Origin of the sequence: Denitromonas halophila (genome assembly GCF_007625155.1) — a bacterium.
Taxonomy (GTDB): Bacteria; Pseudomonadota; Gammaproteobacteria; order Burkholderiales; family Rhodocyclaceae; genus Nitrogeniibacter; species Nitrogeniibacter halophilus.
Genome location: NZ_VMNK01000011.1, coordinates 112306 through 153648 on the forward strand (window position 1 = coordinate 112306; position 41343 = coordinate 153648).

A 41343-nucleotide genomic window follows, 5' to 3' on the forward strand; every position below is an offset into this window, starting at 1 on the left:
TTGCCGAAGCCGTCGAAGTCGAACTCGGCCTTGTCAGTCAGTGCGTTGTTGACGAAGGGCGTGAGGTTGATCGAACCCAGGCAGCAGCAGCCGTAGGGCGGCAGCGGCTGTTCGGCGCAGGGGTTGGTGGCCTCGATGGTTTCGCAGTAGTACAGGTTGTTGTCGCGATTGATGCGGTCGAGGAACAGGATGCCCGGCTCGGCGTGGTCGTAGGTCGAGCGCATGACCTGTTCCCACAGCACGCGGGCGCGCACCTTGCGGTACACCCACTGGCCGTCTTCGCGCTGGTAGGCGCCGGCTTCCTTGATCTCTTCGGTCGGCTCGGCCTTGTGCGCCAGTTCCACGTCGCCGTCGGCTTCGACGGCTTTCATGAAGTCGTCGGTCACGCCGAGCGAGATGTTGAAGTTGGTCAGGTCGCCTTCATCCTTGGCGTGGATGAATTCTTCGATGTCCGGGTGGTCGCAGCGCAGCACGCCCATCTGGGCGCCGCGGCGGGCACCAGCGGACTCGACCGTCTCGCAGGAGCGGTCAAACACGCGCATGTAGGACACGGGGCCCGAGGCGTTGGACTGCGTGCCCTTCACCAGCGCGCCCTTGGGGCGAATGCTGGAGAAGTCGTAGCCCACACCGCCACCGCGGCGCATGGTTTCGGCAGCCTGGGCCAGCGCGGTGTAGATGCCGGGGCGGCCATCGACGGACTCGGTGACCGAGTCGCCCACCGGCTGCACGAAGCAGTTGATGAGTGTGGCTTGCAGGTTGGTGCCGGCGGCGGAGTTGATGCGCCCGGCCGGGATGAAGCCTTTTTCCTGGGCTTCGTAGAACTTGGCTTCCCAGTGGCCGCGTTTTTCTTCGGTCTCGATGCTGGCGAGCGCGCGGGCCACGCGGCGGCGAACCGCCTCGACGCTCTGCTCGTCGCCCTTGGCGTATTTTTCAATCAGCACTTCACCGGAAATCTCTTGCGCGATAAGCGTGGATGCGTCGGCGACGGCTTTTTTTGGTGTGGAGGTAGCCTTGCTCATGTTGTTGTCTCTTCCCTCAAAGCGTGTTCGTGTCACGGTTAAAACGGCGTTCAGAATAACCGGAAGTTTCCGTAAACGCAAAGAATAAAAAATTCAATAAAAACAGTGACTTGATGTTTTCTGTTGTGCGTTAAATCTTTTGTCACATACTACATGTAGTAGTCCATGCGGCGCGCTTGTGCAAGGCAAAATCAATAAAAATCAGGCGTTTGGCGGGATGCCTTGATGTCGGCGTACAGCTTTTTTCGTGTGTTTCAGCCGATATGTCGGTGCCTTGTCGGCGGGCATCACAAAAATGCCGAATGTGAGTTTGCGCGGCTCAAGAATCGGCGGCACGGGTCGTTAAGGTCCGCAGAGGGCGATTCGTGTGTTTGTCGTGAACGCGCCGTCGCTCATTTTTTTGTTCGTCACAGACCGATCAATAAGAATGGCTCCTGAAGAACTGACAAAGGACGAAGCGGTTTCATACGTCAATGCCGACGCACTCAGCATTGGTCTATTTGTGTTTGTCGATTTGCCATGGTTCCGACACCCTTTTGCGTTTGATCGATTCAAGATCAAGACCGAAGGGCAGATCGCGCAGTTGCGTGAGCTGGGTGTCGAGCGGTTCCGGTTTGATCCCGCGCGCAGCGATGTGCCCGCGCCGGCATCGAGTGCTTCGTCCGATTCCATGCCACCGGCTGTTGCCGATGTCCCGGACGCGTCGGTACCGGACCCAGACGAAGCCGCCCGTCAGCGACGCCGCGAGCGACACGCCGCACGGCGGATGCGCATGGCTCGTGTTGATCGCGCATTTCTACAGACGGGCCGGACGGTACGCGAGGCCAACCGGAATCTGATTGCCCGACCCGCAGAGAGCCTGGCGGCGCTGAACGAAGTGTTTGGCGAGATGGCGTCGACACTGCTGGCCGCGCCGGAAATCACCATTCATGCCATGGCGGATCGCATTGGCGGCGAAGAAACCTATAGCCACGAATTGAACACCGCGGTCATGAGTCTGTTGCTGGCGCGTCAGCTCGACGTGCCGGGTGAGCAAATGCAGCTGCTTGGCCTTGGCGCCATGTTGCACGATATTGGCTTGGCGGAGATTCCGGATCGTGTGGCCAAAAAGCGCGATGCACTGACCCATGCGGAAGTCGAGTTGCGCAAGCTGCACTGCGAATACGGGGTCAAACGCGGCCACCAGATCGGCCTTCCGCCCGCGGTGCTGGCGGTGATTGGGCAACACCACGAGGCGTGGGACGGCAGTGGCTATCCCAAAGGCGTGAGCGCGGATCGTATTCACCCGCTGGCGCGCATGGTGGCCTTGGTCAACGAGTACGACGACCTGTGCAATCCGGCTGACGTCCAGCGTGTTTTGACGCCCTACGAGGCCTTGTCCATTCTGTTCACTCAGCGGCGTGGCCGTTTTGAGGGGCGCGTGCTGCAAGCACTCGTACGGCAGCTCGGGGTGTATCCGCCGGGCACGGTCGTTGCGCTGTCAGATGACCGCCTCGGCATGGTGGTGTCAGTCAATTCAAAAGCGCCTTTGCGCCCGGGGGTGATGCTGTATCAACCCGACATGCCCAAGGACGAGGCGGGTTTGCTGAATTTGTCGCAAGTGCCCGAGATCAACATTGCCAAGGCGATGCGCCCCGGCGATCTGCCACGGGCGGTGCACGACTACCTCAGCCCGCGAACCCGAATTGCCTATTTCTTTGATACGGAAGTCGATATCGACGCGGATAGCACGAGCCTTCAGGAGGTCGCATGAATCGATCTGATGCCGACCTGATGCTCAGCGCCAGTTCGGATATGTTGTTGGTGATCAACGCGCAAACCCTGACGGTAAGAAGCGCCAATCGTGCCGCAGCGGCGCGTCTTGGTTACTCGGTGAAGGCGCTGGCCGGCACACCGATCATTGCGCTGGCCCGAGGGTTGGCGGATGTATGTTTCTGGAACGAGGTGCAGGCCGGTGGCGCCGGCAAACTGACCGATGCCGAAGGCCTGTATCAATGTGCTGACGGAAGTTCATTGGCTGTGGTGCAGAGCATCGCGCGCGCCGAGGACGCATTGGTTGTCCGGGCCCGTGAGGTCGATGCCGCACCGAACATCGATGCGCCCTTCGGCGACTCAAACGCTCAGCTGCGGGCAATTCTCGAGGCGAGCGCTGACGGCATTCTGATGCTTGACCGAGCCGGTGGCGTCGTCGGCATGAATCAGCGGCTGGCGCGCTTGTGGCCGATTTCCGAGCAGTTGCTGCACGAACAGGATGACGCCGCCCTGCTCAAAGCCATGTGCGCTGCCATGAAAGACGACGGCTTGCGCCTCGGCGGACGCTTCGGTCAGTGCGATTCGTCGGACGAGACCTTCGATGTGTTCACGCTTAAGGATGGCCGCAGCTTTGAATGCGTTTCGCGTCCGGCGCGTCATCGCCATCAGGTGATTGGTCGCGTGTTCTGCTTTTCCGACGCCACCTCTCGTCAACGGGCGGCGAGCGAACTGGTGCTGGCGCGGGATGCGGCCGAGGCGGCCAATCGCGCCAAGAGCGAATTTCTGGCGATGATGTCGCATGAAATCCGGACCCCGATGAACGGCATCATTGGCATGGCCAGCTTGCTCGAAGCGACAACGCTCGACGCCGAGCAGCGCACCTGCGTCGATACCGTGCGCAGCAGTGGCGAGGCCTTGCTGGCGATCATCGATGACATTCTGGATTACGCCAAGATCGACGCACGCAAGCTGACCCTCACCGAAGCTCCGTTCTCGGTGCGCGACATGTTCGAGGTGCTGGGTCGGCTGTTTGCCAGCCAGGAGCGTGATGCCGGGGTGGTATTTGAGTACTCGGTGAGCGATGAGGTGCCCAGACGGCTGGTCGGAGATCTCGGGCGTTTGCGCCAGATTCTGATCAACCTGATTGGCAACGCCTTCAAGTTCACCCCGACCGGCAAGATCTCGGTGACTGCGGGCCGCGCCCCGTCAATGCTCGGCGATCACGTCGGGACTTTCCGTCTGGCGGTAGACGTGAGCGACACCGGCATCGGTATCGCACCCAGCGATCAGCGTCTGATCTTTACGCCGTTCTCACAGGTCGACATGTCCTCAACCCGGCCGCAGGGCGGCACCGGACTCGGACTGCCCATTTGTCGCATGCTGTGCGAGTTGATGAACGGTCAGATCGAAGTGGATAGTGTGGTCGGCAAGGGGGCCCGTTTTTCCTTCAGCGTCTGCCTCAAACAAGAAGCACCTGTGTCTGATTGACCCTTGAGTGCCCGGTTTTGCGCGGGGTCAACGAATGTCATGGCGCTGGGGTGCACCATGAAGTCTACGATGTCGCGAGGATTTTTTTATGGCCTTGGGAGCGTGGGCTCAGCGCGTCGACGAAACGCTGACGCGATTCGGCAGACGACCTGAGTACCTCCTGCAGATGCTGATCGCACTGCAGGAACATGAAAACTGGTTGCCACCGGAGGCGCTCACCGCCCTGGCCGCGGCCCTGGATCTGCCGCGCGCCCGCGTGGAGGGGGTTGTCGGCTTTTACAGCTTTCTGCATGCCGAGCCCGTCGGACAGTACCGTTTGCTGTTCTCCGACAACATCATCGATCGCATGTGCGGCAGCGAAGCCTTGATGGCGCGGCTGTGCCATAGCCTGTGGCTGGCGCCGGGGCAGGTGTCCGAAGACGGATTGGCCAGTGTCGATGTCACCTCGTGCACCGGCCTGGGCGATCAGGGGCCGGCGATGCTGGTCAATGGCCGCGCGATCGCCGCACTGAACGAAGACCGCATCGACATCATTTGCGAGCTCATCCGTCAGAAGCTTGCCCTCGACGCCTGGCCCGTCGAGCTGTTCCAGTTCGAAAACACAATTCAGCAGCGCGATGCGTTGCTGTCCTGTACGGCACTGCCGGGCGATGCCTTGCGGGCGGCTATCGCGATGGGGCGTGACGCGTGGTTGAGTCAGATGCAGGCCTCGCGTTTGCGCGGGCGCGGTGGGGCGGGCTTTACGACGGCGGTCAAATGGCTGGCCTGCCGCGACGCGCCCACGGTGGAAAAGATCGTGGTGTGCAACGCCGATGAAGGCGAGCCCGGCACCTTCAAGGATCGTGTGTTGCTTGATGCGCATGCCGATCTCGTGTTCGAAGGCATGACGCTGGCGGCGTGGGCCGTGGGCGCGCGGCGCGGCTTTCTGTACTTGCGTGGCGAATATCTCAATCTGCGCCCGGCGCTTGAAGCCACACTCGCCCGGCGACGTGCTGAGGGTTGGCTGGGTGCGTCAATTGGCGGCGTGGCCGGATTCGACTTCGATATCGAAATTCACCTCGGCGCGGGCGCCTATGTCTGCGGCGAAGAAACCGCCTTGCTCGAATCGCTCGAAGGCAAGCGCGGCACGCCGCGCATCCGCCCGCCGTTCCCGGTCACGCACGGCTATCTTGGCCTGCCGACCGTGGTGAACAACGTCGAGACGCTGGCCAAATGCTGCCTGATCGCGCTGCACGGCGGTGCCGCGTTTGCGGCCACCGGCACGGCGCAATCGGCGGGCACCAAGCTGCTGTCGGTGTCGGGCGATTGCGCGCGGCCGGGCATCTACGAATTCCCCTTTGGCGTGACGGTGCGTCAGGTGCTCGACGCCTGTGGCGCGAGCGATACGCTGGCGGTGCAGGTGGGTGGCGCGGCTGGCATCACCTTGGCACCCTACGAGTTCGGTCGCCGTGTGGCCTTTGAAGATGTACCCACCGCCGGTGCCTTCATGGTATTCAACGACACCCGCGACATGTTCGAGGTGGCGCACAACTTCGTGCGCTTCTTTGCGCATGAGTCCTGTGGCTTCTGTACGCCGTGCCGGGTGGGCACGTCCTTGCTCGCGGGCACGCTGGACAAGCTCGCCGAGGGCAAGGGCAGCCCGGCCGACCTGCTCGAAATCGAAGACCTCGACCGCTTGCTCAAGCAGGCCAGCCACTGCGGCCTGGGCAGCGCGGCGCCCAATCCGGTGATCGACGGCCTGCAGAAGTTTCGGCCGGCGTATGAGCGCCATCTGATGCATGCTGACTTTTCGCCCGCGTTTGATCTCGATGGTGCGCTGCGCCGTGCGCGGCAGATTACTGGTCGCGATGACGCCGGCGCGCATTTGCCGCAACAACCGGAGGCGAGCCGATGAGCCGGTCGACCTTTCTGCTGGACGGCCAGAGCGTGCCTTTCGACGACGGCCAGATGATTCTCGAAGCCGCACGGGCGGCGGGGCGCTACATCCCGCACCTGTGCTGGCACCCGGACTTTCCGCCGCATGGCAGCTGCAAGCTGTGCGTGGTCAAGGTGGCCGGCCGGCATGTGTCGGCCTGTGCCACGCCAGCGCGCGCCGGGGCGGAAGTTGAAAGCGATACGCCGGAAATCAACACCGAGCGGCGCACCTTGCTGCAGATGCTGTTTGTCGAAGGCAATCATTTCTGCCCGGCCTGCGAAAAGAGCGGCGACTGCCAGCTCCAGGCTATGGCCTACGATCTGGAAATGACCACGCCGCGGTTTCGTCATTTCTTTCCGGATCGGCCGGTCGACGCCTCGCACCCGGAGGTCTTGCTCGACTTCAATCGCTGCATCTATTGCGAGCTGTGCGTGCGCGCCTCGCGCGAGCAGGACGGCAAAGCGGTGTTTGCGCTGACCGGACGGGGGATCAACAAGAAGCTCGCGGTCAATGCCGAATCCGGGCGCCTGGCCGATACCGACTTTGCGGCCGACGACAAGGCCGCCCGCATCTGCCCGGTGGGCGTCATTCTCAAGAAGCGGGTGGGGTTTGCCGTGCCGATCGGCGAACGCACCTATGATCGCGCGCCGCTGCACGAGGTGGCTTTGCCGAAGTCGGAGGGCGACACATGAGCGCGCTCGCCCGGCCGCCCGAAAGGCGCGCGAACCTCCCCTGGGGAGGATGTCGCGTCAGCGGAAGGAGGCCTGTCCTGTGAGTCCCTCGCGCAAGCTCCGTGTGGCCACGGTGTCGCTGGCCGGCTGCTTCGGCTGTCACATGTCGCTGCTGGATATCGACGAGCATGTGTTCGCGCTGCTCGACAAGGTCGAGCTCGACCGCTCGCCGCTCACCGATCTCAAGACCTGCGGCCCCTGTGATATCGGTCTGGTCGAAGGCGGGGTGTGCAACTCGGAGAATGTGCACGTGCTGCGCGAGTTCCGGGCGCAGTGCAAAACCCTGGTCGCCATGGGCGCTTGCGCGATCAATGGCGGCCTGCCAGCGCAGCGCAACCACCTGGATGTCGGTCAGTGTTTGAGTGCGGTGTTTCAGTCCCGCCCCGGTATGGACACCGCCGAGGTGCCCGATGATCCCGAGTTGCCGCTGCCGCTGGACAAGGTGCATCCGATTCACGAGGTGGTGCGGGTCGATTACTTTCTGCCCGGCTGCCCGCCTTCGGGGGAAGCCATCTGGCAGTTCATCTCCGATCTGCTGGCCGGACGCACCCCGCGGGTGAGCTATCCGCTGCTGCATTTTGATTGAGAATGCCGATGTCGTCTGATCTCGAAACCGCTGCCAATCGCGACATTCTGCGCCGGGTCGCCATTGATCCCATCTCTCGGGTCGAAGGCCACGGTAAGGTCACACTATTGCTCGATGAGGCCGGCAAGGTGCACGAAGCGCGGCTGCATATTGTCGAATTCCGTGGTTTTGAAGCCTTCATCGAAGGCCGGCCGTACTGGGAGATTCCGGTCATCGTGCAGCGCCTGTGCGGCATCTGTCCGGTCAGCCATCATCTGGCGGCTGCCAAGGCGCTCGACTACGTGGTCGGCGCCGTGCCGGTGACGGCCACCGCCGACAAGATGCGCCGGCTGATGCATTACGGTCAGATCCTGCAAAGCCATGCGCTGCATTTTTTTCATCTGGCCTCGCCCGATCTGTTGTTCGGTTTCGATGCTCCGGTCGCTCAGCGCAATATCGCCGGCGTGATCGCCGCGCATCCCGACATCGCCCGCCAGGGCGTGGGCTTGCGTCGTTTCGGCCAGCAGGTGATCGCGGCGACGGCGGGCAAACGCATTCACGGCACGGCGGCGGTGCCGGGCGGCATCAATCGGCATCTGTCCGCGACCGATCGCGACGCGCTAACGGCCGAGGCCGACACCATGGTGGCGTGGTCGCAAGCCGCCGTGGCCTTGGTTCGCCGTCTGCATGAGGCCGATCCGGCGCTGTATGACCGCTTTGGCTGCGTGCCCTCGTCGCTGATGAGTCTGGTGCGGGCCGATGGCGCGATGGAGCTTTACGACGGGCAGTTGCGCCTGCGCAGCGCCGATGGCGAGATCTTGCGCGACGCGGTGCCGAGCCACGACTACATGGACTTCATCACCGAAGCGGTCAAGCCGTGGAGCTACATGAAGTTTCCGTATGTGACTGATCTCGGGCCTGAAGCGGGCTGGTACAAGGTGGGCCCGCTGGCGCGGGTGCAGAATTGCGATTTCATCCCGACACCGCTGGCCGAAGCCGAGCGACGGGCCTTCCGCGCCTACAGCGGCGGCGCGATCCAGCATGCGTCGCTGGCCTACCACTGGGCGCGCATGATCGAAATGCTGCATGCGGCGGAGGTGATCCGCGACTTGCTGCCCGACCCGGATCTGACCGGTGGCGAGCGCATGGCGGCGGGGCCGCGAGCGGCCTCGGGTGTGGGCGTGATCGAAGCGCCGCGGGGCACCTTGATTCATCACTACTGGGTTGGCGACGACGACCTGGTGCGCTGGTGCAATCTGATCGTCTCGACCACCCACAACAACGAAGCGATGAACCGCACGGTGCGCGAAGTGGCGCGGCGCGAGCTCAGCGGCCAGACACTCACCGAAGGCTTGCTCAACCACATCGAAGTGGCGATCCGGGCCTACGACCCCTGCCTGTCTTGCGCAACCCATGCGCTCGGCAAGATGCCGCTGGAGGTTCGCCTGCTTGATGCCGATGGCGCCTGCGTGGACCAGAAGGTGCGAAACGGGTGAGTCGGATCGTGGTGCTCGCCGCCGGTAACGATGCCCGCGGTGATGACGGCATCGGGCCGTCTCTGGCGGCGCGCCTGAGCGCGCTCGAACTCCCCGGTGTGACGGTGATTGATGCCTTTCAGTTTCAGGTTGAAAACGCGTTGGATCTGGATGGCGCCGACGCTGTGCTGTTCATCGACGCACACCTCAGTCAGATCGAAGATGTGATGCTCGCACCCGTTGCGCCCGCGGCGGCGGTGGCGGTGCAGTCACATGCCTTGTCGCCGGCCGAAGTGCTGCGCGTGCGCGAGCAGATTGGCGCGGCGCTGCCGCCAAGCTGGCTGCTGAGTGTGCGGGGAGAGGACTTCAGCCTGGGCGCTGCGCTCAGTGCGGCAGGGGCGCAACGGCTTGAGGTAGCGTGGCGTGCTCTGCGCGGCTGGCTGGCCGAGCGGCTTGGTGGCGTGAATTAGTGGCGTGAATTAGTGCCGTGAAAAGAACAGTGCGGTGACCGCGGCGAGATTGAGCTCGGCCTCTTCGCGGATTTCGCCCATCAGGTTGGGCGCCAGGTCGAGGTGGGTCCAGATGGCGGAGTCGACGCGGGTGGCGGCGTCTTCGCTCGACAATCCGCGCCGGTCGGCGTCGGCGACGCGGTTGGCCAGCGACAGAATGGCGGCTTCAAAATTGTGGGCGCCTGCGGTACAGGGCGTGTGCTGACCGCCCACCGCCGAGGCAAAGCCCAGCGGCAGTTGCCAGCTGTCGAGCAGCGCGCAGCCGACTTCGGCGTAATCGGCACCGATCAGGCGGCGTTCGATGGTGTGCAGCGGCTGCTCGGTGGCATCGGCCTCGTTTTGCGCGCGTTCGGCCAGCTCCGGTACGGTGAGATACATCACCAGATGACCCATGTCGGCCAGCAGGCCGATGACGAACATGCGCTCGGCGTCAAGCAGCGAGCAGTGGCGGCCAATCACCCGCGCCGCCAGACCACGCAAAACACTGAGCCGCCAGAACAGCCGCATGTTCATGCGTTCGGCGTGGACGCCGTCGAAGGCTTCGCTGACCGCTGTGGCGAGCACCAGATCATGGACCTGTTGCATGCCGAGTAACTGGACGGCGCGCATGACGCTGTCGATCTGACCCGAAAAGCCGTACAGCGAACTGTTGACGACTTGCAGGATGCGCCCGGTGATCACCCCGTCGTGAGTGACCAGACGCGCGACCTCGTTGAGCGAGCCCTCGGGCGATTCGAGTTCGGCGCGAATACGGTGATAGACCGCCGGCAAACTCTTGAGGCGATCCACCGAAGCGACGATTTCCAGGGCACTGTGCATGAGGCGTCTTGTGAGGCAGGTCTTGCCTATTCTATCGGTTCGCGGCGAGGCGATCTTTAGGCGTCACCGCGCTTTCGCTTGAAAACAATGGGCTCGGTGCGTGGCACCTCAGGCTGAAGCGTGGCATGTTCGATCCCGAATTGCGAGGCCAAGGCGGTTTGCAGGCGGGGCAGGACGGCAGGCCAGTCGGTGAGCGAGGTGATCACCACATGCGCTGAAAGCGCGACCCGGCCGGCGCCCAGGCTCCAGATATGCAGGTCATGCACCGACACAATGCCATCGACCGCCGCCATGCTTCGCCCCACCTCGGGCAGCGAGAGCGACTCGGGCACGCCTTCGAGCAGGGTGGTGAACACCTGTCGCAGCAGGCTCAGCGTGGAGGCGAGGATCAGCCCGCAGATCAGCACCGACAGGAGCGGATCGATCGGCATCCAGCCGGTGAATTGAATGATGAGGCCGGCGGCCAGTGCGGCGACCGAGCCGAGCAGGTCGCCCATCACATGCAAAAGCGCCGCACGGGTGTTCAGGTCGTTACCGCCGCGGCTGAGCAGCCAGGCCGCGGCGATGTTGATGATCAGGCCGATCAGTGCGACAACGGTGACGGTGCCGCCGGCCACCGTTTGCGGGGTCAGCAGGCGCTCTACCGCATGCCAGACGATGGCCGCCACGACGGCAATCATCAGCAGGCCATTGATCAGCGCCGCCAGCGCTTCCATGCGCCCCAGGCCGTAGCTCAGGCGCTGGCTGGGCGGGCGTTGTGCCAGACGTGCGGCGACGGCCGCCAGGCCCAACGCGAAGCTGTCGGTCAGCATGTGGCCGGCGTCGCCCAGCAGCGCGAGTGAGCTCGCCCACCAGCCGGCAAGTGCTTCGACAAACGAGAAGCCGAGCGTCAGCCCGAGCGCGAGCAGCAGGGCCGCGCTGCTGGCGGCCTGGCCGTGATGGTGCCCGTGAGTGTGGCCGTGGCCGTGATCGTGCATGGTCGGAGGCGATTGGCCGAAAAAGGCGCGTGTGTGTTGGATCGATGGATTGTCGGGGATTCGCCCGCTGTCGACAAGCCGACGCGGCGACGGTAAGGATTACGTGTCGCCGCGGGAGAGCGGAATGATCTCGACGCCCGAGAGCTTTTCAAGCGGCACACCGGTTTTGAGGGTGAGTTGCTGACCGTGTTGCTGAAGGGTGATGCGGGTGCCCGGCGGGACTTCTCCGATCGGCGCCAGCAGCCCCGGTCGGGCGCCCAGGGACGGCATTTTGGGCAGCAGGAGCACCGGCACATGCGGGCGCAGCTGGAGCCCGCTGGCGGGCAGGATGACATGCGTGGAGATGCTGGAAGCGGAGAGGATTTCGAGCCCGATGTCGAATTCGTTTTCCTTGCGGCTGACCATGCGGCGGGTAACGCCGATCAGCACCGACGCGCGTTCATGGGGGCGTAGCGCAATGATTTCGCCGACCTGCACGTATTGCGCCTGGCCGCGCAGATAGCGCAAGCCGAAGCCGCCGGGGCTCTCGTCGAGAATGCCCCATTCGCTGGTTCGGTCTGCCAGATTGGCGAGCGCGCCGGAAAGCTGCGGCTCACCGCTACGGCGGTGCAGTGCCGTGCCGGCGACGAAGGGGCGAATGGCGGCAAAGCCGGCGACCAGATCCGCCCGTGGCAGAAATCGGGTTCGACCATGGCTGCGCGAGCGCGGGTTGGCCCAGTGGTCGTGCAGCGTTTCGAGCATGGCCACATAGCGCTGCTGACGCGCTGCGATTGGCAGGCCGAGTCGCGCGGGCACGACGCCCAGGCGCAGGCCGTCGATCTGGCCTTGCAGTTTGGCGAGCATTTCACGGCAGTCGAGCAGGCATTGGGTGCGCTGCAGCGGCGCCCGGTAGCGGGTCAAGGCGATCGGTGGATGGGTGCCGTCGGTGAGCACATACAGCCCTTGCGCCTGCGCCTGCAGCGCTTCGGCGTCGTCGCCGGCGAGCATGAAACGCGTATGGCGCACATGGCGCTGCAAGTAGAAGCGCACACGGTCGAGATCGCCCAGCGCGATGGCGGTCGGATCGGCCGCCGACAGCAGGATCGCTTGAGCGTAGTGATCGGCAGTGGACAGCGCGAGGCCACCGGTGTTGGGGCGTTCATTGGCGAAGCCGTGCTGTAGGGCGAGCTTGTGGAAGGCGTACAGGTGCCGCCAACTTGAGGAGTTACCGATGGCGTAGGCGCGGTGCGTGAGCGAGAGCCGGTGCGCGGCCAGCAGTGTGCCGCGCTCGATGGCGATGCGCAGTGGCCGGGTGACGGTAAATCGAATCCAGCGCCTGGATAGCTGTTCCGCGAGATCGAGATACGCCTGTGCCAGCAGCTTGAGGACGCCCAGCGTAGCGATGAGCGGGTTGTGGATGCGCCGCGACAGGGGCAGCGACGCCATGTTCAGCTGCGCTTCGATTTCACTGCTCAGGCGCAAGGCGGCGTCGTCGACCAGTTCAAGCATCTTGAGCCGGACGCGGACCTTGGTGTCGGCGTCGAGCAGGGCCTTGAGCCGCGTGCCGAGCATGCGCGCGCGTGTCAGGGGCAGGCGCGGCGGCAACTGACCGATCCAGTGCTCAAGCTCGGCCAGCGGGTCGGCATGGGCCGGCCCGCCATTGCGTGGCGGGGTCATCCACACACGGCCGTTCCATCGCAGGAAAGGGGGTATTTGCATCAGAAGGGCGTCAGCGGCAAGCTGGGCGGGTAGGGTATCTTGATTTCGATGAGCCGTGATTCTGTCATGGCCGCTGTGGGAAAAACGTGATGCGCGTCATTAGTTGGAACATCCAGTGGGGGCGGGGCGCTGATGGGGTGGTGAATCTGTCACGAATCATCGACATAATCGGTGCGCTTGGCCCGGCCGACGTCATTTGTTTGCAGGAGGTCGCGACAGGCTTCGATGGCTTGCCTGGCGGCACGGGAGAGGACGGGCTGTCGGTTTTGTCGACTGCGTTTGACGAGTACGTCGCCATTCATGGACCGGCAGTCGATATGCCACGGGGCGATGGGCGGCGCCGCACGTTTGGCAATCTGTTGCTGTCTCGCTTGCCGGTGGCGGCGGTGTATCGTCATCTGCTCCCGTCTCCACCCGAGCGCGGTGTGATGAGTATGTCGCGTGGCTGTATCGAAGCGGTGGTGATGAGCGCTCAGGGTGTGCCTGTCCGGGTGTTGACCACGCACCTTGAGTACTACGCCCCGGGCCAGCGTCTGGCGCAGGCGCGGTGGTTGCACGCGCGTCAGGCGGTGGTCGCAAGGCTTGCCGGTTTTCCGCCACTCGAACGTGAAAAGGCCGGGCCTTTTGCGCGCCCCGAGATGCCGGTGGCGGCGGTGTTGTGTGGGGATTTCAATTGTGAGCCAGATACACTCGACTGGCAGGCGATTGTCGATGTGCGCGATAGCGAATCACCTTGGTGCGACGCGTGGCGGCTTCGGCATGGCGATACCCCGCATCCGCCCAGCGTGGGCTTGCACGGGGCCGACTGGCCGGATCGGCCGTATTGCTGCGACTACATGTTCGTGTCGCGACCGCTGGCCGCGGCGGTGAGCGACGTGTTTTACGACGCGGTCACCGACGCTTCGGATCACCAGCCGGTAGTGATCGATCTGGATCTGTCACTGCTCGTTTAGGGGTTCGATCAGATCGCGATAGGCGTGCCACGTGGCGTGGCCGACTACCGGCATCAAGACCGCCAGACCGAGGTGGAAGGTCATGAAACCAATCAAGGTGGCGCTGACGATGGCGAGCGCCCACATGATCATTGCGGCCGGGTTTCGCGCGAGCGCACCGACGCTCGCGAGCATCGCGGAGATGGCGTCCTGGTCGCGGTCCAGCATCAACGGAATCGAGACCACGCTGACCGCGAAGGTGAGGGTGGCGAAAATCATGCCGACGGCGAAGTAAACCATCAGGAATTCGATGTTTTCCAGGCTGATCAGCTGCTGCAGGAAGCCAGTCAGGTTGGGCATTTCGTTGGTGTAGAAGAGCGCAAAGATGACCAGCGAGGCGCGCGCCCAGACCAGGAACAGCACACCAAGGACGACGGCGAAAATGCCGATGTTGCCGGCATTGCGTCGCCACACCATCATGGTGGGCATGAGTGAGCAGGTCTCGCCTTTTTCGCGGCGGCGGCTGATTTCGTACAGGCCCATGGACAGGAAGGGGCCGAGAAGGAGGAAGCCGGAGGTCAGGCCGGAGGTGTACTCATAGGCATGCTCGAAAACAAAGGTGATCAGCAAGCCCATGGCCGCGAAGCAGAATCCGTAGAACAGACTCGGGATCGGGCAGGAGACGAGGTCGTTCCAGCCTTTTGCGAACCAACGGATCGGCGAGCCCGCCTTGACGTCGCGAATGCCTGGAAAGGGAGGATGCCCCGAGTCTTCTTTTTTTTCGTCCGGCTGCTGCATGTTGTCTCCTGTTGAGGGTTTTTGGTGTGGCAGCAAAAACGAGGGTGAGGCCCGCAAAAAGCCGCGGCGCCCCGGTCACGGATTGTTTTTATGGTGTGACGATAAACCCTCGTAGTGCGTCGAGAAATGCATCGGGTGCTTCTGCCATCATGGCGTGACCGGCGTTCGGCAGGATGATGATATGCGCACCGTCGGGTACCTTGGCAAGTGCGGCCTGCAAAGCGCGCGCCGCCTTGGGCGGTGTCATCTGGTCGCGTTCGCCGCAGATCAGCCGGGTTGGCGCATTAATGTGAGCAGCATCGGCCTCGCCGGCGGTGTAGGCGTTGCAGGCGGACATGTCGGTATGAAGCACGCCGGGCGCGCTACGCTCCATCAGCCGACGGTTGACGCCGGTCAGCACCATGCCGGGTTGAGCGCTGGCGCCGAGGTGATGATCCGGCGTATAGGACCACTGGTTGATCATGGCGTGGGCCTTGTCGCGCGCGTCGAGTGTGGCGCTGAGCAAGGGCGCGGCGACGGGCATTGGGGCGACACTGCCGACCAGCACCAGTTTGGCGACCCGGTCGGGATGCTGGGCTGCGGCGCGGAGTGCGACGAGCGAACCCATGCTGTGGCCGATGAGGATGACGGGGCCGTCGGTCTGCGATGCGATCCAGCCCATCAGCCAGTCGGCGATGGCCTCGATGCTGGCGATGGGTTTGCCTTGCGAGCGGCCGTGGCCGGGCAGATCGGGGGCCAGCACATTGAAGCCGTGATACGCGAAGTGGCGGGCCGGCATGTTCCACACGCTGTGGTCGTGCCCGGCGCCGTGGACGAATACCAGCGTGGGCTGGCCGGCCACCGCGGGACGGCCGCCGGTGTAGGCATAGATGGGGTTCTCAAGGTGGGCGGACATCAGCGGCCCTCCACTTTGGCGGCTGCGCGCAGGCCGCGCTCAAGGTCTTCGAGAAGATCGGCGATGTCTTCGACACCGACCGACAGGCGGATCGTGCCTTCGCCAATGCCCGCAGCGGCGAGGTCGTCGGCCGACATGCGGAAATGCGTTGTGCTGGCCGGGTGGATGACCAGCGATTTGGCGTCGCCCACGTTGGCCAGGTGCGAGAACACACGCAAGGCGTTGATGAATGCCTTGCCTGCGTCGCGGCTGCCTTTGAGCTCGAAGCTGAACACCGCGCCCGCGCCTTTGGGCAGCAGGCGCTTGGCGAGTGCGTGATCGGGGTGGTCTTCCAGGCCGGGGTAGCCCACACGCGCGACCATGGGGTGTTGCGCCAGGTGGGTGGCGAGGGCTTCGGCGTTGGCCACATGGGCGCGCATGCGCAAGGGCAGGGTTTCGATGCCTTGCAGGATCTGGAAGGCGTTCATCGGCGACAGGCAGGCGCCAAAGTCACGCAGGCCTTCGCGGCGGGCGCGCAGCAAAAAGGCGGCAATGGGCGACTCTTCGGCGAATACCATGCCGTGGAAACCCTCATAGGCTTCGGTCAGCGTGGGGAATCGACCACTGGCGTCCCAATCGAATCGGCCGCCATCGACCAGCAGCCCGCCCACCGCGACGCCATGGCCGCCGAGAAACTTGGTGGCCGAATGCACCACCAGATCGGCACCCAGCTCGATCGGTTGCTGCAAACAGGGGGTGACCAGCGTGGCGTCCACCAGCAGTGGCAGCCCATGTTCATGGCCGATGGCCGAGACGGTCGGGATGTCCAGCACGTCCAGGCCCGGGTTGCCCAGTGATTCGCCAAACAGCAGCGCGGTGTTGGGGCGGATGGCGGCGCGCCAGGCGTCCGGATCGCGCGGATCGACGAAGCTGGTTTCGATACCGAAACGCGGCAGCGTGTAGGCCAGCAGGTTGTGCGAGCCACCATACAAGGCCCGCGAGGCAACGATATGGCCGCCTGCGCCGGTCAGTGTGCAGATGGCCAGATGCAACGCGGCCTGGCCGCTGGCGGTGGCAATGGCGCCAATGCCACCTTCGAGCGCGGCGATGCGCTCTTCGAGCACCGCGCAGGTCGGATTCGAGATGCGCGAATAGACATGGCCGGGGCGTTCAAGATTGAAGCGCGCCGCGGCCTGTTCGGCATCGGCAAAGACGTAGCTGGTGGTGAAGTGGATCGGGACAGCGCGGGCGCCATGATCGGCGTCGGGGCTCTGGCCGGCGTGCAGGCTGAGCGTGGCGGGGGCATAGAGGGGGCGATAGGTCATAGGGGGGTGTGGTCAGCGCTCAGGCGAGTTCGGGCGGATCGATCATTCGCTCGATGTAGGCGATACGGTCTTTGAGGGCGAGTTTGCGTTTTTTAAGACGCGGCAGCATCAGACCGTCGTCGGGCGGAGAGTTCGACAGGGCCGCGATGGCCGTGTCGAGGTCGCGGTGCTCGGCCTTGAGCTGGGCCAGGGTGTCGACCCAGTTGGCTGAATCTTCGAAGTCGTCAAGCATTGGTTGGGTAAGGTCTCAAGCTCGCGCCAATGGCGCCGTGAACTGTATTCAAGCGGCCTATGTTATGCGTCGTCGCAGTGCAATGACAACATGGGTGCTTGTCTTGGTGCGTGATCGCCCCCATCTGGGTGTCAGGAAGGCTTCCCGAGCGGAGCCACAGCGTAAGGAGTCTCATCATGAATGTCGTGTGTAACAACTCGGTGTTGTATGTGATGGATTTTCCCGGCTTTGACGCCATCGAGGTGATCGACAAGCGTCTTGGGCGCGGCACCATCATCCGTGACGCGGCAGCGCGTCGTTTTCGCGAAGAGCTGGCCGAGCTGGCGGCGTCGGAAGAAATGGCCGATTTCGATGATCTGATCGATCACTATCAGAGCCTGCTCAATCAGCCGGCGATCTATCACTGAATGCGTCGGCTTGCCGCGGGACAGGTGCTGGCCTACCATCCGGCACTTGTTGTCAGCGATCCGTTCGGATCATCGGTAGCCGATCGTGAACAAGGCTTTTGTCAAAGCGTCCGACGAGGACGATGAATCTCCCGAGGCCCCCGCCGGCCCCGCGTCGGGCGGACCCATCTACATGACGCGTCGCGGCTGGCAAGTGCTCAAGGCCGAGCTTGACCTTCTGCTGCGTGACGAACGTCCGAAACTGGTCGAGACGGTCGCCTGGGCCGCCGGCAATGGCGACCGCTCCGAAAACGGCGACTACATCTACGGCAAGAAGCGGCTGCGCGAGATTGATCGACGCATCCGTTTTCTGATCAAACGGCTGGAAAACGCCACGGTGGTCGATTCGGCCGATCAGCAAAATCTTGATCAGGTGTTTTTTGGCGCCACGGTGGTCATTACCGATGATGACGGCGCAACCGAAACGACCTACCAGATCGTTGGCGTCGATGAAGCCAGCGCCAGCGAAGGGCGCATCAGCTGGATTTCTCCGCTAGCCAAAGCGCTGATCAAGGCGCGTGAAGGCGATGTGGTGCGCTTTGTCAGCCCGTCCGGGCCGCGCGAGATCGAAATCATCGAAATCCGCTACGAACACTGATTCATTTCTGACCCACGTCCATCGCGTTGATCAGGAATAACCCCAATCAGCCTAAAGTTATAGCGACGAGCGACGTTAGCTCTCCCAAGTCGGCATGGCGGCGCCACATCCGTGGCGCTGAGCGAGCTGACACAGCGATTACGTGGTCGGAGGGGAGGGCGTTATGTTTGAACGAATGAAGTTGGTGAACCGGCTGGGTGTGCTGGTGTTCTTGGCGGTGCTTGGATTGGTTGTGCTCGGAGCGGATGCTCTCTGGGAAATGCGCTCTGAGCTGCTCGACGCCGAGCAACGACGGGCGGAAGACGTTGTTTCCACCTCCGGCTATGTCCTTGAGCACTATCATGCGCTGGAGACCGCTGGCGCGATGAGCCGCGACGAAGCACAAAAGCAGGCGCTGGCGTCCTTGCGCCGAATCCGGTTCGAAGATGGCAAGAACTATATCTTCGCGTATGACGGCACCGCCACGACTTTGCTGTCGCCGATGAAGCCCGATACCGAAGGCAAGTCGATGGCGGGCAAAAAAGACCCGAATGGCGTGCCGCTGTTTGACAAGATCGCCGAAGTCGCGCGGACCGGTCAGGCGGCCACGATTGACTATTCGTGGCCGCGGACAAGTGGCGGTCCGCCCGAGCCGAAAATTTCTACGGTGAAGAGCTTTGCTCCGTGGGGTTGGGCCTATGGTACGGGTGTCTATTTGTCCGCCGTCGATGATGCTTTCCATAAAGGTGCCATCAAGACGGGTGGTGTCTGCCTGTTGATACTCGTCGTGATTGTCGTGTCCTCGTTCTTGGTGGTGCGCAGTATCATTAGTCAGATTGGTGGTGAACCGACCTATGCCGTGCAGGTAATGCAGGCGGTCGCGCAGGGCGATTTGACCGGTACTGTCGAAAACAAGGGCGGCGCCAGCAGCTTGCTTGGAACACTTGGAAAAACAGTGGAGCAGCTGCGCACCATGATGGCCGAGATCGGCCACAATGCTGAAGAGGTGGCCGGCAGCTCGCGCCAGATTGCAGGGGTCGCCCGGGATGTGGCCGAGAAGGCGCATCAGCAGTCGGATGCGACCTCGTCCATCGCGGCGGGGGTCGAGGAAATGACAGTCAGCATCAATCACATTTCCGATAGCGCACGCGAGACCAAAGAGAATTCGTCGAACGCTGCCAAGCTTGCCGAACGCGGTGAGGCGCGTGCGATGGGCGCGGCCGATGGTATGCGTCGCATCGCCACCACGGTGGATTCGGCGTCCGGCAAGATTCAGGAGTTGGTTGGCCGGGCCAACGAGATCGGGTCGATTGCCAACGTGATTAAAGAGATCGCCGCGCAGACCAATCTGCTGGCGCTGAATGCGGCGATTGAAGCGGCGCGTGCCGGCGAACAGGGTCGTGGCTTTGCGGTGGTGGCCGATGAGGTGCGCGGCCTGGCCGAACGTACGGCGGCGGCGACGGTGCAGATCGAAGGCATGATCCACGGTATTCAGGAAGACACCCACGGCGCGGTCACCGTCATGGGTTCCGTTGCTGCCGAGGTGAAATCCGGCGTGGATCAGGTACAAGGCGCCGCGGACTCTCTGCGTGAGATTCGCGAAGGGACCAGCATTGCGCTGGAGCGGATCAGCGACGTGGCCAGCGCGACCACCGAGCAGAGCGCGGCCAGTACGTTGATCGCACAGCAAGTCGAGAACATCGCGGGCATGGTCGAAGGCACCAGTGATGCGATGCGCAAGACGGTGGAGTCGGTGACGCGACTCGAGAAGCTCTCGTCCGACCTTCACGAGATGGTCGGCCGCTTCCGCTGCTGACCGCTTGAACGGGCTGCGAATCGCGCCCGTAGAAACACAAGGCCCCCGTCGTTTTTGAGACGGGGGCTTTTTTGTACCAGCGCTCAGGCTGCGAGGGTGTCGCCGCCGAAAAAGCGCGACTTCAACTCGGTCAGTCCAAGCGTGTCGAGCAGCTCGGCGAGGCGCTCGGCGGGCCGACGACGCGGCAAGTCCTTGAAGGTGGCGATGATCAGTTCGTTCTTCATCGAGTGTTCCCAGCCGACCAGCTCGGTCACGCTCACCTGGTAGCCGTGGCTCTCGAGCTGCAGGCAACGCAGCACATTGGTGGCGTGGCTGCCGAACTCGCGGGTGTGGATGGGGTGGCGCCACAGCTCGGTGATGCTGTTCTTCAGCGACTGCTGCTTGTTCTTGCGCAGCACCGAGGCGACTTCGGCCTGACAGCAGGGCACCAGTACGATGTGCCGGGCGCGCTTTTCGAGCGCAAAGCGGATCGCGTCGTCGGTGGCGGTATTGCAGGCGTGCAGGGCGGTGACGATGTCGATGTGTTCCGGCAGGCGCTCTGAGGTGATCGATTCGGCGACGGTCAGATTGTAGAAACGCATGCCAGCCGAGAAGCCGAGCTTGTCGGCCAGGCGGCGCGAACTGGCGACCAGTTCATCGCGGGTCTCGACGCCATAGATCTTGCCGGCCGCCGCCTGCGTCTTGAAGAACAGGTCGTAGAGGATGAAGCCCAGGTAGGACTTGCCAGCGCCGTGGTCCACCAGCTGGATATCCGGCCGCGTGGCCAGCGCCTCGGTGAGCAAGGGCTCGATGAACTGGTAGAGGTGATAGACCTGCTTGAGCTTGCGCCGGCTGTCCTGGTTCATCTTGCCCTCTCGGGTCAGGATGTGCAGGTGCTTGAGCAACTCGATGGATTGGTCTGGATGGATTTCAGGATGCGATGACATGGGCGGGGCTCGGGTGCGCTGGAGGGCGATTCTACCGCGCCGGGGCTTTGTTGATTCCCGGCTCTTGAAAGCGGGTGGGGCAGCCCCAATGTTGAACGAGTCCATTTCTTGTGTCACGGAGAGCCAACGATGTCCGACGCGCCCAGCGCCCAAGCAGAGAAGATGAATTTTCAGGCCGAGGTGAAGCAGCTGCTGCACCTGATGATCCACTCGCTGTATTCGAACCGCGAGATCTTCCTGCGCGAACTGATTTCCAATGCTTCCGATGCCTGCGACAAGCTGCGCTTCGAAGCACTCGACAAGTCCGAGTTGTTTGAAGGCGACGGTGAGCTGAAGATCCGCATCCGTTTCGATGCTGAGGCCAAGACCGTCACAGTGAGCGACAACGGCATCGGCATGAACCGCGATGAGGTCATCACCAACCTGGGCACCATCGCCAAATCCGGCACCAAAGAGTTTTTCGGTCAGCTCACTGGCGACCAGAAAAAAGATGCACACCTTATCGGTCAGTTTGGTGTGGGTTTCTACTCGGCGTTTATCGTCGCTGATCGCGTCACCGTGCGCACCCGCCGTGCCGGCGTGGCCGCCGCTGAAGGTGTTCAGTGGGAATGCGCAATGACCGGCGACACCGCCGGCGAGTATCAGGTGGCGCCGATCGACAAGGCCGATCGCGGCACCGAGATCACCCTGCACCTGCGCGACGGCCAGGAAGACCTGCTCAGCGGCTGGAAGCTGCGCGAGTTGGTCCGCAAGTATTCCGACCATATCGTCCAGCCCATCGTGATGACGAAGGAAAAATGGGACGAGGAGAAGGGCGCGCAGGTGGCCACCGACGAGGAAGAAACCGTCAACCAGGCCAACGCGCTGTGGGCCCGCCCGCGCAATGAGATCACCGACGAGGAATACACCGCCTTCTACAAGCATGTGGGTCATGACTTCCAGGAGCCGCTGGCCTGGACCCACGCCAAGGTGGAAGGCCGTCATGAATACACCCAGCTGCTTTACATCCCGGGCAACGCGCCCTTCGATATGTGGGACCGCAACGCCCGGCACGGCATCAAGCTGTATGTGCGCCGCGTATTCATCATGGACGACGCAGAGAAGCTGATGCCGATGTACCTGCGCTTCGTGCGTGGGGTGGTGGATTCGGCTGACCTGCCGCTCAACGTCTCGCGCGAGATCCTGCAGGAGTCGAAGGACATCGACACCCTGCGCGCTGGCTGCACCAAGAAAGTCCTCGGCCTGCTCGAAGACCTGGCCAAGAACGATGCCGAAAAATACACCACCTTCTGGAAAGCCTTTGGCAATGTGTTGAAAGAGGGCGTTGGCGAGGATTCGGCCAACCGCGAGAAGATCGCCGGCCTGCTGCGCTTCGCCTCGACGCATGCCGACACCGTGGACCAGGTCGTCACGCTGGCCGACTACATCGGCCGCATGAAGGAAGGCCAGGAGAAGATCTACTACGTCACCGCCGAGACCTTCAACGCCGCCAAGAACAGCCCGCACCTCGAGGTGTTCCGCAAGAAGGGCATCGAGGTGCTGCTGCTGTCTGACCGCGTGGACGAGTGGGTGATCGGCTACCTCACCGAGTTCGACGGCAAGGCGCTGCAGTCGGTCGCCAAGGGCGGCGTCGATCTGGGCGCGCTCGAAGACGAATCCGAGAAGAAAGAAGTCGAGAAGCTGGCCGACGAGTACAAGGACCTGCTCGAGCGGGTCAAGACCAGCCTCGGCGAGCGGGTCAAGGATGTGCGTGTGACGCACCGCCTGACCGATTCGCCCGCCTGCCTGGTGGCCGATGAGCACGACATGGGCATGAACCTGGCGCGCATCCTCAAGGCCGCCGGCCAGGAGGCGCCGTCGAGCAAGCCGATTCTCGAGCTCAACCCGACTCACCCGGCGGTGCAGCGCCTCAACACCGAGGCCGAGCATTTCGATGACTGGGCGGCGGTGCTGTTCGACCAGGCCCTGCTGGCCGAAGGCGGCACGCTCGACGACCCGGCCACCTTCGTCAAGCGCACCAATGCCTTGATGCTGGCGCTGAGCAACGCGCAGTAAACACACCATGGCCGCCCCGGGGGGGCGGCCATGGTGCCCTTCGACCGCCCCGGCGCGCCTGTTGTGGCGCCGGGGCGGTGTTCGTTAACGGTGGCTGCGGCGGCGGGCGATGAAGCCCATCATGCCCAGACCGGCCAGCATCAATGCGTAGGATTCCGGCTCCGGCACGGCCGCCGCGAACTGGATGGTGGCATGGTCCGGCGCGGAGATGCGCAGATCGTCGATCCAGAAGTCGGTGCGATCCGACGTTCCGCCTGAGGTCATGCTGTAGAGGCGGGCCTCGATGACCAGACCGTCGGTGGCGCCACCGTCGAAGGTCCAGGTATTGCTCAGTTCGCTCCAGCCGCTGCCATCCGTGTAGGTGTTGCTGCCGCCGGCCGACTTGACATAGCTGTTGATGTCGGCGGCGTCGGCATAGTGCCCCCAGATGCGCAGCGACGGGTTGGTGCCGGCCGAGTTGTCGTAGCCCCAGAAGCTGGCGCTGACCAGGTCGCCGGCTTGCAGGCCGGTGACGAAGGCGAGATAGGCCTGCGGCGTGCCGCCAAGCGGCGCTTCCGCCACATGCAGGAAGCGGCTGCCCGAACGCGCACCGCTCACGCTGTAGCTGCTGGCGCCGTCGCTGCCGGACTGCGATCCGCTGACATTGGTGGCGTCGGCCAGGTTGCCAAAGCTGCCGAGAATCGTACCGACGCCATCCTCCCAGCCATAGTCGAGGCTCTGGAGGGCATAGGCCTGACTGGTGGCGAGCGCCACACCAGCGGCGATCAGGGTTTTGACGAGCATGAAAAGTCTCCTGCGAAATCGTGGGATCGAACGGGCTGTTCCGGTGCAGTCATCCTCCCGTAGGCGCTTTTCAGGCATATACGCGTCGGGCCGGGCGTCGATGGCTCCATTGGACTAATCGCCGCGCCGCGAATGTCATATGCTCTTGTCTTTGCCGCTGAGCGATGGGGTGGATAGCTCCATCGGATCATCACGTGGCCGGGACGGCGCAGCCCCCGTGTCATCCTGTGGCGCTCAAATGGCGATTTCTTGTCCGATCAGGAGTGTTGAATGTTTCCGTTCCGCTTGAAGCCGCTCGTAGGGGCCTGCCTGCTGTGTGTTGGCGCCTCATCCCATGCCCTGACGATTGGCGAGATTCAGGGCGAAAGCCACCTGTCCGCCTATCAGGGGCAAACCGTCGGTGGAGTCGATGGCATCGTCACGGCCGTCGATGCGCGGGGTTTCTGGATGCAGGACGTCATCCCGGACGGCAACGCGCTGACTTCGGACGGGCTCTATGTGTTTACCAACAGCCGCGGACGACCGACGGTCGGCGATCGTGTGCTGGTGAGCGGCCGGGTGGATGAATACCGGCCCGGCGGCGCAGCGAACAACCTGACCATCACCGAGTTGAACACCAGCTTCGGCGCGCATGCCTGGACGCTGCAGTCGCGTGGCAATGCCTTGCCCGCGGCGATCCAGATCGGCAATGCGGGCGTGCTGGCGCCCACCACGTCCATTGCGCCCGACGTCGGCAATGTGGAAACGAGCGGCCATCGTCTGGCGCCGAGCCTGTACGCCATGGATTTCTACGAAAGCCTGGAGGGCATGCGGGTCAGCATGGCGTCGGCCGCCGTGGTGGGGCCGAACGCCAAATTCGGCGAGATTGCGGTGATCTCGCACGACCAGCTTGGCGCCACGCTGAGCAACGCCCGAGGGGTCGCCACCGTGCAGAGCGACAACTTCAATCCGCACCGGTTGATTGTGGACGATGCGCTGCGCAGCACACCGATCGTCAATGTGGGTGACTCGCTGGCGAACTTGACCGGCGTGATGCACTACAGCTTCTCGAACTACAAGCTGAACCTGACCGACGCGCCCATCGTGACCCACGGCAATCTGCTGCCGGAAGCGGTCGCGCCGGTGGCGCCGAACCGCCTCGCCATCGCCTCGTACAACGTCGAAAACCTCGCCGGTAACGCTGCACAGACGCGCTTTGACAGCATTGCCGGCCAGATCGTCGGCAATCTCGGTTCGCCGCAGCTCATCGCCCTGCAGGAAGTGCAGGACAACAACGGTGCGACGGACAACGGCACCACGGCCGCGGACCAATCGCTCGATCGCCTGACCCAGGCCGTTCGCGACGCCGGTGGCCGCGACTATGGCTACGTGGTGATCGACCCGCTCGACAAGACCGATGGTGGCCAGCCGGGCGGCAACATCCGCAACGCCTTTTTGTACGACAAAAGCGTGGTCAGCTTCGCCGGTGGGCTAGGCGGAGCGACCGAGGCCATCGGTGTGCTGCCCGATGGCACCCTGACGCTCGACGCCGGCCGCGTCGATCCGGGCAATGCGGCCTTCGTCGACAGCCGCAAGCCGCTTGCCGCGCAGTTTCGGATCAACGGCGAAAACTTCGTCTTGGTGAACAACCACTTCAGCTCGAAGGGCGGTGACGAGCCGCTGTTCGGGCCGGACCAGCTGCCCGAGCGCGGCAGTGACGCGGCACGCCTCGAACAGGCGCAAGCGGTGGCGGATTTCGTCGGCGACCTGCTGGCAGCCGACGCCGGTGCGCGGGTGATCGTGCTGGGCGACCTGAACGACTTTCAGTTCGCGGACACGCTGGCGCCTTTGAGCGCCGCGGGGCTGCTCAATCTGACCGACACCCTGCCGGAAGGCGAACGCTACACCTACATCTATGAGGGCAACGCGCAGGCGCTCGACCACATGTTCGTGTCGGCGGCACTGCTGGCCAATGCCTCGTTGAGCTACGATATCGTTCATGCCAACGCGGAATTTGCCAACCAGATCTCGGACCACGATCCGCTGTTGCTGACGATTGCCATGCCGGTGCCGGAGCCCGAAACCTATGCGTTGATGATGTCGGGGCTGGGTGTCGTGGGTGCGATCGGGCGCCGCCGACGCCGGGCATTGTCGGCCCGTTGAAGGTTCAGCTTGTCGGTTTGGGCGACGCGGGCGGTGTGTTTGCGTCGTCAGTCGAGGGCGGCACGTCGTCCGCCGCCGGATGAGGCGGGTCGTGTTCGGCTGCGGCGACCGACTCTGGCTCGACGTCGCTGTCACTTGTGGCCGCTTTGCGCTCCTTCTCCTCATGCGTGAGACGTTTGAGCATGTCGATGGCCAGCGCATCGTAGAGCGGCACGGGCGCGACCGAGCGTGAGAAGCCTTGCGCAATCACCGCAGCGCTCATGAGCGGTAGCAACATCTGATGGTTGGCCGTCATTTCCATGACGATGACAAAAGAGGTGATTGGCGACTGGGTAATGCCAGCCAGAAAGGCCACGGTACCGAGCACCAGAATGGCGGGATTGTGGTCGATGCCAAGCATGAGGGCCACATTGGCACCCAGACCGGCGCCAATGGCCAGTGCGGGCGCAAAGATGCCACCGGGAATGCCGCTGATGAAGGCGATCCAGATGACCGCAGCCTTGGCGAACATGAAGTAGATCGGCAGACCGGCCGTGCCTTCCAGTGCGGCTTTGGATTCGGCATAGCCGGTGCCCCAGGTCATGCCGCCGGTCGATAGGCCGATGATGGCGGTGGCCAGCCCGCAAGCGGCGGCAAAGGCAACGGGGCGTTCGCGCTTGAACCAGCCAACGCGGCCAGGCAGACCGCGCGAGGAGGCGATCAGCAAGCGGGTGGAAATGCCGCCGGCCAGACCACCGAGGATGCCGCACAACAGCACCGGCCAGAGTCCATCCGGCCAGCCCACGGCGGCCGGCGTACGGCCGAAGTAAGTGTAGTTGCCCAGCGTGGCCAGTGACATCAGACCAGCAAAGATCACCGCGACCAGCGTGGTGCTGTTGGCGCGAAACGCGCGATAGCGCGAGAGCTCTTCAATGGCGAACATGATGCCGCCCAGCGGTGTGTTGAAGGCCGAGGCCACGCCAGCGCCGCCGCCGGCGACGATCAGGTCTTTGGTTGGGGCGATACGGCCGTTTTTGCGCTTGCCGCTGAGGAGGTTGAGGATTGATGCCCCAACCTGCACCGAGGGGCCCTCGCGGCCGATGGATGCGCCCGACAGCAAACCGACCAGGGTGAGGATGATCTTGCCGAAGATGATGCGAACCGACAGCAGCCGCTTTCGGATGGCGCTGTCTTCAGTCAGTGAGGCGGCGATGGCCTGCGGGATGCCGCTGCCTTCGCAGCCGGGAAAGAATCGCCGGGTGAGCCAGCTGATCAGTGCAAATCCGGCCGGCGCGATGAGCAGGCTTGACCACCACGCCAGATGCACAAGCTCGGCGTGCACTTCAATCGCCAGATCGGCGCCAATGGCAAAAACAATGGCGGCCAGTCCGGCGAGCAGTGCGATGCCAACGAACAGGATGCGATTCTGCCAGCGGCCGAACGACAGCCAAGGCATGGCGACGCGGAAACCACTGCGCGTGAATCGGGTAATAAAGGCGCGGAATTTGCCGCCGGATGAACTATTGGGAGAGCCGTTTTTCGGCATTCTGTCTGTTTTTGGATCCGGGTTTGGGGGTAAATGGCGGGACCGGACAAGCTTACCATGCCCCGCCCCGCATTTTTATGCCGCCCCGGCCGCTAAGGCGCTCCCGTCAAGGATGACAGGCCGGCGGTCATTGGCTGATCGCCAGCCACAGGGCGGTGCCCGCGAGGGCGATGCCCATGACGGTGTCAAAGCGGCGACGACGAACCGGATCCGCGAGGTGATGGCGGATGGAAGATCCCGCGCCAGCCCAGCACGCAATGCATGGCAGGTTGGCGATGGCGGCCACGAGTGCCACTTGTGCAATGGCCGCTTCGGGTGTCATGTGGGTTGGCAGAAAGGCGGCGTTGATGGTGAGCGCCATCATCCACGCTTTTGGGTTCACCCACTGGAACAAGGCGGCACCCACGAAGCTGAGCGGTTGGCCGGCGGCGCTTTTTGCCAGAGCATTCTGTGGCAGCAGCAAACGTAGCGCCAGCCAGAGCAGGTAACCGACCGCGAGCACACGCATCACGATCGTGACCGTCGGGTATTGGTGGATCAGTGTGGCAATGCCGGCACCGACGAGCGCAATCTGGACCGCCAGACCGCCGCTGATACCCAACATATGGGGCACGGTGGCACGAAAACCTGCACTCGCACCGGCGGTGGCGAGCATGATGTTGTTGGGGCCCGGCGTGATCGAGGCGATGACGACGAAGCTCAGCAAGGGGATCAGTTCAAGCATGGCGAAACCTCTGGCAGCGTGTTTGTGTCAGTGTGCGCAAGGTAGGCGTCGCGCGCCCGGCAAGCTTTGGTGGGTAGACGAGACGTTGGCCCGGTGCGTTGACCGGGCCAGTTGTGTGTTTGGCAGATGCGACGAACTGGGGTAAAGTTTTGCCATACGCAGCGGTATGGATGGGTTGCGTTCAGACAGCATCTTTTTCGTGGAGAAGAGAATGGATATCAAGAGAATCGGGGTCGTGGGTTCCGGCACCATGGGTAATGGCATTGCCCAGGCTTTCGCCGTTGCCGGTGTCAGCGTGGTCATGACCGACATCGCCCAGGCCGCGCTGGATAAAGCGGTTGCAACGATTTCGGGCAGCCTCGATCGCCTGATCAAAAAAGAGAAGATGACCGCAGAGGCGAAACAGGCCGCGCTGGCGCTGGTCGAAACCTCCACCGATCTGGCAGCCCTGTCGGATTGCGACCTGATTGTTGAGGCCGCCACCGAAAACCTCGACATCAAACTCAAGCTGTTTGCTCAGCTCGACCAGATCGCCCGTGCCGACGCCGTGCTGGCTTCGAATACCTCGTCCATTTCGATCACCAAGCTGGCCGCGGCGACTGGTCGCCCGGCGCAGGTGATCGGCATGCACTTTTTCAACCCGGTGCCGATGATGGCGCTGGTTGAGTTGATTCGTGGCCTGCAAACCAGCGACGCCACCTATGCCCTCACCGAGAGCGCCGTGGCCAGGGTCGGCAAGACGCCGATCCAGGTGCGCAACAGCGCCGGTTTCGTGGTCAATCGCATGTTGTGCCCGATGATCAACGAGGCGATCTTCACTTTGCAGGAAGGCCTGGCCTCGGCCGAAGACATCGACACCGCGATGAAGCTCGGTGCAAACCACCCCATCGGCCCGCTCGCGCTGTGCGACCTGATCGGTCTGGATGTGCAGCTGGCAGTGATGCAGGTCTTGTTTGAAGGCTTCAAGGATCCTAAGTATCGTCCGGCGCCGTTGCTGGTCGAAATGGTCGAAGCCGGCTATCTCGGTCGCAAGACCGGCAAGGGCTTCTTCACTTACTAAGCGCCTTGAATTCGCCCGGCGCAATGCCGGGCGATGCCTGTGTCACAAAAGGATTGTTCGCAATCCGTTATCATCACGCCATATTTGACGCCGCGCGCGTGTGCGGCCGTATCGTGGAGTGATTGATGCAGTTACAGCCTGTCATCCTGTCTGGCGGATCCGGTACCCGGCTCTGGCCTTTGTCGCGGGAACAATACCCCAAGCAACTTCTGGCGCTCGCCGGTGAAGAGACCATGCTTCAAGCTACCGCTTTGCGGCTCGACGGCTTGTCCAGCGAGTGCACGGTGGCCGATTGCCCCATCGTGGTGTGCAATGAAGACTATCGCTTCATGACGGCCGAGCAACTGCGCGCCATTGGCAAGTCCAGTGACCGGATCATCCTTGAGCCCGTCGGGCGAAACACCGCGCCGGCACTCACACTGGCCGCCTTGGCGGCAGTTGGCGAAGGCAATGATCCCTTGCTGTTGGTGATGCCGGCCGACCATGTCATCGGTGATCGCGACGCCTACCAGCAAGCCGTGGTGATCGGTGCGCGCATGGCCGGCCAGGGTGCCATGGTGACCTTCGGCATCGTGCCCGAGCGAGCGGAAACCGGTTACGGCTATATCCGTTGTGGTGGGGACGCCGCTGAGGATGTTCGCGCGATTGCGGAATTTGTCGAGAAGCCTGACATGGCAACCGCGGAGCGTTATGTGGCAAGCGGCGACTACCTATGGAATAGCGGCATTTTTCTGGTGCAAGCGAGTGTCTGGCTGCGCGCGATGGCCGAGCTACAGCCGGCGATTCTGTCAGCGTGCGAGCAGTCGATGGCGGCCTGCCGTCGCGACGCGGATTTCATTCGTGTGGACGCTGGTGCATTTGCCGGCTGCCCGTCGGATTCGATCGACTATGCGGTGATGGAACATCTGGCAAAGCGCTCCGATCTTGGGATTCAGGGGGTCGTCGTGCCGCTGGCCGCGGCGTGGTCCGATCTGGGCGCCTGGGATGCGCTGTGGCAGATCGCGGACAAGGATGCGCAAGGCAACTCAGGGCAGGGCGATGTGCTGTTCGAAGATTCCGAGGGCAGCCTGGCCATCGCGACTGATCGCATGGTGGCCTGCATCGGTGTGCGTGATCTGGTGGTGGTCGAAACGCCGGATGCCGTGATGGTGCTGAACAAGTCGCGCACCCAGGACGTGAAGAAAATCGTGGCCCGGCTCAAAGCCGAGAACCGGCCGCAAGCGTCGGCACACCGTAAAATCCATCGCCCGTGGGGTTATTACGATTCGATCGACAGCGGCGAGCGTTTTCAGGTCAAACGGATTGTGGTCAATCCGGGTGCGTCTTTGAGTCTGCAGATGCATCACCACCGGGCTGAGCACTGGATTGTGGTGAGCGGCACTGCGCGGGTGACGCGGGGCGAGGAGACCTTCCTGCTCAGCGAAAACCAGTCGACGTATATTCCTCTGGGAACCACGCATCGCCTCGAAAATCCCGGTCGCTTGCCGCTCGAGATGATTGAGGTGCAGTCGGGCAGCTATCTGGGCGAGGACGATATCGTCCGCTTTGAGGATACTTACGGCCGGCAGTGATCGTCAGTGGCCGTTGGCTCTGGCGTGAAGCCGAAGCGGGCGGCCACTTCACTGCGCTGGATGGGCGACAGCGCAATCCAGGCCGTCGCCAGGGACAGGCCGGCGTCGGCCGGCCATTGCTTGGTATCGAGCAAGCCGTCGGGGTCGATCGAATTGCCGTCGATGTCGCGCAGACGCTCGATCGCGACGGCGAGGTCGGCATCGTGCAGCAGGCCGATCTGGCCGTCTGAATCACTGATCAGCAGATTGCCTTCTTCATCCAGCCAGGCGGCGGTGGGGGCGGCAGCCGTGCTGCCCGTGTGCGTCGTCAGTGCGCCATCGGCGCTGAGGCGCAGCACCCACGGGGTGTAGGCCAGCGAGACGAATACCTGCTGAGGACCGTTCTGGAAATACCAGCGCCCTTCGGTGTCGGCAAGATAATTGCGGCCGATGAAGCTTGCCAGGCCGGTATGTTCTACCAGCGTATCGGCAATGCGCCAGCGGCCGCGTGCGTCCAGCGACAACCATCCGAACACGGCCGGAACGTCCGGCCATTTCGCCATGGCTGCCCGAACAAGCTCATCCATGGTGAATGGTACTCACCACAACTGCCACCAGGGCTTGTCGCTTTTCGGACCGCCGCTCAGATAGATGCTCTGCGGGAAGTTCGCGTTCAGTACCCGCGTGGCGTCGTCACGCAGTTGGGTCATGCCGAGCTTGTCGTAGGCCTGCGTCAGGATATACAGCGCTTCTTCGGTCGCCGGGGTCTCCGGGTAGGAAATCAGCGCTGCCTGGGCGCGATTGGCTGAGGCCAGATAGGCGCCACGCTTGAGGTAGTAGCGCGCGACATGGACTTCGTGCCAGCCAAGCGCATTGACCAGGTACTGCATGCGCTGACGCGAATCGTTGGCGTAGCGGCTGTCCGGGAAGCGCTTCACCAGTTCACGGAAGGTATCGAAGGCTTCCTGCGAGGCGCGCGGATCACGTTCGCTCAGGTCCTGGTTGGCCAGGCTGCCAAGCAGGCCGAGGTCTTCGTTGAAGTTGACCAGCCCTTTCAAATAGTAGGCGTAATCGACATTGGGGTGGTTCGGGTGCAGCTTGATAAAGCGATCGCAAGCGGCCAGGGCCGAGGCGGGTTCATCGGACTTGTAATAGGCGTAGGCAACTTCGAGCTGCGACTGCTGGGCATAACGCCCATACGGATAGCGTGCCTCGAGCTTTTCGAACATCTGAATCGCGCGGTCGTAACTGCCATCCGACATCGATTCCTTGGCTTCCGAGTAGAGCCGCTGGGCGTTCCAGCCGGCGGTCTCGTCGAACTCGTCGGGTGTTGCGCTGCATCCGGCCAGCAACAGGGCGCCGATTACCGCTAAACTGCGAAGGATCTTATTGGCCATCGAAAACGCTCTTGTCTCTTGTGATTAATCGCGCGGATTATAGCGCAGACCCCGAAGATGATTCGGATCTGCCCCTCATTGTGCCTGACGCTTGCGCCGGCATGCGTATCGACCAGGTGTTGGCGCAACTTTTGCCCGAGCAATCGCGCAATCGGCTTCAGACATGGGTGAAGGAGGGGCGTGTGCTGGTCGATGACCGCCAGGTGCCACCCAAGTTCCGCGTGCGGGGGAGCGAGAACCTCGTCATCGATGTTCCGCCACCACCCGAAGCCGTTGCCGACGCGGCCGAAGCCATTGATCTGACGGTTGTTTTTGAAGACGAAGCTTTGATCGTTCTCAACAAGCCCGCCGGTCTCGTGGTTCACCCGGGCAGTGGCAATTGGCAAGGCACCATGCTGAACGCCTTGCTATTTCATTGTCCCGAACTGTCACGCGTGCCGCGCGCCGGCATTGTGCATCGACTCGATAAAGACACCAGCGGTCTGTTGGTGGTGGCGAAAACGCTGCCTGCCCAGACCGATCTTGTCCGCCAGTTGCAGGCGCGCTCGGTTCGTCGTGAGTACCTGGCGCTTGCTCATGGGCAGCTCTCTACCGGTGGCACCGTGGATGCGCCGATCGGCCGGCATCCCAGCCAGCGTACCCGTATGGCCGTGGTGGGCAAGGGGCGTGAGGCGGTGACGCACTACTCAGTTGAGCGCCGCTTTGACGAATGTACGCTCGTGCGCTGCCAGCTTGAGACTGGGCGGACGCACCAGATTCGGGTGCATATGACGCATGTCGGGCACCCCCTGGTTGGCGATCCGGTGTATGGCAAGCGGCGATGCCTCAATACCGCCTTGCAGGCTTTTCCCCGGCAGGCACTGCACGCTTTTCACCTGGGCCTTATTCATCCGAGTTCCGGTGAGTCCTTGGTCTGGACCGCCCCCATGCCCGAGGATATGCAGGAATTGATCCGCATTGTTGCGGACGCGGCGGTATGACGGCGGCCGATCTGTTGATTCCGGCGTGGCCCGCCCCGCCACGCGTGAAAGCGCTGATGACGACGCGTGCCGGCGGTGTGAGCGCGGGCTGTTTTTCAAGTTTGAATCTGGGCGACCACGTGGGGGATGACCCGCTGGCCGTCGCGGAAAACCGTCGCGTGATCGCGCGCGAGCTTCCGTCAAACCCGATCTGGTTGAATCAGGTGCATGGTGCTCAGTGTGTGACCGCCGATCAAGTCATGTCGGGCACGACGGCCGACGCGTCGACCACTCGCGTGCCGGAGGTGGTGTGCAGCGTCATGACGGCAGATTGTTTGCCGGTGCTTTTCTGCGATCTGTCCGGCACGGTGGTCGCCGCCGCGCACGCGGGCTGGCGGGGCCTGCGATCCGGCGTGCTCGAAGCGACCGTGGCCGGCATGGATGCGCCCGCCAGTGAAATCATTGCGTGGATGGGGGCGGCAATTGGCCCGGATGCGTTTGAAGTGGGTGATGAGGTCCGGCACGCTTTTGTGGGTGATGATGCGGGCGCCACTGCGGCATTCAAACCGGCGAGCGCCGAAGGCAAGTGGCTGGCCGATCTCTATGCGCTGGCGCGCAGGCGGCTCGCAGCGTGCGGCCTGCGGCAGGTATATGGCGGAAATCTATGCACCATGGCCGATCCGCAACGTTTTTTTTCGTACCGGCGCGAGGGTCAAACCGGTCGGATGGCAGCAATGATCTGGCTTTCCACTCATTGAGAATGGCCTTGTTGGCACCGCGATTCGGGGCATCGGCCATTTCATCGAAGCCCGGGTTTTCGGGTGTTTGCTGCGGTGCGGCCGTGCGGTGGAATGCACCGAAGCGATTGCCAGATTGCGCCGCGCGGGTATTATTGATCTCGGCTGGATTCGCTGTGCTGTGTGTCGGAGTCGATATCGCTGCTTTTTTCGCGTAGTTTACGACGGCGTGCCGGTGTGCCGAATAGCCACAAGAAGAGGCTCATTGGCAACACGCCCATAAACATAAAGGTCAGCACGCCACCGACCACGGTAGTGTCGGAGATAGCTGCCATAAGGGCCACATAGAGCCAGGCGATAGCGATGATGTACATCGCAAGATTGTAACGTCCTTCGCGCGACCGACTGTAACGGCGTAGCGAATGGCCCCAGGGAGTCAGAATGACCGATCGTAAGACGCCCACGTTCCCCAACGTGACCGAGATGTTCCAGTTTGGCGAGCAGTTTGCAAAACAGTTTTTCGATGTCGTCGGCAAGCACAGTGAGACGATTCAGAAAACGGGCGGGGCCATTCCCGTTCCTGAGACTGAAGCCCTGTCGGCATTGCAGCAAGACTTCGCCAAACGCCATGCGCAGCTGTGGTCGCACATGTTGCAGCGTCAGCCTGGGAGTGCTTCAGAGCCGCTGATCGAAGCGCCGCGTGGCGACCGCCGGTTCTCGTCCGAGGCGTGGCAGGAAAGCCCGATGTATGACTACCTGCGTCAGGCCTATTTGCTGAATGCCGAGTATCTGACGCAAGTTGCCGATAGCCTTCCGGTGGCTGACGGCCGCGCTAAAGCGCGTATGCAGTTCCTGACCCGGCAATATGTTGATGCGCTGGCGCCGAGCAATTTCGCCGCGACCAACCCCGAGTTCATCAAGAAGGCGCTTGAAACCAAGGGTGAGAGCATCTCCGTGGGCATCCAGAATCTGCTTGCCGACATGGAGAAAGGCCGCATTTCGATGACCGATGACGGTGCGTTTGAGGTCGGGCAGAACCTGGCGACGACGCCGGGGGCGGTGGTCTTCGAAAACGCTTTCATGCAACTGATTCAGTATTCGCCGCTGACCGACAAGGTTGCCGCGACGCCGTTACTGATCGTGCCGCCGTGCATCAACAAGTTCTACATCATGGATTTGCAGGCCAGCAATTCGCTGGTTCGTTTTGTGGTCGAACAGGGATTCACGGTGTTTCTGGTGTCGTGGAAGAACCCGAAAGAAGATCTCGCCAAAGCGACTTGGGACAACTATCTGGAGCACGGACCCCTGGCTGCGCTGGAGGTTGTTCGTGAGATCACCGGTGTCAAAAAGCCGAATGCCTTGGGTTTCTGCGTAGGCGGCACCTTACTTACTTCGGCGCTCGCGGTGGCAAAGGGCCGGGGCGAAGATCCGGTCGAAAGCCTCACCCTGATGACGACCTTGCTCGATTTCGCCAACTCTGGCGAGCTGGGCTGCCTGATCGACGAAACGTCGGTGGCCGCACGTGAAGCCACCATCGGCAAGGGCGGGCTGCTGCCTGGCCAGGAATTGGCCAACGTGTTTTCCGCGCTTCGGGCAAATGACTTGGTTTGGCAGTATGTTGTCGGCAACTACCTGAAAGGCGACAAGCCGGCCGCTTTCGACCTGCTCTACTGGAACTCGGACAGCACCAACCTGCCGGGGCCGTTCCTGGCGTGGTACCTGCGTAATATGTACCTTGAGAACAACCTGCGGGTACCGGGCCGGCTCAAAATGCTCAACGTCAAGGTTGATCTGGGCAAAGTCGATGTGCCAGCCTACCTGCTCGCCGCGCGGGAAGATCATATTGTTCCGTGGGAAAGTGCTTACCTGGTACGTAAACTACTGGGTGGAGAGACAACCTTCGTGCTCGGTGCCAGCGGGCATATCGCAGGCGCAATCAACCCGGCAAGCAAGAACCGCCGAAGCTACTGGACCAGCGCGTCGCAGTCGGCCGCGGCCGAAGAGTGGCTGGAGGCTGCCGAAGAGCAACCCGGAAGCTGGTGGTTGCACTGGATTGAGTGGCTCAAGAAGCGTGGTGGCAAATCCATTGCTGCTCGCGGACGTTTGGGCAACGCCAAGTACGAAACGATCGAGCCCGCCCCTGGACGTTATGTGAAGGAAAAGTCCTGACGGCGGATTCGAAACGATTTCCCGCCCGGCAGAGGTAGAGGGGCACTGTCGGGGATACGAAAAGCCCCTGGATAATGAAGGGAGAGGAGAGAGATATGGCGCGTATTGCACTGGTAACAGGTGGTATGGGCGGTCTGGGTGAGGCCGTCTGCATCAAACTTGCAGCACTTGGCTATCGCGTGGTGACCACGCACTCACCGGGCAATTCCAAGGCTGAGGAGTGGCTGCAGTCGATGAATGGTATGGGGTATGGCTTCCGCGCTGTTCCTTGCGACGTCGCTGATTTCGACTCCGCCCAAGAATGCGTCGCGCGTGTGACCGCAGACGTCGGCCCGATCGACGTGTTGGTCAACAATGCGGGTATTACGCGCGACATGACCTTCAAGAAAATGGGCAAGGCGGATTGGGACGCTGTCATCAGCACCAACCTCGATAGCGTTTTCAACATGACCAAGCAAGTCATCGATGGCATGGTCGAGCGCAAGTGGGGTCGTGTGATCAACGTGTCATCCGTCAACGGCCAGAAAGGTGCTTTTGGCCAAACCAACTACGCGGCCGCAAAAGCCGGTATGCACGGTTTTACCAAGGCGCTGGCACTGGAAGTGGCGCGCAATGGCGTGACCGTGAATACCATTTCTCCGGGGTACATCGGCACCAAGATGGTGATGGCGATTCCGCAGGAGATTCTTGACTCCAAGATTCTTCCGCAGATCCCGGTGAGTCGTTTGGGCAAGCCGGAAGAAATTGCCGGGCTGGTCGCTTATCTGTCCTCTGAAGAGGCTGCTTTTGTGACGGGCGCCAACATTTCGATCAACGGCGGGCAGCATATGTTCTGACCGTTTCAGGTCAGACGTAAAAGAAGGCGCGCCTCGGTGCGCCTTCTTTTTGTGGAATTATGGTGCGTTGCAATATTTTCTTGCGTTTTGTGCTTATAATCAGCCTAAGGCATGTCGTGCGTTGCGCAATCGACTGAGGCGGTTGTGTGCGGTAGCAGCGCGATTGCCCAAGACATAGACAAATAAATAGGGGTTGATTATGACCAAGAAAATCGCATTGGTTACCGGTGCAATGGGTGGGCTCGGAACGGCGATCTGCCAGGCTTTTGCCAAGGAAGGCATGACCGTGGTGGCAAACTGTCTGCCGGGCTATTCGGAGAAGGATGCTTGGCTTGACGGCCAGAAAGCCCAGGGTTTTGAGTTTCTGGTGGCCGAAGGCGATGTCTCGGACTACGACTCCTGCAAAGTGATGATCGACAAGATCGAGAGCGACATTGGCGCGGTTGACGTGCTGGTGAACAACGCGGGCATCACGCGCGACAAGTTTTTCCCCAAGATGGAAACGGGGCAGTGGCAAGCTGTCATCAACACCAACTTGAACAGCCTGTTCAACGTCACCCATCACATCTCGCCCAAAATGGCAGAGCGTGGCTGGGGCCGCATCATCAATATTTCGTCGGTTAACGGTGTCAAGGGTCAGGCGGGTCAAACCAACTACTCGACTGCCAAAGCCGGGGTGCTGGGTTTTACCAAGGCCTTGGCTCAGGAGCTTGCCACCAAGGGTGTGACGGTCAACGCCATCGCCCCGGGTTACATCGCAACCGACATGGTCATGGCGATTCGTGACGATGTGCGTCAGGCAATTACCGACACGGTACCGATGAAGCGTCTGGGTAAGCCGGAAGAAATCGGCGGTCTGTGCGCCTACCTGGCATCCGAGATGGCTGGCTACATCACCGGCTCAACCGTGAACATCAACGGTGGTCTGCACATGTCGTAATCGTGCCGCGTTGCGAAACCGGTCACACGAAACCCCGTCCTATGGCGGGGTTTTTCTTTGCGCACCGCGGTATAATTCGCTTGAGAGTGGGCAAACTACCCGCCGCGTGGAGACGAATGCAATGCCAGACCAACTGCGATTGATCAAAAAATACCCGAACCGACGCTTGTACGATACACGTACCAGTTCCTACATCACGTTGTCCGATGTTAAAGACTTGGTACTGGCCAACGATGAGTTCAAAGTCGTTGATGCAAAGACCGGAGATGACCTGACGCGGGGCATTCTTCTTCAGATCATTCTTGAAGAAGAAGCGGGCGGTGCGCCGATGTTTACCAGTGACCTGCTCTCCCACATGATTCGCTTCTATGGCAATGCCATGCAGGGGATGATGGGAAAGTACCTGGAAAACAACATCAAGGCGTTTACCGACATGCAGCTCAAACTGCAGGATCAGGCGCGTTCGATCTACGGCGAGAACAGCCCGATCAGCCAGGACTTGTGGGCTCAGTTCCTCAATTTCCAGGGGCCGGCGATGCAGAGCATGATGGGTGCGTACATGGAGCAGAGCAAGAAGATGCTCACCCAGATGCAAGAACAAGTGGAAAGCCAGACACGCAATCTGTTCTCGGGCTTCCAGTTCCCTAATTATTCGCAGAATCCTCAGGAGACGAACCATGACGTCGCCGTGGATCCGCGTAAAACGAGTAGCAATAAGAAGTGAATCTGCGCGTGAGTATCGTGTTTCGGAGTGAGTCGATATGAGTCACTCCGCCGCCCCTAAAGTGGGCTTTGTATCCCTCGGGTGCCCCAAGGCCAAGCCATCTAAACCGATTCAACATCCATGAAAAAGCCCGCAGTTGCGGGCTTTTTGCTGTGTTGATACGGGTTGATCCGGATCAGGACATGATCCGATCGAGCGGGCTGACGGTGCCGCGCCCGCCGCGGTTGAGTACGTGGGTGTAGATCATGGTGGTCTTGACGTCTGAATGGCCGAGCAGTTCCTGGACGGTGCGGATGTCGGCGCCTTGCTCGAGCAGGTGGGTTGCGAAGCTGTGGCGCAGGGTGTGCGGATGCACCAGTTTGCAGATGCCGGCCTTGCGTGCTGCGGCCTTGACGGCGCGCTGGATGACCCATTCGCCGACGTGGTGCCGCCGATAGACGCCGGTGCGCGGGTCGGCGCTGTAGGTGGGTGCGGCGAAGATGTATTGCCATGCCCATTGCTTGCCGGCCTGTGGGTATTTGCGTTCAATTGCGAACGGTAGTTCGACGTCTGCGTGGCCGGTGGCCAGATCGGTGTCGTGCATGACGCGCCGCGCTGCGATGTGGTCGTGCAGTTCGTCGATGAGGCTGGCCGGGATCATTGTGACGCGGTCTTTGTCGCCCTTGCCGGCGCGAACGATGATCTCTCGCCGCTCGATGTCGAGGTCTTTGATGCGCAGGCGCAGCCCTTCCGTGAGCCGCATGCCTGTTCCGTACAGCAGCTTGATGATGGTTCCGGCGGTGCCGTGGGTGTGGCGCAGCAAGGCTTGCGTTTCTCGAATGGTGAGCACGACGGGGATGCGCTTGCTTTCGCGGGCACGGGTGATGCCGTCGAGCCATGGGAGGTCGACGCCGAGCACGCGCTTGTACAAATAGAGCACGGCGTGCATGGCTTGATTCTGTGTTTTGGCGCTGACGTTGTCTGCCGTGGCCAGGTGCGTGAGGAACTGCTCGACTTCGGCGGCGCCCATCTCTGACGGGTGTCTCTTGCCGTGGTGGATGATGTAGCGCTTGATCCAGTGGCAGTAGGTGCGCTCGGTCGAGAGTGCGTAGTGATTGACCTGGAGACACTCGCGCACGCGGTCCATCAGCCGGGGCGGTTGTGCCTGGCTGTGTGGTGTCGCGTTTTGTTGTGCTGCTTCAAGCATGGCGCGGGCCTTCGGGTGGTTGTGGAACGTTATCCGACAGAATCAGTCGTTGAATTGGTGTTAGGCCACCCGCTCACATCCGCTCTTTGGCGTTCGCAAACACCTGCAGGAACTTGTTCCCGTCCGTGTGCGTATCCACCGCGATCATCGTGAAGTCGGCGCCGCGATACACCCACTTCGGCAGGTGCCGCTGGGTGTAAATCTCGTTCTCGTAATACTGGCCCTCCTCGTTTGCCAACTCTTCTTCGGTGTCCGCAAACTTCACGGTGCCAGGGCCTTCGCCGTCCAGCTTCCAAAAGTATTGGCGGGCATCGTCCAGCGGCAGCACGCACCAGTCTTCCACATACCCAAAATACGCAAACACCTCGGCTTGCAGTGCGTTGTATCGGTCAAGCAGTTCCATCGTTTCCTCGCTTCTGTTAAATGTGGCCTAACTGGTCGCTCAAGGCGACCTCCTACGGGCCTGCGGCCCTACGTCGGCGCCTTAGCTCGAACGTTGGCCGGCATGCACTTCAGGCACACGGGCGATTCAACGAACACAGGCCCCTTTCGGCTTTTCAGTTCATGCCGGTCGATCGCGTCACTCAGTTCTTGCGGGTAGCGCCACAGCCCGCACCGTCCGCACTGCTTCTGCCGCAGCCCGGCCTTGTGCTGCGCCTCGGCCCATTCATGCCACGCCAAATAGCCATCCGGCGCCGGGTCGCCCGGCTTGTATGTGTTCTGCTCCAGTTCGCACGCCACTCTCACCACAGCACCTCCAAAATGCCCGCCAACAAGTTAATCGAGCGGACCACCTGCGTCGTGGCTTCGCCCCGCCTACGGGGTCCGCTCATTGCCAGCGTTCATCGGCTTGGTCAGTGCCAGACGATGCTCATGTAAATGTCGGCTGCCTGGTCGCAGTCCGGTTGCCCGTGGGCCGAACACAGCACACCTATCCCGCACTGTCCGCAGCCCCACATTTCCTGTTTGTCCGGGTGGGCTGCCAGGTGAAAAGGGCCGTGCTCAAAGCCGCACCGCTTGCACTTAGTGCCGGCGTGCGCAAACCATCCGCATTGCGCTATCTGTTGTTCTTTGGTGGTCATCGTCGTTTCTCCCTTAAATTCGCCGTCGAACTCGTCGCCCAAGCGGACCACAAAAAACTGCGCTTTTTGGGTCCGCTTGCCTCAGTCGTTACACAGCCTTGCAGGCCCTTTGCAGCTTCAGCATTGCTCGTCCTACTTCACCGCTGTCCCTCTCATCCGGCGCGAGCGGCTTGTATCCTTCGACATGGTCATAATCAAAAACACCCGACAAGCAGCCCCACTGATACGCAGCATCCAGTAGATCGAATAGTTTCTTGCGCAATATCTCTTCTTCGGTCATGTATCCGCCCTCAACATAGTTTGTGTAACCAGTCACGCCAGCGGATTCGCTCCGCTCACGCGCTGCGTTCAATCGTTAGAAGGCATGTCAGTGGGTGAATCGAAACCCCTGGCCTGAATACACAAATCCTCAGCTCGCTTCAACAAGCGTTGTCCTTGCTCGTATCCGTGCGGGTTTCTATCATTCCCGTGCGTCGCCCTAGCTTCTCCGATCAGCGCCTGAAGTTCCGTTATTACACACAGCAAATCGCGCCGCGTTGGTTTCTTAGTGATGTGCACTTCTAACTCCACATTGCAGCGCGACGGCTTCGCCGCGCCTGA

At 62.1% G+C, this 41343-nt stretch carries 42 protein-coding genes (1 of these 42 only partly in view); 21 read left to right on the forward strand and 21 right to left on the reverse strand.

Features of this window, described 5'->3' with window-relative positions:
• Positions 1-1019: the 5' portion of an adenosylcobalamin-dependent ribonucleoside-diphosphate reductase gene (locus tag FHP91_RS12640; RefSeq protein WP_144309935.1), read on the reverse strand. The gene continues 1849 nt to the left of window position 1, outside the view; only the first 1019 of its 2868 coding nucleotides appear in the window; it begins with the start codon at positions 1017-1019; its stop codon lies off the left edge, out of view.
• Positions 1020-1446: 427 nt separating this feature from the next.
• Here FHP91_RS12640 and FHP91_RS12645 point away from each other — a divergent pair, with 427 nt between their 5' ends.
• The 7 genes from FHP91_RS12645 to FHP91_RS12675 all read left to right on the forward strand — a co-directional run bounded on the left by FHP91_RS12645 (position 1447) and on the right by FHP91_RS12675 (position 9415).
• Entirely contained in the window at positions 1447-2772 is a 1326-nt protein-coding gene (locus tag FHP91_RS12645; RefSeq protein WP_144309936.1) for an HD-GYP domain-containing protein, read from the forward strand.
• Complete coding sequence (locus FHP91_RS12650) at positions 2769-4259, forward strand: PAS domain-containing protein (protein ID WP_144309937.1); 1491 nt, start codon at positions 2769-2771, stop codon at positions 4257-4259. The genes FHP91_RS12645 and FHP91_RS12650 overlap by 4 nt, the downstream gene beginning before the upstream one ends.
• Before the next feature lie 88 nt (positions 4260-4347).
• The gene (locus FHP91_RS12655) at positions 4348-6153 is read left to right on the forward strand and encodes an NAD(P)H-dependent oxidoreductase subunit E (RefSeq protein WP_144309938.1); all 1806 of its coding nucleotides are present in this window, start codon (positions 4348-4350) and stop codon (positions 6151-6153) included.
• Positions 6150-6866, forward strand: a complete 717-nt coding sequence (locus FHP91_RS12660; protein WP_144309939.1) for a 2Fe-2S iron-sulfur cluster-binding protein — start codon at positions 6150-6152, stop codon at positions 6864-6866. Before FHP91_RS12655 ends, FHP91_RS12660 begins: the two co-directional genes overlap by 4 nt.
• A 49-nt stretch (positions 6867-6915) precedes the next feature.
• Positions 6916-7491, forward strand: coding sequence for an NADH-quinone oxidoreductase subunit B family protein (locus FHP91_RS12665; RefSeq protein WP_144173369.1), 576 nt, complete (start codon positions 6916-6918; stop codon positions 7489-7491).
• Between the two features lie 8 nt (positions 7492-7499).
• A complete protein-coding gene (locus tag FHP91_RS12670; RefSeq protein ID WP_144309940.1) occupies positions 7500-8966 on the forward strand; it encodes a Ni/Fe hydrogenase subunit alpha in 1467 nt (488 codons plus the stop codon).
• The gene (locus FHP91_RS12675; RefSeq protein WP_186301538.1) at positions 8963-9415 is read left to right on the forward strand and encodes a hydrogenase maturation protease; all 453 of its coding nucleotides are present in this window, start codon (positions 8963-8965) and stop codon (positions 9413-9415) included. The genes FHP91_RS12670 and FHP91_RS12675 overlap by 4 nt, the downstream gene beginning before the upstream one ends.
• Before the next feature lie 9 nt (positions 9416-9424).
• On the opposite strand, the gene FHP91_RS12680 is transcribed toward FHP91_RS12675, so the two are convergent.
• From FHP91_RS12680 to FHP91_RS12690, 3 genes are all read right to left on the reverse strand, one after another.
• Positions 9425-10273: an HDOD domain-containing protein gene (locus FHP91_RS12680; protein ID WP_144309942.1), complete on the reverse strand. Its 849-nt coding sequence runs from the start codon at positions 10271-10273 to the stop codon at positions 9425-9427.
• A 56-nt stretch (positions 10274-10329) separates the two neighbouring features.
• Positions 10330-11250 carry a cation diffusion facilitator family transporter gene (locus FHP91_RS12685; RefSeq protein ID WP_144309943.1) on the reverse strand — a complete coding sequence of 307 codons (921 nt, stop codon included), beginning with the start codon at positions 11248-11250 and terminating at the stop codon, positions 10330-10332.
• A 99-nt stretch (positions 11251-11349) separates the two neighbouring features.
• The gene (locus tag FHP91_RS12690) at positions 11350-12906 is read right to left on the reverse strand and encodes a hypothetical protein (protein ID WP_144309944.1); all 1557 of its coding nucleotides are present in this window, start codon (positions 12904-12906) and stop codon (positions 11350-11352) included.
• A gap of 131 nt (positions 12907-13037) precedes the next feature.
• Between FHP91_RS12690 and FHP91_RS12695 the strand changes: the two genes are divergently transcribed.
• Positions 13038-13901: an endonuclease/exonuclease/phosphatase family protein gene (locus FHP91_RS12695; protein ID WP_144309945.1), complete on the forward strand. Its 864-nt coding sequence runs from the start codon at positions 13038-13040 to the stop codon at positions 13899-13901.
• On the opposite strand, the gene FHP91_RS12700 is transcribed toward FHP91_RS12695, so the two are convergent.
• The 4 genes from FHP91_RS12700 to FHP91_RS12715 all read right to left on the reverse strand — a co-directional run bounded on the left by FHP91_RS12700 (position 13887) and on the right by FHP91_RS12715 (position 17109).
• Positions 13887-14678 (reverse strand): DUF2189 domain-containing protein, encoded by a 792-nt coding sequence (locus FHP91_RS12700; protein WP_144309946.1) that lies wholly within the window; start codon positions 14676-14678, stop codon positions 13887-13889. The genes FHP91_RS12695 and FHP91_RS12700 overlap by 15 nt on opposite strands.
• An 88-nt stretch (positions 14679-14766) precedes the next feature.
• Positions 14767-15573 (reverse strand): alpha/beta fold hydrolase, encoded by an 807-nt coding sequence (locus FHP91_RS12705; protein WP_144309947.1) that lies wholly within the window; start codon positions 15571-15573, stop codon positions 14767-14769.
• Positions 15573-16877 carry an O-acetylhomoserine aminocarboxypropyltransferase gene (locus FHP91_RS12710; protein WP_144309948.1) on the reverse strand — a complete coding sequence of 435 codons (1305 nt, stop codon included), beginning with the start codon at positions 16875-16877 and terminating at the stop codon, positions 15573-15575. Before FHP91_RS12710 ends, FHP91_RS12705 begins: the two co-directional genes overlap by 1 nt.
• A gap of 19 nt (positions 16878-16896) precedes the next feature.
• Positions 16897-17109: a YdcH family protein gene (locus FHP91_RS12715; RefSeq protein WP_144173401.1), complete on the reverse strand. Its 213-nt coding sequence runs from the start codon at positions 17107-17109 to the stop codon at positions 16897-16899.
• Between the two features lie 176 nt (positions 17110-17285).
• Between FHP91_RS12715 and FHP91_RS12720 the strand changes: the two genes are divergently transcribed.
• The 3 genes from FHP91_RS12720 (at position 17286) to FHP91_RS12730 (ending at position 19948) form a co-directional block, all read left to right on the forward strand.
• On the forward strand, positions 17286-17516 hold the full coding sequence (locus tag FHP91_RS12720) for a DUF3567 family protein (protein ID WP_144173403.1): 231 nt from the start codon (positions 17286-17288) through the stop codon (positions 17514-17516).
• 85 nt (positions 17517-17601) lie between these two features.
• Positions 17602-18153 (forward strand): transcription elongation factor GreB, encoded by a 552-nt coding sequence (greB, locus tag FHP91_RS12725; RefSeq protein WP_144309949.1) that lies wholly within the window; start codon positions 17602-17604, stop codon positions 18151-18153.
• A gap of 163 nt (positions 18154-18316) precedes the next feature.
• On the forward strand, positions 18317-19948 hold the full coding sequence (locus FHP91_RS12730) for a methyl-accepting chemotaxis protein (protein WP_246116298.1): 1632 nt from the start codon (positions 18317-18319) through the stop codon (positions 19946-19948).
• 83 nt (positions 19949-20031) lie between these two features.
• Here FHP91_RS12730 and FHP91_RS12735 read toward each other — a convergent pair whose 3' ends face one another.
• Positions 20032-20874, reverse strand: coding sequence for a class I SAM-dependent methyltransferase (locus FHP91_RS12735; protein WP_144309950.1), 843 nt, complete (start codon positions 20872-20874; stop codon positions 20032-20034).
• 129 nt (positions 20875-21003) lie between these two features.
• On the opposite strand from FHP91_RS12735, the gene htpG reads away from it, so the two are divergent.
• Positions 21004-22929: a molecular chaperone HtpG gene (htpG, locus tag FHP91_RS12740; RefSeq protein WP_144309951.1), complete on the forward strand. Its 1926-nt coding sequence runs from the start codon at positions 21004-21006 to the stop codon at positions 22927-22929.
• An 84-nt stretch (positions 22930-23013) separates the two neighbouring features.
• On the opposite strand, the gene FHP91_RS21340 is transcribed toward htpG, so the two are convergent.
• A complete protein-coding gene (locus FHP91_RS21340) occupies positions 23014-23712 on the reverse strand; it encodes a PEP-CTERM sorting domain-containing protein (protein WP_246116299.1) in 699 nt (232 codons plus the stop codon).
• Between the two features lie 270 nt (positions 23713-23982).
• Between FHP91_RS21340 and FHP91_RS12750 the strand changes: the two genes are divergently transcribed.
• Entirely contained in the window at positions 23983-25854 is a 1872-nt protein-coding gene (locus FHP91_RS12750; protein ID WP_144309952.1) for an endonuclease/exonuclease/phosphatase family protein, read from the forward strand.
• A 4-nt stretch (positions 25855-25858) separates the two neighbouring features.
• On the opposite strand, the gene FHP91_RS12755 is transcribed toward FHP91_RS12750, so the two are convergent.
• On the reverse strand, positions 25859-27289 hold the full coding sequence (locus FHP91_RS12755) for a chloride channel protein (protein WP_246116300.1): 1431 nt from the start codon (positions 27287-27289) through the stop codon (positions 25859-25861).
• Between the two features lie 217 nt (positions 27290-27506).
• Complete coding sequence (locus FHP91_RS12760; RefSeq protein ID WP_144309954.1) at positions 27507-28103, reverse strand: LysE family translocator; 597 nt, start codon at positions 28101-28103, stop codon at positions 27507-27509.
• A 211-nt stretch (positions 28104-28314) separates the two neighbouring features.
• On the opposite strand from FHP91_RS12760, the gene FHP91_RS12765 reads away from it, so the two are divergent.
• Positions 28315-29163 carry a 3-hydroxybutyryl-CoA dehydrogenase gene (locus FHP91_RS12765; RefSeq protein ID WP_144309955.1) on the forward strand — a complete coding sequence of 283 codons (849 nt, stop codon included), beginning with the start codon at positions 28315-28317 and terminating at the stop codon, positions 29161-29163.
• A gap of 125 nt (positions 29164-29288) precedes the next feature.
• Positions 29289-30734: a mannose-1-phosphate guanylyltransferase/mannose-6-phosphate isomerase gene (locus FHP91_RS12770; RefSeq protein ID WP_144309956.1), complete on the forward strand. Its 1446-nt coding sequence runs from the start codon at positions 29289-29291 to the stop codon at positions 30732-30734.
• Here FHP91_RS12770 and FHP91_RS12775 read toward each other — a convergent pair.
• Together FHP91_RS12775 and FHP91_RS12780 are read right to left on the reverse strand one after the other, a co-directional pair.
• Positions 30719-31300: a DUF2946 family protein gene (locus FHP91_RS12775; RefSeq protein ID WP_144309957.1), complete on the reverse strand. Its 582-nt coding sequence runs from the start codon at positions 31298-31300 to the stop codon at positions 30719-30721. The two genes, FHP91_RS12770 and FHP91_RS12775, sit on opposite strands and share 16 nt — an antisense overlap.
• Positions 31301-31312: 12 nt before the next feature.
• Positions 31313-32110 (reverse strand): outer membrane protein assembly factor BamD, encoded by a 798-nt coding sequence (locus FHP91_RS12780; RefSeq protein WP_144309958.1) that lies wholly within the window; start codon positions 32108-32110, stop codon positions 31313-31315.
• 20 nt (positions 32111-32130) lie between these two features.
• Here FHP91_RS12780 and rluD point away from each other — a divergent pair, with 20 nt between their 5' ends.
• Positions 32131-33090 (forward strand): 23S rRNA pseudouridine(1911/1915/1917) synthase RluD, encoded by a 960-nt coding sequence (gene rluD, locus FHP91_RS12785; RefSeq protein WP_391527569.1) that lies wholly within the window; start codon positions 32131-32133, stop codon positions 33088-33090.
• Entirely contained in the window at positions 33087-33827 is a 741-nt protein-coding gene (gene pgeF, locus FHP91_RS12790; protein WP_144309959.1) for a peptidoglycan editing factor PgeF, read from the forward strand. The genes rluD and pgeF overlap by 4 nt, the downstream gene beginning before the upstream one ends.
• Positions 33828-33958: 131 nt before the next feature.
• On the opposite strand, the gene FHP91_RS12795 is transcribed toward pgeF, so the two are convergent.
• Entirely contained in the window at positions 33959-34180 is a 222-nt protein-coding gene (locus tag FHP91_RS12795; protein WP_144309960.1) for a hypothetical protein, read from the reverse strand.
• Between the two features lie 67 nt (positions 34181-34247).
• Between FHP91_RS12795 and FHP91_RS12800 the strand changes: the two genes are divergently transcribed.
• The 4 genes from FHP91_RS12800 (at position 34248) to phaR (ending at position 38475) form a co-directional block, all read left to right on the forward strand.
• A complete protein-coding gene (locus tag FHP91_RS12800; RefSeq protein WP_246116301.1) occupies positions 34248-35975 on the forward strand; it encodes a PHA/PHB synthase family protein in 1728 nt (575 codons plus the stop codon).
• A gap of 95 nt (positions 35976-36070) precedes the next feature.
• Positions 36071-36811 (forward strand): acetoacetyl-CoA reductase, encoded by a 741-nt coding sequence (gene phbB / locus FHP91_RS12805; protein ID WP_144173435.1) that lies wholly within the window; start codon positions 36071-36073, stop codon positions 36809-36811.
• Positions 36812-37010: 199 nt separating this feature from the next.
• Entirely contained in the window at positions 37011-37751 is a 741-nt protein-coding gene (gene phbB, locus FHP91_RS12810) for a beta-ketoacyl-ACP reductase (RefSeq protein WP_144309961.1), read from the forward strand.
• A 121-nt stretch (positions 37752-37872) separates the two neighbouring features.
• Positions 37873-38475, forward strand: coding sequence for a polyhydroxyalkanoate synthesis repressor PhaR (gene phaR / locus FHP91_RS12815; protein ID WP_144173439.1), 603 nt, complete (start codon positions 37873-37875; stop codon positions 38473-38475).
• 175 nt (positions 38476-38650) lie between these two features.
• Here phaR and FHP91_RS12820 read toward each other — a convergent pair whose 3' ends face one another.
• The 6 genes from FHP91_RS12820 to FHP91_RS21345 all read right to left on the reverse strand — a co-directional run.
• Positions 38651-39661: an integron integrase gene (locus tag FHP91_RS12820; protein ID WP_144309962.1), complete on the reverse strand. Its 1011-nt coding sequence runs from the start codon at positions 39659-39661 to the stop codon at positions 38651-38653.
• Between the two features lie 73 nt (positions 39662-39734).
• A complete protein-coding gene (locus FHP91_RS12825; RefSeq protein ID WP_144309963.1) occupies positions 39735-40064 on the reverse strand; it encodes a hypothetical protein in 330 nt (109 codons plus the stop codon).
• Between the two features lie 68 nt (positions 40065-40132).
• A complete protein-coding gene (locus FHP91_RS12830; protein WP_144309964.1) occupies positions 40133-40402 on the reverse strand; it encodes a hypothetical protein in 270 nt (89 codons plus the stop codon).
• A 113-nt stretch (positions 40403-40515) separates the two neighbouring features.
• Positions 40516-40743: a hypothetical protein gene (locus FHP91_RS12835; protein WP_144309965.1), complete on the reverse strand. Its 228-nt coding sequence runs from the start codon at positions 40741-40743 to the stop codon at positions 40516-40518.
• 88 nt (positions 40744-40831) lie between these two features.
• Positions 40832-41023: a hypothetical protein gene (locus FHP91_RS12840; RefSeq protein ID WP_144309966.1), complete on the reverse strand. Its 192-nt coding sequence runs from the start codon at positions 41021-41023 to the stop codon at positions 40832-40834.
• 68 nt (positions 41024-41091) lie between these two features.
• Positions 41092-41343: hypothetical protein (locus FHP91_RS21345; protein WP_222105196.1), on the reverse strand; the 252-nt coding region annotated here is incomplete at its 5' end.

Bases quoted from the DNA above. Each gene is read 5' to 3' on its own strand.
- phbB (WP_144173435.1), top strand. From the start codon at position 36,071: ATGGCGCGTATTGCACTGGTAACAGGTGGTATGGGCGGTCTGGGTGAG.
- FHP91_RS21340 (WP_246116299.1), bottom strand. From the start codon at position 23,712: ATGCTCGTCAAAACCCTGATCGCCGCTGGTGTGGCGCTCGCCACCAGT.
- FHP91_RS12735 (WP_144309950.1), bottom strand. From the start codon at position 20,874: ATGTCATCGCATCCTGAAATCCATCCAGACCAATCCATCGAGTTGCTC.
- FHP91_RS12710 (WP_144309948.1), bottom strand. From the start codon at position 16,877: ATGACCTATCGCCCCCTCTATGCCCCCGCCACGCTCAGCCTGCACGCC.
- FHP91_RS12660 (WP_144309939.1), top strand. From the start codon at position 6,150: ATGAGCCGGTCGACCTTTCTGCTGGACGGCCAGAGCGTGCCTTTCGAC.
- FHP91_RS12720 (WP_144173403.1), top strand. From the start codon at position 17,286: ATGAATGTCGTGTGTAACAACTCGGTGTTGTATGTGATGGATTTTCCC.
- FHP91_RS12760 (WP_144309954.1), bottom strand. From the start codon at position 28,103: ATGCTTGAACTGATCCCCTTGCTGAGCTTCGTCGTCATCGCCTCGATC.
- FHP91_RS12730 (WP_246116298.1), top strand. From the start codon at position 18,317: ATGTTTGAACGAATGAAGTTGGTGAACCGGCTGGGTGTGCTGGTGTTC.
- pgeF (WP_144309959.1), top strand. From the start codon at position 33,087: ATGACGGCGGCCGATCTGTTGATTCCGGCGTGGCCCGCCCCGCCACGC.
- FHP91_RS12700 (WP_144309946.1), bottom strand. From the start codon at position 14,678: ATGCAGCAGCCGGACGAAAAAAAAGAAGACTCGGGGCATCCTCCCTTT.
- FHP91_RS12670 (WP_144309940.1), top strand. From the start codon at position 7,500: ATGTCGTCTGATCTCGAAACCGCTGCCAATCGCGACATTCTGCGCCGG.
- FHP91_RS12695 (WP_144309945.1), top strand. From the start codon at position 13,038: ATGCGCGTCATTAGTTGGAACATCCAGTGGGGGCGGGGCGCTGATGGG.
- FHP91_RS12770 (WP_144309956.1), top strand. From the start codon at position 29,289: ATGCAGTTACAGCCTGTCATCCTGTCTGGCGGATCCGGTACCCGGCTC.
- FHP91_RS12765 (WP_144309955.1), top strand. From the start codon at position 28,315: ATGGATATCAAGAGAATCGGGGTCGTGGGTTCCGGCACCATGGGTAAT.
- FHP91_RS12685 (WP_144309943.1), bottom strand. From the start codon at position 11,250: ATGCACGATCACGGCCACGGCCACACTCACGGGCACCATCACGGCCAG.
- FHP91_RS12755 (WP_246116300.1), bottom strand. From the start codon at position 27,289: ATGCCTTGGCTGTCGTTCGGCCGCTGGCAGAATCGCATCCTGTTCGTT.
- FHP91_RS12750 (WP_144309952.1), top strand. From the start codon at position 23,983: ATGTTTCCGTTCCGCTTGAAGCCGCTCGTAGGGGCCTGCCTGCTGTGT.
- FHP91_RS12825 (WP_144309963.1), bottom strand. From the start codon at position 40,064: ATGGAACTGCTTGACCGATACAACGCACTGCAAGCCGAGGTGTTTGCG.
- phaR (WP_144173439.1), top strand. From the start codon at position 37,873: ATGCCAGACCAACTGCGATTGATCAAAAAATACCCGAACCGACGCTTG.
- FHP91_RS12820 (WP_144309962.1), bottom strand. From the start codon at position 39,661: ATGCTTGAAGCAGCACAACAAAACGCGACACCACACAGCCAGGCACAA.
- FHP91_RS12680 (WP_144309942.1), bottom strand. From the start codon at position 10,273: ATGCACAGTGCCCTGGAAATCGTCGCTTCGGTGGATCGCCTCAAGAGT.
- FHP91_RS12780 (WP_144309958.1), bottom strand. From the start codon at position 32,110: ATGGCCAATAAGATCCTTCGCAGTTTAGCGGTAATCGGCGCCCTGTTG.
- FHP91_RS12645 (WP_144309936.1), top strand. From the start codon at position 1,447: ATGGCTCCTGAAGAACTGACAAAGGACGAAGCGGTTTCATACGTCAAT.
- FHP91_RS12655 (WP_144309938.1), top strand. From the start codon at position 4,348: ATGGCCTTGGGAGCGTGGGCTCAGCGCGTCGACGAAACGCTGACGCGA.
- FHP91_RS12665 (WP_144173369.1), top strand. From the start codon at position 6,916: ATGTCGCGTCAGCGGAAGGAGGCCTGTCCTGTGAGTCCCTCGCGCAAG.
- FHP91_RS12690 (WP_144309944.1), bottom strand. From the start codon at position 12,906: ATGACCCCGCCACGCAATGGCGGGCCGGCCCATGCCGACCCGCTGGCC.
- htpG (WP_144309951.1), top strand. From the start codon at position 21,004: ATGTCCGACGCGCCCAGCGCCCAAGCAGAGAAGATGAATTTTCAGGCC.
- FHP91_RS12775 (WP_144309957.1), bottom strand. From the start codon at position 31,300: ATGGATGAGCTTGTTCGGGCAGCCATGGCGAAATGGCCGGACGTTCCG.
- FHP91_RS12715 (WP_144173401.1), bottom strand. From the start codon at position 17,109: ATGCTTGACGACTTCGAAGATTCAGCCAACTGGGTCGACACCCTGGCC.
- FHP91_RS12835 (WP_144309965.1), bottom strand. From the start codon at position 40,743: ATGACCACCAAAGAACAACAGATAGCGCAATGCGGATGGTTTGCGCAC.
- FHP91_RS12650 (WP_144309937.1), top strand. From the start codon at position 2,769: ATGAATCGATCTGATGCCGACCTGATGCTCAGCGCCAGTTCGGATATG.
- FHP91_RS12840 (WP_144309966.1), bottom strand. From the start codon at position 41,023: ATGACCGAAGAAGAGATATTGCGCAAGAAACTATTCGATCTACTGGAT.
- FHP91_RS12800 (WP_246116301.1), top strand. From the start codon at position 34,248: ATGACCGATCGTAAGACGCCCACGTTCCCCAACGTGACCGAGATGTTC.
- FHP91_RS12705 (WP_144309947.1), bottom strand. From the start codon at position 15,573: ATGTCCGCCCACCTTGAGAACCCCATCTATGCCTACACCGGCGGCCGT.
- FHP91_RS12795 (WP_144309960.1), bottom strand. From the start codon at position 34,180: ATGTACATCATCGCTATCGCCTGGCTCTATGTGGCCCTTATGGCAGCT.
- phbB (WP_144309961.1), top strand. From the start codon at position 37,011: ATGACCAAGAAAATCGCATTGGTTACCGGTGCAATGGGTGGGCTCGGA.